Source organism: Bradyrhizobium sp. Leo170 (assembly GCF_004296405.1).
In the GTDB taxonomy this organism is placed as follows: Bacteria; Pseudomonadota; Alphaproteobacteria; order Rhizobiales; family Xanthobacteraceae; genus Bradyrhizobium.
Window position 1 is genome coordinate 1 of the sequence record NZ_PSRR01000015.1, and the last position, 54,081, is coordinate 54,081.

The 54,081-nt window shown below is 64.3% G+C and carries 44 protein-coding genes, 1 other RNA gene and 1 pseudogene; 12 read left to right on the top strand and 34 right to left on the bottom strand.

Translation table 11 applies throughout. The features are described from left to right. The 16 genes and pseudogenes from ftsZ to rsmH all read right to left on the bottom strand — a co-directional run. Positions 1–1,028 (bottom strand): cell division protein FtsZ (ftsZ, locus tag CWO89_RS04920; RefSeq protein WP_130577522.1); only part of this gene is annotated, 1,028 nt, incomplete at its 3' end. A gap of 90 nt (positions 1,029–1,118) precedes the next feature. Next, positions 1,119–2,438, bottom strand: a complete 1,320-nt coding sequence (gene ftsA, locus CWO89_RS04925; RefSeq protein ID WP_130577523.1) for a cell division protein FtsA — start codon at positions 2,436–2,438, stop codon at positions 1,119–1,121. Further along, entirely contained in the window at positions 2,435–3,433 is a 999-nt protein-coding gene (locus tag CWO89_RS04930; RefSeq protein ID WP_130577524.1) for a cell division protein FtsQ/DivIB, read from the bottom strand. Before CWO89_RS04930 ends, ftsA begins: the two co-directional genes overlap by 4 nt. Then, positions 3,391–3,661: pseudogene (locus tag CWO89_RS49410) on the bottom strand (D-alanine--D-alanine ligase); the annotation flags it as partial. The pseudogene CWO89_RS49410 and the gene CWO89_RS04930, both read right to left, overlap by 43 nt. A 218-nt stretch (positions 3,662–3,879) precedes the next feature. After that, positions 3,880–4,887: a D-alanine--D-alanine ligase family protein gene (locus CWO89_RS04935; protein ID WP_130577525.1), complete on the bottom strand. Its 1,008-nt coding sequence runs from the start codon at positions 4,885–4,887 to the stop codon at positions 3,880–3,882. Between the two features lie 108 nt (positions 4,888–4,995). Next, positions 4,996–5,916, bottom strand: a complete 921-nt coding sequence (gene murB / locus CWO89_RS04940) for a UDP-N-acetylmuramate dehydrogenase (RefSeq protein WP_283813501.1) — start codon at positions 5,914–5,916, stop codon at positions 4,996–4,998. Position 5,917: 1 nt separating this feature from the next. Continuing rightward, positions 5,918–7,321 carry a UDP-N-acetylmuramate--L-alanine ligase gene (gene murC, locus CWO89_RS04945; protein WP_130577526.1) on the bottom strand — a complete coding sequence of 468 codons (1,404 nt, stop codon included), beginning with the start codon at positions 7,319–7,321 and terminating at the stop codon, positions 5,918–5,920. 217 nt (positions 7,322–7,538) lie between these two features. Further along, positions 7,539–8,639: an undecaprenyldiphospho-muramoylpentapeptide beta-N-acetylglucosaminyltransferase gene (gene murG / locus CWO89_RS04950; protein WP_130577527.1), complete on the bottom strand. Its 1,101-nt coding sequence runs from the start codon at positions 8,637–8,639 to the stop codon at positions 7,539–7,541. Positions 8,640–8,664: 25 nt separating this feature from the next. Continuing rightward, positions 8,665–9,816: a putative lipid II flippase FtsW gene (gene ftsW / locus CWO89_RS04955; protein ID WP_130577528.1), complete on the bottom strand. Its 1,152-nt coding sequence runs from the start codon at positions 9,814–9,816 to the stop codon at positions 8,665–8,667. A gap of 197 nt (positions 9,817–10,013) precedes the next feature. After that, positions 10,014–11,417 (bottom strand): UDP-N-acetylmuramoyl-L-alanine--D-glutamate ligase, encoded by a 1,404-nt coding sequence (gene murD / locus CWO89_RS04960; RefSeq protein ID WP_130577529.1) that lies wholly within the window; start codon positions 11,415–11,417, stop codon positions 10,014–10,016. Then, complete coding sequence (gene mraY, locus CWO89_RS04965; protein ID WP_028167502.1) at positions 11,414–12,520, bottom strand: phospho-N-acetylmuramoyl-pentapeptide-transferase; 1,107 nt, start codon at positions 12,518–12,520, stop codon at positions 11,414–11,416. Before mraY ends, murD begins: the two co-directional genes overlap by 4 nt. 9 nt (positions 12,521–12,529) lie before the next feature. Next, a complete protein-coding gene (locus CWO89_RS04970) occupies positions 12,530–13,963 on the bottom strand; it encodes a UDP-N-acetylmuramoylalanyl-D-glutamyl-2,6-diaminopimelate--D-alanyl-D-alanine ligase (protein WP_130577530.1) in 1,434 nt (477 codons plus the stop codon). Beyond that, complete coding sequence (locus CWO89_RS04975; RefSeq protein WP_130577531.1) at positions 13,960–15,417, bottom strand: UDP-N-acetylmuramoyl-L-alanyl-D-glutamate--2,6-diaminopimelate ligase; 1,458 nt, start codon at positions 15,415–15,417, stop codon at positions 13,960–13,962. Before CWO89_RS04975 ends, CWO89_RS04970 begins: the two co-directional genes overlap by 4 nt. 101 nt (positions 15,418–15,518) lie before the next feature. Next, entirely contained in the window at positions 15,519–17,264 is a 1,746-nt protein-coding gene (locus CWO89_RS04980; RefSeq protein WP_130577532.1) for a peptidoglycan D,D-transpeptidase FtsI family protein, read from the bottom strand. Beyond that, a complete protein-coding gene (gene ftsL, locus CWO89_RS04985) occupies positions 17,261–17,662 on the bottom strand; it encodes a cell division protein FtsL (RefSeq protein WP_130577533.1) in 402 nt (133 codons plus the stop codon). The genes CWO89_RS04980 and ftsL overlap by 4 nt, the downstream gene beginning before the upstream one ends. 3 nt (positions 17,663–17,665) lie before the next feature. Then, on the bottom strand, positions 17,666–18,658 hold the full coding sequence (gene rsmH, locus CWO89_RS04990) for a 16S rRNA (cytosine(1402)-N(4))-methyltransferase RsmH (RefSeq protein ID WP_349644861.1): 993 nt from the start codon (positions 18,656–18,658) through the stop codon (positions 17,666–17,668). Between the two features lie 472 nt (positions 18,659–19,130). On the opposite strand from rsmH, the gene CWO89_RS04995 reads away from it, so the two are divergent. Continuing rightward, positions 19,131–19,988, top strand: coding sequence for an N-acetylmuramoyl-L-alanine amidase (locus CWO89_RS04995; RefSeq protein WP_130577535.1), 858 nt, complete (start codon positions 19,131–19,133; stop codon positions 19,986–19,988). A gap of 101 nt (positions 19,989–20,089) precedes the next feature. Here the strand turns inward: CWO89_RS04995 and CWO89_RS05000 are convergent, their stop codons facing one another. Beyond that, positions 20,090–21,325: an RNA polymerase sigma factor gene (locus CWO89_RS05000; protein WP_130577536.1), complete on the bottom strand. Its 1,236-nt coding sequence runs from the start codon at positions 21,323–21,325 to the stop codon at positions 20,090–20,092. A gap of 65 nt (positions 21,326–21,390) precedes the next feature. After that, on the bottom strand, positions 21,391–21,747 hold the full coding sequence (locus CWO89_RS05005) for a YciI family protein (protein WP_165421009.1): 357 nt from the start codon (positions 21,745–21,747) through the stop codon (positions 21,391–21,393). A gap of 149 nt (positions 21,748–21,896) precedes the next feature. Between CWO89_RS05005 and rnpB the strand changes: the two genes are divergently transcribed. From rnpB to CWO89_RS05020, 3 genes are all read left to right on the top strand, one after another. Continuing rightward, positions 21,897–22,322, top strand: an RNA gene (gene rnpB, locus CWO89_RS05010) — RNase P RNA component class A. Between the two features lie 244 nt (positions 22,323–22,566). After that, positions 22,567–23,310: a sulfite exporter TauE/SafE family protein gene (locus CWO89_RS05015; protein WP_130577560.1), complete on the top strand. Its 744-nt coding sequence runs from the start codon at positions 22,567–22,569 to the stop codon at positions 23,308–23,310. Positions 23,311–23,426: 116 nt separating this feature from the next. Next, complete coding sequence (locus CWO89_RS05020) at positions 23,427–24,323, top strand: DMT family transporter (protein WP_245475724.1); 897 nt, start codon at positions 23,427–23,429, stop codon at positions 24,321–24,323. A 6-nt stretch (positions 24,324–24,329) separates the two neighbouring features. Here CWO89_RS05020 and CWO89_RS05025 read toward each other — a convergent pair whose 3' ends face one another. Then, positions 24,330–26,129, bottom strand: a complete 1,800-nt coding sequence (locus CWO89_RS05025) for an ABC transporter ATP-binding protein (RefSeq protein WP_130577538.1) — start codon at positions 26,127–26,129, stop codon at positions 24,330–24,332. A 516-nt stretch (positions 26,130–26,645) separates the two neighbouring features. Further along, entirely contained in the window at positions 26,646–28,223 is a 1,578-nt protein-coding gene (locus CWO89_RS05030) for a winged helix-turn-helix domain-containing tetratricopeptide repeat protein (RefSeq protein ID WP_130577539.1), read from the bottom strand. A 299-nt stretch (positions 28,224–28,522) separates the two neighbouring features. Here CWO89_RS05030 and CWO89_RS05035 point away from each other — a divergent pair, with 299 nt between their 5' ends. The 4 genes from CWO89_RS05035 to CWO89_RS05050 all read left to right on the top strand — a co-directional run bounded on the left by CWO89_RS05035 (position 28,523) and on the right by CWO89_RS05050 (position 31,402). Then, a complete protein-coding gene (locus tag CWO89_RS05035) occupies positions 28,523–29,278 on the top strand; it encodes an SDR family oxidoreductase (protein ID WP_130577540.1) in 756 nt (251 codons plus the stop codon). Between the two features lie 61 nt (positions 29,279–29,339). Then, positions 29,340–29,729, top strand: a complete 390-nt coding sequence (locus CWO89_RS05040) for a cupin domain-containing protein (protein WP_130577541.1) — start codon at positions 29,340–29,342, stop codon at positions 29,727–29,729. A gap of 25 nt (positions 29,730–29,754) precedes the next feature. Then, positions 29,755–30,711 (top strand): MBL fold metallo-hydrolase, encoded by a 957-nt coding sequence (locus tag CWO89_RS05045; RefSeq protein WP_130577542.1) that lies wholly within the window; start codon positions 29,755–29,757, stop codon positions 30,709–30,711. A gap of 25 nt (positions 30,712–30,736) precedes the next feature. After that, positions 30,737–31,402 carry a nitroreductase gene (locus CWO89_RS05050; RefSeq protein ID WP_130577543.1) on the top strand — a complete coding sequence of 222 codons (666 nt, stop codon included), beginning with the start codon at positions 30,737–30,739 and terminating at the stop codon, positions 31,400–31,402. Positions 31,403–31,515: 113 nt separating this feature from the next. On the opposite strand, the gene CWO89_RS05055 is transcribed toward CWO89_RS05050, so the two are convergent. Further along, positions 31,516–33,102, bottom strand: a complete 1,587-nt coding sequence (locus CWO89_RS05055; protein ID WP_130577544.1) for a DHA2 family efflux MFS transporter permease subunit — start codon at positions 33,100–33,102, stop codon at positions 31,516–31,518. Between the two features lie 43 nt (positions 33,103–33,145). Further along, a complete protein-coding gene (locus CWO89_RS05060; protein ID WP_130577545.1) occupies positions 33,146–34,441 on the bottom strand; it encodes an HlyD family secretion protein in 1,296 nt (431 codons plus the stop codon). Between the two features lie 185 nt (positions 34,442–34,626). Between CWO89_RS05060 and CWO89_RS05065 the strand changes: the two genes are divergently transcribed. After that, positions 34,627–35,265, top strand: a complete 639-nt coding sequence (locus tag CWO89_RS05065; protein WP_130577546.1) for a TetR/AcrR family transcriptional regulator — start codon at positions 34,627–34,629, stop codon at positions 35,263–35,265. Between the two features lie 265 nt (positions 35,266–35,530). Here the strand turns inward: CWO89_RS05065 and CWO89_RS05070 are convergent, their stop codons facing one another. The 7 genes from CWO89_RS05070 to CWO89_RS05100 form a co-directional block, all read right to left on the bottom strand. Beyond that, positions 35,531–36,586, bottom strand: coding sequence for an ABC transporter substrate-binding protein (locus CWO89_RS05070; RefSeq protein ID WP_130577547.1), 1,056 nt, complete (start codon positions 36,584–36,586; stop codon positions 35,531–35,533). A 4-nt stretch (positions 36,587–36,590) separates the two neighbouring features. Then, entirely contained in the window at positions 36,591–36,923 is a 333-nt protein-coding gene (locus CWO89_RS05075) for a hypothetical protein (RefSeq protein ID WP_130577548.1), read from the bottom strand. Beyond that, positions 36,920–37,678 (bottom strand): ABC transporter ATP-binding protein, encoded by a 759-nt coding sequence (locus CWO89_RS05080; protein ID WP_130577549.1) that lies wholly within the window; start codon positions 37,676–37,678, stop codon positions 36,920–36,922. The genes CWO89_RS05075 and CWO89_RS05080 overlap by 4 nt, the downstream gene beginning before the upstream one ends. Continuing rightward, entirely contained in the window at positions 37,675–38,481 is an 807-nt protein-coding gene (locus CWO89_RS05085; protein WP_130577550.1) for an ABC transporter permease, read from the bottom strand. Before CWO89_RS05085 ends, CWO89_RS05080 begins: the two co-directional genes overlap by 4 nt. Further along, complete coding sequence (locus tag CWO89_RS05090) at positions 38,478–39,299, bottom strand: ABC transporter permease (RefSeq protein WP_130577551.1); 822 nt, start codon at positions 39,297–39,299, stop codon at positions 38,478–38,480. The genes CWO89_RS05085 and CWO89_RS05090 overlap by 4 nt, the downstream gene beginning before the upstream one ends. Positions 39,300–39,548: 249 nt before the next feature. Beyond that, the gene (locus CWO89_RS05095) at positions 39,549–40,763 is read right to left on the bottom strand and encodes an extensin-like domain-containing protein (RefSeq protein ID WP_130577552.1); all 1,215 of its coding nucleotides are present in this window, start codon (positions 40,761–40,763) and stop codon (positions 39,549–39,551) included. A 348-nt stretch (positions 40,764–41,111) separates the two neighbouring features. Beyond that, positions 41,112–44,639, bottom strand: coding sequence for an autotransporter outer membrane beta-barrel domain-containing protein (locus tag CWO89_RS05100; RefSeq protein WP_245475725.1), 3,528 nt, complete (start codon positions 44,637–44,639; stop codon positions 41,112–41,114). Between the two features lie 223 nt (positions 44,640–44,862). Here CWO89_RS05100 and CWO89_RS05105 point away from each other — a divergent pair, with 223 nt between their 5' ends. Both CWO89_RS05105 and CWO89_RS05110 read left to right on the top strand, forming a co-directional pair. Continuing rightward, positions 44,863–45,693 carry a tetratricopeptide repeat protein gene (locus tag CWO89_RS05105; protein WP_245475726.1) on the top strand — a complete coding sequence of 277 codons (831 nt, stop codon included), beginning with the start codon at positions 44,863–44,865 and terminating at the stop codon, positions 45,691–45,693. A 246-nt stretch (positions 45,694–45,939) separates the two neighbouring features. Next, the gene (locus tag CWO89_RS05110) at positions 45,940–46,905 is read left to right on the top strand and encodes an amidohydrolase family protein (RefSeq protein ID WP_130577553.1); all 966 of its coding nucleotides are present in this window, start codon (positions 45,940–45,942) and stop codon (positions 46,903–46,905) included. A 220-nt stretch (positions 46,906–47,125) separates the two neighbouring features. Here CWO89_RS05110 and CWO89_RS05115 read toward each other — a convergent pair whose 3' ends face one another. From CWO89_RS05115 to CWO89_RS05135, 5 genes are all read right to left on the bottom strand, one after another. Further along, entirely contained in the window at positions 47,126–47,542 is a 417-nt protein-coding gene (locus CWO89_RS05115) for an ester cyclase (RefSeq protein WP_130577554.1), read from the bottom strand. Positions 47,543–47,624: 82 nt separating this feature from the next. Beyond that, complete coding sequence (locus CWO89_RS05120; protein ID WP_165421010.1) at positions 47,625–48,158, bottom strand: tetratricopeptide repeat protein; 534 nt, start codon at positions 48,156–48,158, stop codon at positions 47,625–47,627. Between the two features lie 115 nt (positions 48,159–48,273). Beyond that, positions 48,274–49,869: a tetratricopeptide repeat protein gene (locus tag CWO89_RS05125; protein WP_130577556.1), complete on the bottom strand. Its 1,596-nt coding sequence runs from the start codon at positions 49,867–49,869 to the stop codon at positions 48,274–48,276. 390 nt (positions 49,870–50,259) lie between these two features. Then, on the bottom strand, positions 50,260–51,066 hold the full coding sequence (locus CWO89_RS05130) for a hypothetical protein (RefSeq protein ID WP_130577557.1): 807 nt from the start codon (positions 51,064–51,066) through the stop codon (positions 50,260–50,262). A gap of 34 nt (positions 51,067–51,100) precedes the next feature. After that, a complete protein-coding gene (locus tag CWO89_RS05135) occupies positions 51,101–52,573 on the bottom strand; it encodes a flavin-containing monooxygenase (protein WP_130577558.1) in 1,473 nt (490 codons plus the stop codon). A 143-nt stretch (positions 52,574–52,716) separates the two neighbouring features. On the opposite strand from CWO89_RS05135, the gene CWO89_RS05140 reads away from it, so the two are divergent. Next, a complete protein-coding gene (locus tag CWO89_RS05140) occupies positions 52,717–53,949 on the top strand; it encodes a LysR family transcriptional regulator (RefSeq protein WP_207234396.1) in 1,233 nt (410 codons plus the stop codon). Positions 53,950–54,081: the final 132 nt, after the last annotated feature.

The following is a 54,081-nucleotide window of genomic DNA, read 5'->3' on the forward strand; positions in this document are numbered from 1 at the left end:
CGAACCGTTGCCGCCGGCGCAGGCGCAGCGGGAGCCGCGGCGGCGGCGTTGCGGGCGATCGCGGCCTGCTCGATGCCGGTCGCAACCACGGATACGCGGATGATGCCGTCGAGCGTCTCGTCGAAGGTGGCGCCGACGATGATGTTGGCGTCGGGGTCGACCTCCTCACGGATGCGGGTGGCGGCCTCGTCGACTTCGAACAGGGTGAGATCCTTGCCGCCGGTGATCGAGATCAGGAGGCCCCTGGCACCCTTCATCGAGGAGTCGTCGATCAGCGGATTGGCAATCGCGGCCTCGGCGGCGGTGAGCGCGCGCTTCTCACCGGTCGCCTCGCCCGTGCCCATCATCGCCTTACCCATCTCGCGCATCACGGCGCGGACGTCGGCGAAGTCGAGGTTGATCAGGCCTTCCTTGACCATCAGGTCGGTGATGCAGGCAACGCCCGAGTAGAGCACCTGGTCGGCCATCGCAAAAGCGTCGGCGAAGGTGGTCTTCTCGTTGGCGACCCGGAACAGGTTCTGGTTCGGGATGATCAGCAGGGTGTCGACCACCTTGTGCAGCTCGGAGATGCCGTTCTCGGCGGTGCGCATGCGGCGCTGGCCTTCAAAGTGGAACGGCTTGGTCACCACACCGACGGTGAGGATGCCCATCTCGCGAGCGGTCTTGGCGATCACGGGAGCGGCGCCGGTGCCGGTGCCGCCGCCCATGCCGGCGGTGACGAACACCATGTTGGCGCCGGTGAGGTGATCACGGAGTTCGTCGATGACCTCCTGCGCGGCGGCTGCGCCGACATCCGGCTGCGAGCCGGCGCCGAGGCCCTGGGTCACCTGCGTGCCCATCTGGATGATGCGTTGCGCCTTCGACATGGTCAGCGCCTGCGCGTCCGTGTTGGCGACGACGAAATCGACGCCCTGCAGCCCGGCGGTGATCATGTTGTTGACGGCATTGCCGCCCGCGCCACCGACGCCGAAGACGGTGATCCGCGGTTTCAGCTCGCTGATGTCAGGAGGGGTCAGATTGAGTGCCATGGTTGCCTCTCGATTACGCGCGCGCGTAGGTTCGCCCCGGCCTGCGGCCGCGGGAGCTGGTGAAAATCCTGTGGGCCTTATGAGTGGTCATCAGAAGCCCTCGCGAAGCCATCGTCCGACCTTTCCGAAATAACCGTCAGTCCCTGTCTTGAGCTGCCGCGTGTGCCGCGGTTCGACATGTTCAAGGTGAGCGTATTGCGGATAGACCAGAAGCCCGGTGGGCACCGCGAACGACGGACCCTTGGCCTCGTTGGGCAGACGGCCGAAGCCGAGCGGACGGCCGATCCGCACCGGCCGATTGAGAATGCGGGTGGCGAGTTCGATCATGCCGGTGAGCTGCGAGGCGCCGCCGCTCAGCACGACCCGCGCCCTCGGCTCTGCCGCAAACGGGGAAGCCTTGAGCCGGTCCCGGACCATCTCAAAAATCTCCTCGGCGCGATGCCGGACGATGTTCGCAATCGTGGCGCGGGAGACGATCTGCGGCGTGTCGCGTTCGTCGCCGGCGGTCGGGACCGACATCAGCTCGCGCGCATCCGAGCCGCCGGTCAGCACGGTGCCGTATAAAGTCTTGATTCGCTCGGCATCCGCAATGCATGCGCCGATGCCGCGCGCAAGATCCATCGTGATGTGTTGCCCGCCGAGCGCAAATCCCGACGCGTGCACGAAGCGTCCCCCCGAATAGGTCGCGATCGTGGTCGAGCCGGCGCCCATCTCGACCACGGCGGCGCCGAGATCGGCTTCATCATCGGTGAGCACCGAGAGGCCGGCGACATAGGAGCTCGCCGCCATCGCCTCGACGTTGAGGTGGCAACGCTCGACCACGAGCATCAGGTTCTTGGCGACGGTGGCGTCGGCCGTGACGACATTCATGTCGACGCCGAACTGACTCGCCACCATGCCGCGCGGGTCGCGGATGCCCTTGACGCCGTCGAGTGCGTAGCCGACTGGCAGCGCGTGCAGCACGGTGCGCCCGTGGGCGGTCGCGTGGATCATGCCGGCCGTGGTGACGCGGCTGATATCGGCTTCCGTCACCGAGCCGCCGCGAATGTCGGCGGCAGCCTCGACGAGCTGGCCGGCGGGCCGGCCGCCGGCGACCGGCAGCAGCACGGATTCGACTCGGACCTTGGCCATGCGCTCGGCCAGCGCCACCGCATGACGCACCGCCTTCTCGCATTCGGCGAGATCGACCACCGCGCCGGCCTTGACGCCGCGCGACTGGATCTGGCTGTAGCCGATCAATTCCACCGCATGGGTGCGGCCGCGCAGGGCTTCGCTCGGCGGCGACGGCTTCAGCCGCGCGATCATGCAGGCGATCTTGCTGGTGCCGATATCGAGCGAAGCCACCAGCGCAGTGCGCTTGTGGGCCATCGGGCGCGTCTTCGGCGTCAGATTGCGATCCAGGACGGTCATGCGTCACCGCCCTTCTTCTTCGACTTCTTGTCCTTGAACAGCTCTTCGCGCGCCTTTGCCGCTTCCTCGGCCAGTTGCACCGTCAGCCGGTCAGGCAGGCGCATGTCGACGGCGACGATGTCGCGCGAGAACAGCCGGTCTTCCTTGTCGAGCTTGGAGAGCGCGGCGAGCGCATTGCCGACGTCGTTCTCGGGCAGGCGGATGTCGAGCCCATCCTTGAGCCGCAGATTCCAGCGCCGTTCGCCAACGAAGATCGCGGCCTTGGTCACCGAACGCACCTGCGGATAGCGGTCGAGCAGCGCCAGGAAGTCCTTGGCCCTGGTCTCGGCCCCCTTGCCGACCACGAGCGGCAACGTGAGGAAGCGGCGCGACACGTAGGGCTCGAGGACCGCGCCATCATCCGCGACTACGGACAGGCGCCCATCCTGCTGCCACAGCGCGAAAGCCTTGCGCTCGACGATGTCGATCTGGAGCTGGCCCGGATACAGCTTCAGGATCGTCGCGTCGGCGATCCAGGGATTGGCCTTCAGCCGATCGCGCACGGTCGCGGCATCCAGGAACAGCAGCGAGGAGCGACCGTTGACGCCGCCGATCGCCAGCACCTCGTCCTGGCTCAACTGCTTGCGGCCGTTGATGGCCACCGTGGTGATTCGGAAGCCCGCCGAGTTGGCGAGCGCATTGCGCGCATCCGAAAGCCCTGTGACGAATTCGTCGACATGGCCGCCCTTGACGATGCCGAGGCCGGCGCTGCCGAGCAGGATGAAGACGGTGGCGGCAAGACCGACGCGGCGCGGCAGATAGCGCTCGACCAGAAGGATGAAGCGGCTCGGCGGATCGCGATCGATCACCGGCGGGGCGCGGCGGGTACGACGACGGGCACGACGGTGGGCAAAATACTCGCGCAGCAGCACCGCCGCTCCAATAGCGGCTGCTTTCAGGTCAGCTTCGGGCCTCAGCGATCGCAGTGATCGAGTGAGGCGGCCTGCACCATCCATTGCACGAGCTCGTCAAACCTTCTGCCCGCAACACGTTTGCGGGTCCTGGCGCACACAACGTCTCGGTGATGCCGGCCTGGGTGTCGAAGCCAGTAAGAAAGGCCCCCTGTCCCTCGTTACGCGTGTCGAAGTGAAAGTTCCCGCGACAGCTCACGCCCGGCAGCCAAGCGCTACATGCGCCGCCGGCGTTAACCTTCGGACTTCCTGGTAAACAAAAGGTAAAAGCGGTTAACGCGGAACGCGTTTTGATGAGCAATGTGCGTAGTTTGCCACGCAATCCTTAGGATTTTAGCAATCGCCCGGGGTTCCCGATTCGGCACGGAACCAGTTCCGGGTGCTTTTAGACGCGCGGGATACTCCCCCGTCATTCCGAGGCGATGCGAAGCATCGAGCCCGGAATCCATTTCGCCGCTTGCGCCCGTAGCCCGATGGATTCCGGGTTCGCGCTACGCGCGCCCCGGAATGACGGAAGGACTTGTCCGCCGCCTGGCCAATTCGATCTGCTCTTGCAGGAAATCGACGAACTCGATGCCCTGCGCCTTGAGCGCCTTCGGATAGAGCGAGGCCTTGGTCAGCCCCGGCAGCGTATTGGTCTCAAGATAGATCGGGCCCTTGGCGGAGACGATGAAGTCGGTGCGGGAATAGCCGGCGCAGGACAACGCCCGGTGGGCGCGGAGCGCGAGGTCCATGATCGCGGCGCTGATATCAGGCGAAAAGCGCCCGGGGCAGATCTCCTGGGTCGATTTGAGCAGGTATTTTGCGGTGTAGTCGAACGCGCCCTCCGCCGGCACGATCTCGATCGGCGGCAGCGAGAAGATTGCGCCGTCGGACCGCTCCAGCACGCCGCAGGTTGCCTCCACGCCCGCAACGAACGGCTCGATCAGATATTCCTCCGTCGCGGCGGCGTTGCGGACGGCGACGATGTCCTGCTTCGCGTTGACGAAGATCAGGCCGTAGCTTGATCCGTCGCGCGCAGGCTTGGCGATCAGCCTGCCGTATTCGGCGAAGGCAGCGTCGATCTCGTCGAGGGCGATGCCGCTCGGCGCCGGCACGCCCGCAATCGCCGCGAATCGCTTCGCCGCGACCTTGTCGAAGGCGAGATGCGAGGACGCCGAGCTGGAGCCGGTGAAGGGGATGCCGCGCATCTCGCACATCGCCTGCAATTCGCCGTTCTCCGCGCTGCCACCGTGCAGGCCAAGCACCAGCACGCGATCCTCGCGGGCGGCCTGGTCGAGCGCCTGCGCGAGCGGGATGCCGCGCGTGCCGGGCCTGAACTCGTCCTGGAAGGGCCTCACATGTTCGAGAAGCTGCTCGGACCGCACGACATGGACATTGTCAGCCACGTCCCAGAACCAGAGATCGGCCTCCGGCAAAGCCTGGTGCAGCGCCTGCGCGCTTGCCACCGAGACGAGGCGTTCCTTGTTGCTGCCGCCGAAGAGAATGGTCGTTCGCATCGCTGTTGCCTTCAGTCATTCCGGGATGGTCCGACAGGACCAGACCCGGAATCTTCTCTCCGTATAAGCTCTGGATTCCGGGTTCGCGCTTCGCGCGCCCCGGAATGACTACGGAATCCCGATTCGCTTGATTTCCCAGTGTAACTCGATTCCCGACGTCTCTTTCACCCGCTGCCGCACGGTTTCGCCGAGCGTCTCGATATCGCGTCCGGTGGCATTGCCGGTGTTGATCAGGAAATTGCAGTGCATCTCCGAGACCTGGGCGCCGCCGACGCGCAAGCCGCGGCAGCCGGCGGCATCGATCAATTTCCAGGCGCTGTTGCCCGGCGGGTTCTTGAACGTCGAGCCGCCGGTCTTCTCGCGAATCGGCTGCGCGGTCTCGCGGTGGGCCTGCACCTCGTTCATGCGCGCGCGGATCGCCTCGGGCGCAGTGATCCTGCCGCGAAAGCGCGCGGAGGTGAAGATGATCGAGGGATCGACGCCGCTGCTGCGATAGACGAATTTCATGTCGGAATTGGTGAACACATGCTTGTTGCCGTCGCGGCCGATTCCGGTGGCATCCAGCAGCACATCCTTGGTCTCGCCGCCGTTGGCGCCCGCATTCATGCGCAGCGCACCGCCGACGGTGCCGGGGATGCCGAAGAAAAACTCCATGCCGCCGATATCAGCCGCAGCCGCCGTCTCCGCCACGCGCTTGTCGAGCGCTGCGGCGCCGGCGCTCACGATGTCGCCTTCGGCCCTGGTCTCGCCGAATGCGCGCGGCGCGAGGCGAATCACGACGCCCGGCATGCCGCCGTCGCGCACGATCAGGTTCGAGCCGACGCCGACGACATAGACAGGCAACTCCTGCGGCAAGCGCGCCTGGAAATAAGCAAGGTCGTCTTCGTCCGCCGGCGTGAACAGCACCTGCGCCGGTCCGCCGACGCGAAACCAGGTCAATTCCGCCAGCGACTGGTTCGCCAGCAGCCGCCCGCGCAGTTCCGGCATCGCGGCTTTCAGCTCTGGCGTGATGTCGGGGAAACCGGCCACGCTAGCCCAACGCCTTCAATTCGCCGGGCAATGCGTAAGCCCATTGCGTGATGTTGCCGGCGCCGAGGCACACGACGAGATCGCCGGGCTTGGCAAGGTCGCGAACGATTTTCGCAAGCTCGCCGGCATTCGGCAGCGGGATCACGTCGCGATGGCCGTGTGCGCGCAGGCCGAGCACGAAATGATCGCGGTCGATGCCCGGGATCGGCGCCTCGCCCGCCGGATAGACCTCGGCGACGACGACCGCATCGGCATCGTTGAAGCAGGTGCAGAATTCCTCAAACAGCGACTGCAGGCGGGTGAAACGATGCGGCTGCACCACGGCGATGATCCTGCCGCTGTAGGACTCGCGCGCCGCCTTCAAGACCGCAGCGATCTCGACGGGATGGTGGCCGTAATCGTCGATCACGATGACGCCGTTCCATTCGCCGGTCTTGGTGAAGCGCCGCTTCACGCCGCCGAAGCCTGCGATGGCCTTGCGGATCGCTTCGTCGGAAATGCCGAGCTCATGCGCAACCGCAATCGCCGCGGTGGCATTCAACGCGTTGTGGCGGCCGGGCATCGGCAGCACGATATCCGAGATCTCGTGCACCACGTCGGTTTTGCGGTTGCGGAAGGAGACCTTGAACTTCGAGCCGCCGGGAATCGGCTGCAGGTCGACCAGCCGCGCATCGGCCTGCGGATTTTCGCCATAGGTGATGATGCGACGGTCCTCTATGCGGCCGACGATCGTCTGCACCACCGGGTGGTCGATGCACATCACCGCGAAGCCATAGAACGGCACGTTCTCGACGAAGGCGCGGAACGCATCCTGCACGGCCTCGAAGGTCTTGAAGTGGTCAAGATGCTCGGGGTCGACATTGGTGACGATGGCGACATCCGTCGGCAGTTTCAGGAACGTGCCGTCGCTTTCGTCGGCTTCCACCACCATCCAGTCGCCTGCGCCCAATCGCGCATTGGTGCCATAGGCATTGATGATGCCGCCATTGATCACGGTCGGATCGAAATCGCCGGCATCGAGCAGCGCTGCGACCATCGAGGTGGTCGTGGTCTTGCCATGGGTGCCGGCGATGGCGACGCAGCTCTTCAGCCGCATCAATTCGGCGAGCATCTCGGCACGGCGCACCACGGGAATGCGCTGCGCGCGCGCCGCCATCAGTTCCGGATTGTCGCGCTTGATCGCGGTCGAGACCACGACGACGTCGGCGCCGTTGATGTTCTCGGCCTTGTGGCCGACCGAAACCTTGACTCCCTTCTCGCGCAGCCGCGCGACATTGCCGCTCTCGGACGCGTCAGAGCCCTGCACGGTGTAACCGAGATTGCAGAGCACCTCGGCAATGCCGCTCATGCCGATGCCGCCGATCCCGATGAAGTGGATAGGTCCGATCTCGCGCGGCAGTCTCATGGTTCGTTTCCCTCGTCATGCCCGGCGCTTGCCCGGTCACCCACGAATCTCCTGCCCTTCATGCAAGACGCGGATGGCCGGGACAAGACCGGCCATGACGCCGGAACACGGAAATTCGCGGTTTTTCGTCATTCCGGGGCGCTCGCGGCGCGAGCGAACCCGGAATCTCGAGATTCCGGATCAGTCCGCTTCGCGGCCTGTCCGGAATGACTCCTGGTCAAATTCCAGCCACTTTCACCACCAGATCGGCCAGCCGTTCGGCGGCGTCGAGCCGGCCGGCGCCGCGCGCGGCTGCCGCCATCGCCGTCAATTTCTCAGGTTCGGCCGCGAAAGCAGAGATTTCGGCCGCCAACCGGCCTTGCGTGAATTCCGCCTGCGCAATCCGCAGCGCGCCGCCGGCCTGCGACAGCACGCCGGCATTGGCGAACTGGTCCTGGTCGATCGCGCCGGGCAGCGGCACCAGGATCGAGGGCCGGCCGATCGCGGCGAGCTCGGCGACGGTGCCGGCACCGGAGCGCGAGATCACGAGATGGCTGGCGGCGAGTCTTGCCGGCAGGTCGGCGAAGAACGGCGCGAGCTCGGCATTGATCTTGAGGTTGTCATAGACCGCGCGCACCCGCGCCATGTCCTCCTCCCGCACCTGCTGGGTGAGGATCAGGCGGCTCCACAGCGCGGGCTCGAGCTTTTCGATCGCGCCGGGCACGATATCACTCATCACCCGCGCGCCCTGGCTGCCGCCGACCACGAGCAGACGCAGCGGGCCGTTCGGCTCCGGCGTGGCAAACGGCACCGCGGCAGCCGCGAGGACCGCGGGCCGCATCGGCGTGCCGACGGTGGTGGTCTTGCCGGCCAGCGCCGGATCGCGATCGAGCACGCCGGGCAGCGAGGTCGCAATCGCATTGACGCGGCTGGAGAGGAAGCGATTGGCGCGGCCGAGCACCGCGTTGGCGTCATGGATGATGCCGGGCACGCCGAGCAGCCGTGCGGCGAGCAGCGGCGGCACCGTGGGATAGCCGCCGAAGCCGACCACCGCGGCCGGCTTCAGACGGCGCACCAGATTGGCGGCAACCACGATACCGTAGCCGAGCGTGATCGCGGTGCGGGCGAGCGTGATTGGATTGCGTCCGCGCACCGTCTCGCTCGGCACCACATCGATATTTTCCTTGGAGAACAGTCCGCTGTAGCGCAGCGCGCGGGCGTCGGTCGCGAGCCGCACGCGCAGGCCGCGCTTGATCAGTTCCACGCCGAGCGCTTCGGCGGGGAACAAATGGCCGCCGGTGCCGCCGGCCGCAAGCAGGATGAGGGGCGCGTTGTCCATGGCCTCAAATAGCCGACGGCGCTAGTCAGGCATAGCCCTGCACAGCGCCGGCCGCGTTCACGGATTCAATCTCGGTGCGTGGGCGCTGCCGGGTCAGCGCCAGCATCATGCCGACGCCGTAGGCCAGCGAGACGATCGAGGAGCCGCCATAGGAGATGAACGGCAGCGTCATGCCCTTGGCGGGGATCAATTGCAGATTGACCGCCATGTTGATCGCAGCCTGCACGCCGAACAGGATCGCAAGCCCCGACGCCGCAAAGCGGGCGAACATGTCCTCGGTCGCATAGGCGCGTGAGAGCGTGCGGATCACCACGAAGGCGAACAGCGCCAGCAGCGCGAGGCAGAGGATGATGCCGAATTCTTCCGCGGCGACCGCGAAGACGAAGTCGGTATGGCTGTCCGGCAGGCTGCGTTTTGCAATGCCCTCGCCCGGCCCGAGCCCGAACCAGCCGCCGTTCCAGAATGCCTCCATCGCCATGTCGACCTGGAAGGTGTCACCGGAGGCCGGATTCATGAAGCGCTTGATGCGGCCGGCGACATGCGGGACGAACAGATAGGCGCTGAACAGGCCGAGGCCGGCGGCGCCCGCAAGCCCCGCGACCCAGATCATCCGCATGCCTGCGATGAAGAACAGCGCGCCCCACACCATCAGGATCAGCATGGTCTGGCCGAAATCGGGCTCCATCACCAGCAGCGAGACCAGCGTCAACAGCAGCACCAGCGCCATCGAGGTCGCCGGCATTTCCGGACGCCTGGTCGATTCCGCAAACAGCCAGGCCGCGAGGATGACGAAGGCCGGCTTTGCCGATTCGGAAGCCTGGATGTTGACGCCGACCAGCGTGATCCAGCGCCGCGAGCCTTTCACCTCGGGGCCAATCAGGAGCGTCATCACGATCAGCGCGATGCTGACGAAGAACACCACCATCGCGGCGCGCCGGATCTGGCGCGGCGACAGGAAGGAGACCGTGATCAGCACGATGAAGGACGGCAGCAGGAACATCACGTGCCGGCTGAAGAAATGGAAGGGGTCGAGCCCGATCCGGGTCGCGACCGGCGGGCTCGCCGCCAGCGACAGGATGACACCGCCGAACATCAGCGCGATGACCGCCGCCAGCAGCGGCTTGTCGATGGTCCACCACCAGTCGGAGAACGGGGTGCGTTGATCACGGGCGAGCATGGGCGTCCCCAGAATGCCGAGGTAACGGCCATTGGTGGACGAGGATGGTTTCCGAAGGGTTAATGGAGTGAGCAACTTTGGAGATAGAGCGAACCTCTCTCCCCTCGTCATGCCCGGCCTTGTGCCGGGCATCCACGTCTTTGCCGCCGCAACGAAGGGAAGACGTGGATGGCCGGGACAAGCCCGGCCATGACGGGCTACATCACCACCGGCTTGACGCCGGGCAGCGCTGTCACGAGGTCGCGGAAGGCGGCGCCGCGGATTTCGAAATTGCGGTATTGGTCGAACGAGGCGCAGGCTGGCGACAGCAGGACAACCGGGTCAGTGAGCCCAGAGGCTTCCGCGTCACGCGCTGCGTTGGCGACTGCTACATCCAGCGTCTGCGAAATCTCGTGCGGCACGGCCTCGCCGAGCGTGCCGGCGAATTCCTGCGCGGCCTCGCCGATCAGATAGGCTTTGCGGATGCGCGGGAAATAGCCAGTCAGGCTGGTGATGCCGCCGGCCTTGGGCTTGCCGCCGGCAATCCAGAAGATATCGGAGAAAGACGACAGGGCATGGGCGGCTGCATCCGCGTTGGTGCCCTTGGAGTCATTGACGAACAGCACGTTGCCGCGGCGGCCGACCTGCTCCATGCGGTGGGCGAGGCCGGGGAAGCTGCGCAGCCCGTTCTGCAGCACATCCGTCGGGATACCCATCGCCAGCGTGCAGGCCGACGCGCACGCCGCGTTCTGGGCATTGTGCAGGCCGCGGAGCGAGCCGATGCCGCCCAGTCGTGCGACTTCGCTGCGCGCGGCACCTGAGGCCAGCACGATGGTCTCGTGCTCGACATAGATGCCGTCCGGCAGCGGGTTCTTCACGGACACCCGCACCACGCGCTTGCCTGACCGATCGAGGCGATCGGCGATGTTGCGGCAGAAGATGTCGTCGACACCGACGATCGAGGTGCCACCCGGCTGCACGTCGGCGACCAGCCGTTCCTTCACCGCGGCGTAATTCTCCAGCGTGCCGTGGCGATCGATGTGGTCCTCGCTGACATTGAGCAGGATGCCGACGGAAGGATCGAGCGATGGCGTGAGGTCGATCTGGTAGGACGACATCTCGATCACATGCACGCGCCCCATCCGCGGCGGTTCCAGGGACAGGATCGCGGTGCCGATGTTGCCGCCCATCTGGGTATCGTAGCCGGCGACCTTCATCAGATGGGCGATCAGCGCCGTTGTGGTCGACTTGCCGTTGGTGCCGGTGATGGCGACGAACGGCGCTTCCGGCGCGTGACGTCGCCGCTCGCGGCAGAACAGCTCGACGTCGCCGATCACCTCGACGCCGGCCTGGCGCGCCAGCAGCACGCTCCAATGCGGCGCTGGATGGGTCAGCGGCGCGCCGGGGGTCAGGATCAGCGCGGCGAAATTCGCCCAGGAGACCGAGCGCAGGTCGGCGGTGACGAAGCCAGCCTGCGCGGCTTTGGTGACGTTGTCGGAATTGTCGTCGCCAGCAATCACCTCCGCCCCACCCGCCCTCAGCGCGTGGCAGCTCGCAAGTCCCGAACCCCCGAGGCCGAACACGGCAACCGTCTTGCCCGCAAACGAGGTGACAGGGATCATCGCAGCTTCAGCGTGGAAAGGCCGGCGAGCGCCAGCATCACGGCGATGATCCAGAAGCGGATCACGATCTGCGGCTCGGTCCAGCCCTTCTGCTCGAAATGATGGTGCAGCGGCGCCATCCGGAACACGCGCTTGCCGGTGAGCTTAAACGAGGCCACCTGCACGATCACCGAAACCGCCTCCAACACGAACAGGCCGCCGATCACGGCCAGCACGATCTCGTGCTTCACGGCGACCGCCGTTGCTCCGAGCATGCCGCCGAGAGCGAGCGAGCCGGTGTCGCCCATGAAGATCGAGGCCGGCGGCGCGTTGAACCACAGAAACCCAAGACCTGCGCCCAGCACGGCGCCGCAGAGCACCGCGAGCTCGCCGGTTCCGGCGACATAGTTGATCTGCAGGTAGTCGGAGAACACCGCATTGCCGGTGAGATAGGAAATCATGCCGAAGCTGGCAGCCGCGATCATCACCGGAACGATGGCGAGACCGTCGAGGCCGTCGGTCAGGTTCACCGCGTTACCCGCGCCGACCATGACGAAGGCGCCGAAGATCACGAAGAACCAGCCGAAATTGAACACCACATCCTTGAAGAAGGGAATCGCGAGCGAGGTCGAGGACACGTCGCGCCCGAGCCGCACCAGCGCGTAACAGGCGGCGAGCGCGATGATCGCCTCGATCGCGAGGCGCAGCTTGCCGGCAAAGCCGCTGTGGCTCTGCTTGGTGACCTTCAGATAATCGTCATAGAAGCCGACGAAGCCGAAACCCAGCGTCACCGCCAGCACGATCCAGACATAGGGATTGATCGGATTGGCCCAGAGCAGCGTCGCCACCACCACGCCGGACAGGATCATCAGCCCGCCCATGGTCGGCGTGCCCTTCTTGGTGATGAGGTGCGATTGCGGGCCGTCGGTGCGGATCGGCTGGCCCTTGCCCTGGCGCAGCCGCAGATGATCGATGATCCAGGGCCCGAACAGGAACACGAACAGCGCGCCCGTCACCATCGCCCCGCCGGTGCGGAAGGTGATGTAGCGGAACACGTTGAGCGCCCCCCGGAACACCCCGAAGCCGGGCACCGTGTTGGAAAGATCGATCAGCCAATAAAACATTCAATATGCCTATACCGCTTCTTCATGCGCGGCTTTGCCGGGAAAGCGCTTCTCCAGCGCGTTGACGATCCGCTTCATCTTCGAACCCAGCGATCCCTTGACCATGACGGCGTCGCCGGGGCTGATGGCCGCGACCGCCTGGGTCTCCAGACTCGCCGAGTTATCGGCATAGCCTCCTCGCCTTCCCGTGGAAAGAGCGTCCCAGAGGTTGCGCATCAGCGGACCACAACAATAAACGAGGTCGATATTGTTGGCGTTGACAGCCTCGGCCAAACCGCGATGCAGCGCAGGGCCGGTCGGCCCGAGCTCGAGCATGTCGCCGAGTACCGCGATGCGGCGGCCGTGCGGGCCGAGCTGGGCCTGCCCGAGCACGTTCAGCGCGGCCGCCATCGACGCCGGATTGGCATTATAGCTTTCGTCGATCAGCGTCGCCTCGCCGGTCCCGACCTCGAGGATGCGCCGCGCACCGCGACCCGCGGGCGCCTCGAGCTGCGACAGCGACAATGCCGCGCGCGCAAGGTCCGCCCCGATCAGCGCCGCGCCGGCGAGCACGGCGAGCGAGTTCATCGCCATATGGCGGCCCGGCATGCTGATCTTGTAGGTGACGTCGTGGCAGAGGACATTGGCGTGCACGGCGGAACAGGTCGCGTGGAGCGACACATCGATCAGCCGCGCATCGGATTGCGCGTCCGTGCCGAAGGAAACGACGCGTGGGATGCCAAGTTCCTTCGCGCGGGCTTCGAGCCTTCCGAATTGCGCATTGTCGCGGTTGAGCACGACGGCGCCATCAGGCTCGAGACCGAGAAAGATCTCCGCCTTGGCGTCCGCGATCTCTTCGATGCCGGAAAAGAACTCCAGATGCACCGGCTCCACGGTGGTGACGACGGCAACATGCGGCCGCACCAGCTTCACCAGCGGCGTGATCTCGCCAACATGGTTCATGCCGATCTCGAACACCGCAAAGCGCGCCGATGCCGGACAACGCGCCAGCGACAGCGGCACGCCCCAATGATTGTTGAAGGAAGCCACGGAGGCGTGCGTCTCGCCTTGCGCCGAGAGCACATGCCGGAGCGCTTCCTTGGTCGAGGTCTTGCCGACCGAGCCGGTGACCGCGATGATCCTCGCGTTGAGCCGCGCGCGAGAGGCATGGGCGAGATCGACCAGCCCTGCAAGCACATCGTCGACGACGAGCAGCGGCGCATCGGCGGGGAACTTCTCGCGCTGGGCGCTTTCGACCACCGCGAGCGCGGCGCCCGCCTTCAATGCGGCCTCGACAAAACTGTGGCCGTCATGCACGTCGCCCTTGATGGCAAAATAGGCCTCGCCCGGCCGCAGCGTGCGGCTGTCGATGGAAAGGCCGGTGACGGCGGAGGGCAAGCGCCCCTGGGTCGCGGCGCGCATCGCGTCCGCCATTGCCGCCGATGTCCACAGTGGTGTGCTCATGCGACCCTCGCTTCAAGTGCCGCGGCCACGGCCTCATGATCGCTGAACGGCAATGTCTTGTCGCCGATGATCTGTCCGATCTCATGCCCCTTGCCGGCGATCAAAAGCACATCGCCCGGCTGCAACGCAGCAATGCCGGCCCTGATCGCTTCCGCGCGGTCGCCGATTTCGTTGGCGCCCTTCGCGGCGGCGAGGATGGCGGCACGGATCGCCGCGGGATTCTCGCTGCGCGGATTGTCATCGGTGACGATGACGCTGTCCGCATTGTCGGCGGCAATCGCGCCCATTAGCGGACGCTTGCCCGCATCGCGGTCGCCACCGGCGCCAAGGACGACGATCAGCTTGCGCTTGGCATAGGGCCGCAGCGCCTGCAGCGCCTTGGCGAGTGCGTCCGGCTTGTGTGCGTAGTCGACGAAAATCGGCGCACCGTTGCGCTCGCCGACGCGTTCGAGCCGACCCTTGGCGCCCTCGAGATGTTCGAGGCTTGCGAAGACGGCATCGGCGTCGCTGCCGGTCCCGATCGCAAGGCCGGCGGCCACCAGCGCATTCTCGATCTGGAATTCACCGACCAGCGGCAAACGGATGGCGCGCTTTCGGCCACGGTGTTCGACCGTAAGCTTCTGCGCAAAGCCATCGATCGAAGCGTCGACCAGGCGAATATCATCTCCGCCATCGGCGTTGCGGCCAACCGCGATGATCCTGAGCTTGCGCGCACGCGCCGCATCGATCACCTCAGGCGAACAATCATGATCGGCCGAAATCACCGCCGAGCCGCCATCCATCACGAGATCGCGGAACAGCCGCAGCTTTGCGTTGAGATAGTGCGCCACGTCGGGGTGATAATCCATGTGGTCGCGCGACAGGTTGGTGAAGCCGCCGGCGGCGACGCGCACGCCATCAAGCCGGTACTGGTCGAGCCCGTGCGAAGACGCTTCGAATGCGAGATGCGTGACGCCATCGCGAGCGATCTCGTCGAGCTGGCGATGCAGCTCGATCGGATCAGGCGTGGTCAGCGAGCCATAGACCGTACGCTTCGGCGACACCAGGCCGATGGTGCCGATGCTCGCGGCATCGTGCCCCAGTCGCTGCCAGATCTGGCGCGTGAAAGCCGCCACCGATGTCTTGCCGCTGGTGCCGGTCACCGCCGCAATGGTCTCGGGCTGGCGCGGGAAAGATTTCGCCGCAGCCAACGCCAGCGCGCGGCGTGGATTCGGCGTCACGACAAAAGGCACGCGCAACCCGCCTTGCGGCCGGTGCTCGCCCGCAACAGCGGCCGCGCCCGCGGCAATCGCGGCATCGATGAAGCGCGCCCCGTCGGTCTTGTAGCCCGCGAGTGCGAAGAACAGATCGCCCGGCTTCACCGTGCGGCTATCAGCCGTCACCCCTCCGATCTCGACGGCTTCCGCCCGCGGATCGATCGTGGCATCAGCACTGAAAAGGTCGCGAAGTCTCATGATCTTCCAGTCCGGCCGGCTGCTCACGCTCAAACGTGACGGCGCATGATCCTCTCGGAAACCCGCATCCACTTTTCCGGATCATGCCCTGCCCCCACGCCTTACTGGGTTGTCCTCGATGCCGCAAGAATAAGGCGGTCGGACGGCGGCAGGTCAAACCGCGGCTCGAGGCCCAAAAGCGGCGCAATACGGGCGATCACCTTGCCGCCGGTCGGCACCGCGTTCCAGCCCGAGGTGATGAAACCATGGGTCTCCGGCAGCGCCTTCGGCTCGTCCAGCATCACCAGGAGCTGGTATTTCGGATTATCGGCCGGGAGGATGGCGGTGAAGGAGTTCAGCACCTGTTTCTTGGAGTAGCGGCCGTTGACCACCTTTTCCGCAGTGCCGGTCTTGCCGCCGATATAATAACCCTTCACGTCGGCCGACTTGGCGGTCCCGATTTCGGCATTAAGTCGCATCAGATAACGGATCTTGTCCGACGTCTCAGGCTTCACCACCCGCTTGGCCATCGCCTTGGCGTCTTCCTCCGAGCGCTTGAGGAAGGTCGGCGGAATCAGATAGCCGCCATTGACCATCGCATTGATGCCCATCACCGCCTGCAGCGGCGCAACCGCGATGCCATGGCCGAAGGAGATGGTGATCGTGTTCAATTCGCCCCAGCGCTTCGGCACGATCGGCGATGCGCTCTCCGGCAATTCGGTGCGCAGCCGGTCGAGCTGGCCGACCTTCTTCAGGAACGCCTTGTGCGCCTCGACTCCTTGCGCAAGCGCGATGCGCGCCGCGCCGACATTGGAGGAGAAGGTGAACACTTCCGACAGCGAGATCGCCCGGCCCAGCGGATGGGTGTCATGGATCGCGAACTTGCCATAGTGCAGCGCGCCGCGCGCATCATACATGGTGTGGAGCGTGGCCTTGCCGGAATCCAGCGCCATCGCCAGCGTCAGCGTCTTGAAGGTCGAGCCCATCTCGAACACGCCGGTGGTCAGGCGGTTGATGCGATCGGGATCGTGCGCTTCCTTCGGATTGTTCGGATCGAAATCAGGCAGTGAGACCAGCGCGACGATCTCGCCGGTCCGGACATTGGAAACGAGGCCCGATGCCGCCTTCGCCTTGTATTTCTCCTTGGCCTTCAGGAGCTCGTCGCGCAGCGCGTGCTCGACACGCAGATCGATCGACAATTCCACCGGCTTCTGCAAGCGGTCGGTGGCAAAGCCCGCGCGATGCAGATCGGCCAGACCGTTATTGTCCAGCCACTTCTCCATGCCGGCGATGCCCTGGTTGTCGATATTGACGAGGCCAATCAGGTGGGCAACGGTCGCGCCGGTCGGATAGATGCGCCTGTTCTCGCGCAGGAAGCCGATGCCGGGAACGCCGAGGCGGTGGATATCCTGCTGCTGTTGCGGCGTGATCTCGCGCTTCAGCCAGACGAAGCCTTTTCGCGACGACAGACGATCGCGCACTTCGGCGGTGTCGAGATCAGGCAGCGTCGCGGTCAGAAGTTCGATCGCCTCGTCCTTGTCGATGATGCGGCGCGGCTCGCCAAACAGGCTCGGCGCCTTGACATCGGTCGCGAGGATTGCGCCATTGCGGTCGATGATATCGGGGCGCGCGGTCGCGATCGCATCCTGCGAGGCGGTGCGGCGCGCGCCGTGGCTGTCGGCGCCGATCGCGAACATCACGAGCCGCGCGGCAATGATGGCGTAGACCGCGGCAAACGCGATGATCGCAAAGCCGACGCGGGCGCGCGCCTTCACTGCGCGGTCGACATTCCGCCCGTAGAGCAGGCCGCGGATCAGCCGCTGCCGCCACGGCTCGGCCGGCTTCGTGCTTGGCGCGCGGTCGGTCATTGCTGATCTCCCTGCTGCGCCGGCTCTCGTACCGATCCGGTCACGCTCTCCTGGTCGGCGGCGGCCTCGATGGTGTTGATCATCGCGCCGATCGGATCGGGCGCGCCCGGACGCGCGAAGTTCGGCGGACGTTCGGGCAAGCTCTTCAGCGAATCATATTGATTGGCCGTGAGCGGCTTCAACGCGAGATGACGCTCGGCCAGCCCCTGCAGCCGAAGCGGCGAGTCGAGCTTAGCCCATTCGGCACGCAGGGCCGCGATCGCGTCGCGCTGCTCGCGGATTTCCGCGTTCAGCCGCAGCACGCGCTCGGTACGGGCCGTCGATTCCATCTTGATGCGGTAGACATAGGCCGCACAAACCACGAGGAAGCCGATTACGAGGAAATGGAGGATGCGCATGCGCTAGCCTCCCCTCATCACGCGTTCGAGCGTCGGCCATGACGGCGGCGCACCCTCGGCATGAGCCAGTGCTTCCGTACGCTCGGCGGCGCGCAGCTTGGCCGACCGGGCGCGAGGATTGGCCGCGATCTCGTCCTCGGACGGCGTCAGCGGACGTTTTGTCAGTATCTTGAAGCTGGGCGCCATCTGCGCCACTTCGGGCAAATGCCGTGAGCCGCTGGAAACCTTACCGCGCTCAGCCAGGAAATTCTTGACGATGCGGTCTTCCAGCGAATGGAACGAAACAACCACGAGCCGCCCGCCCGGCTTCAGCACGCGCTCTGCGGCGGTGAGCGCGCGATGCAATTCGTCGAGCTCTTCGTTGACGAAGATGCGCAGCGCCTGGAACGTCCGCGTCGCCGGATGGATCTCGTTCGGCTTGGACCGGACGACCCTGGCGACGATGTCGGCCAGCGCTTGCGTCGTCGTGATCGGCGCTTCCTTGCGCGCGGCCACGATGGCGCGCGCCACGCCGCGCGAGTGCCGCTCCTCGCCGAAGAGATAGATGACGTCGGCAAGATCGCGCTCGGACGCGGTTGCGATCACATCCGCCGCGGTCGGCCCCGCATGCCCCATCCGCATGTCGAGCGGGCCCGCCAGGCGGAACGAGAAGCCGCGCGCGGCCTGGTCGAGCTGCATCGAGGAGACCCCGATGTCCATCACCACGCCGTCAATGACCTCGACGCCTTGAGCGGCGCAGACCTCGGCGAGATTGGAGAAGCGGTCCTCGACCAGCGTCAATCGGCCATCGGCGCGATCGACCAGATCGAAACCGCCCGTGATCGCCGAGCGGTCGCGGTCGATGCCGATGACGCGGGTTCCAGGCATGTCGAGAATCAGGCGGCTATAGCCGCCGGCGCCGAAAGTGGCGTCGATATAGATGCCGCCGTCCCGCGGATCCAGCATCTCGACCGCCTCGCGGCCGAGCACCGAAATATGCGGCGCGGCAGCGGTCATGCGCCGGCTCCGTGCGTTGTCCGGCGTAGGGGATCGAAACTGGACACGGACCAGCCCATGGCGCCTCGAATGGTTGCGCGTCACACCGCGGTTCCGTCCGAGCAGCCGCGGCACGGAGCACACGCCGGTTCCCAGATCAGGCCGCAAATCCTGATTTCCGACCGGAGTTTGCTGGGCTGCCATGGGATTTCGCGCGCAAGCGGGCCTCGGCCGTCCCTCAAAAACCGGTTCGGCAATTCACCACTTAGTAACGGCACTTAGCGTTAAGAAAGCGTTGCCGAATCCTTCACGGTTTCTTTTGCTTTTTAACCACACCTGGAACCCGCTGATGCGCACCATCCACAGGCGGGTCTAAAATTCGCGGGATGTGCGCGCCATGTGATTGCGCCCGCGGCAGGGTAAAGGAATAGTAAATTGCAGGCTGTCCGGAAATTGCAGGGCTGCCGTTCCGCCGCCGGGTTTGAGATTTGGGATGCCATCTGGTTCGTTCACGTCCGCTGATTCGAAACGCCAACGCGCCCTTCCCGTTCCGAGGGCCATCGCCGACATGAAAACCTTTACCCCGGACTCCTCGATCGTCTCCGACGTCATCCCTTCGGTGAATTTCGGCGAACGCGCCAACGACCGGCAACCCGACATGATCGTGCTGCACTACACCGGCATGCCCGACGTCGAGGGCGCCATCGCCCAACTCTGCACCGCCGGCACCGAGGTCTCCGCACATTACATTGTGCTGGAGGATGGCCGCATCGTGCAATGCGTGCCGGAGAGCAAGCGCGCCTGGCACGCCGGCGTGTCCTGCTGGGCGGGCGAAGAGGACATCAATTCCTGCTCGATCGGCATCGAGATCATCAACCGCGGCCACGACTGGGGCTACCCGGATTATCCGCTGCGCCAGATCGCAGCAGTGATCGCGCTGTGCCGCGGCATCATGCTTCGCCGCAACGTGCCTTCGTATCGCGTGCTCGCCCATTCCGACGTCGCGCCGGCGCGCAAGAAGGATCCCGGCGAAAAGTTCCCGTGGCATTCGCTCGCCAATTCCGGCGTCGGGCATTGGGTTCAGCCGGCGCCGATCGTGCGCGGGGAGACGCTGCAGCTCGGCGCGATCAACGACAACGTCACCAACATGCAGAAGGCATTCGCCCGTTACGGCTACAACATCCCGACGAACGGCAAGTTCGACGGCCCCACCATGGAAGTCGTCACCGCCTTCCAGCGCCATTTCCGCCAGGCGCGCGTCGACGGCATCGTCGATCACTCGACCATGACCACCCTGCACGCGCTGCTTGAGAGCCTGCCGGAGGCGGCGACAGAGGTTGCGGCGAAGTAGGCAAGTCTCTCGTCATTGCGAGCGCAGCGAAGCAATCCATCTCGCCACTTGTGGAAGCATGGATTGCTTCGTCGCTAAGCTCCTCGCAATGACGGAGGCCATCAGCCCATCTCCGCGATGCGCCGCGCATAGAGCCGGCGCAGCGGCTCCAGTTGCGTCGCGGCGGTTGCCGCCAGATAGGCTTCGCGCGCGGCGTCGGTGCGACCGAGGCGACGCAGCAGATCGGCGCGGACGGCCGGCAGCAATTCGTAACCCTTGAGGCTGCCGCGCGCTTCGAGCGCGTCGATCAGATCGAGCGCGCGCGCCGGGCCGTCGACCATCGACACCGCCGCGGCATGGTTCAGCTCGATCACCGGTGATGGGCTGATGCGGAGCAGCACTTCATAGAGGCCGGCGATCTGTGGCCAGTCGGTGTCTTGATAGCTCGGCGCGCGGGCATGCAGCGCCGCGATCGCGGCCTGCACAGCATAGGATTGCGGCCGGCCGGGCATGCGCAGCGCTTCCTCCACCAAACGCAAACCTTCGGCGATCTGGCTGATGTCCCACAGCGAGCGGTCCTGCTCCTCCAACAGCACGATGTCGCCGCCCGCGGTCTCGCGGCCGGCGCGGCGCGCGTCGTGCAGCAGCATCAGTGCCAAGAGCCCCTTGATCTCGCCGCGCGCGGGCATCAGCGCATCGATCAGCCGCGCCAGCCGGATCGCCTCGCGCGCCAGATCCGGGCGCATCAGATCCTCGCCGGAGGTCGCTGCATAGCCTTCGGTGAAGACGAGATAAATCACGGCCAGCACGCCGCGGAGCCTTGGCTCCAGCGCCTCGCGCTCCGGCACCTCATAGGGAATGCCGGCGAGGCGTATCTTCTGCTTGGCGCGGAGCAGCCGCTGCGCCATCACATCCTCGCTGACGAGGAAGGCGCGCGCGACCTGGGCCGTGCCGAGGCCGCAAACCGTGCGCAGCGTCAGCGCGACCTGCACCTCGTCGGCAAACGACGGATGGCAGCAGGTGAAGATCAACCGCAGCATGTCGTCGTCGAGCGTGGCATCGACGATCTCGCATGGCGACGACGCATTGAGCAGGAGTTCGTGCGTCAGCTCCTGCTGCTTGCCGCGGAACACGGCATTGCGGCGGATGCGATCGATCGCCTTGTTGCGGCCGACATTGACGAGCCACGCCCGCGGGTTTTGCGGCAGTTCGCCCGCATACCAGCGCTCGAGCGCCACCGCGAACGCCTCCTGCAGCGCATCCTCCGCAAGATCGAAATCGCCGACGAGGCGGATCAGCGTCGCCAGCGCCCGGCTCGCCTCGTCGCGGAAGATCTTTTCGATCTGGGTTGGAGTCATGCGGTCTGTCAAATCATCATTCCGGGATTGCGCCAAATGGCGCATCCCGGAATGACGGTGCGGCATCAGTTGTTGTCGTAGATCATGATCGGCCTGACTTCGATCGAGCCGGTCTTGGCGCCGGGAATCCGTGCGGCGACGCCGAGAGCGGTGTCGAGGTCCTTGGCGTCGATCAGGTAGTAGCCGCCGAGCTGTTCGTGCGTTTCCGCGAATGGACCGTCCGTCGTCAATATCTTGCCGTCGCGAACCCGCACCGTCGTCGCAGTCGTTGAGGGTTGCAGCCCGTCGCCAGCCTTGAAATGGCCGCTCTGGATGATGGACTGGGTGAATGCACCGTATTCCGCCGTTAGTTTCTTGCGGTCATCGGCGGTCATGCGGCCTAACTCTGCTTCCTTTCGATAGATCAACAGCAGGTACTGCATCTGAAAATCTCCTCTTGATCGGCTGGATCGCCGACATCCAGTCGAACGGGCGACAGGCAAAACGACACCTTCAGGATAGATTATTTTGGCGCGCTTCGCGGGCGTTATCCGCTTGACGGAACCGGCTGGAACCCCCATGCCTATGGGCGTCAGTCGGCCGGACGGCCGCTCCCGCAAGCGCCGAAAGGCCGCGGGGGAGGAAAGTCCGGGCTCCATCGACATGCGGTGCCGGATAACGTCCGGCGGGGGCAACCCTAGGGAAAGTGCCACAGAGAACGAACCGCCCGCCTTCGCCCTTCGGGGCTTCGGCGCGGCAAGGGTGAAAAGGTGCGGTAAGAGCGCACCGCGTTTCCGGCGACGGAGACGGCATGGCAAACCCCACCGGGAGCAAAACCGAATAGGGACGGCAACGCAGGCTGTTCGCGAAAGCGATAACGCTGCAGGGCGATGTCAGGCCCGCCGTCCGGGTAGGTTGCTCGAGGCCGTCTGCAAAGGCGGTCCCAGAGGAATGGCCGTCACGTACCATTCGCGAGAATGGTGCCCTACAGAACCCGGCTTACAGGCCGGCTGATGTTCTTGGAAATGAGGGGTTCGGCGCAACACGCCGGACCCCTCGCCATTTTTGCAGACCGTCATTCCGGGGCGCATCGAAGATGCGAACCCGGAATCTGGAGATTGCGGCGCGAGATTCCGGGTTCGCGCTCGCGCGCGCCCCGGAATGACGTCGTCGCGCAACGATCCGAAGCAGCGGATTTGCGATAGTGCCTGCCGGGCTCGTCGTGTAAACGTCCGACCAATGACAATGAGAACAAGACGATGATGGGCGGCTTCGCCTTGGCGGTGCTGTTTGTCGGCGCGCTCGCCGGGGGCTTCGTATCCGGCCTTGCCGGCTTCGGCACCGCGCTGATGGCGCTGGGGATCTGGCTCTACGTCGCGCCGCCTGCTGTTGCCGTGCCTTTGGTCCTGATCTCCTCGGTTATCGGCCAGCTCACGACCTTGCCCTCGATCTGGCGCTCGATCGATTTCAGGCTGGTCTGGCCGTTCGTGCTCGGCGGGCTCGCCGGCGTACCGCTCGGCACGCTGCTGATCGCGCATGCCGATCCCAACACCTTCAAGCTGACCATCGGCGTGTTTCTGCTGGTGTTTCCCACCGCGCTCTATTTTCAACGCAAGCCGATGGCGATCAAGTTTGGCGGCAAGCCGTTCGACGGCGCCATCGGATTTGCCGGCGGCATCCTCGGCGGCCTCGCCGGCCTTTCCGGCCCCTTGCCGATTCTTTGGGCCAGCGTGCGCGGCTGGACCAAGGAGCAGCGGCGCGGGATTTTCCAGACCTTCAACTTCACGGTGCTGGCGACTGCGCTGTTGCTGCAGGCGTTCGCCGGCTTCGTCACGAGGGACGTCCTCGCGCTCGCTGTCGTGACCTTTCCGGCGACGGTGGCCGGCGCCTGGCTCGGCGCGCGAATCTATCACGCGCTGAGCGACCGGAATTTCACGAACATCGTGCTTGGGCTGTTGTTTCTGTCCGGCATCGGGCTGGTGTGCAGCGGAATTGCTCCGAGATAGCGCGCGCATGGCTGCCATATGCACCGAGTAGATTGCTGTACGCGGGACGGCAAAGCCGGTAACCACCTGTTTCATGTCCTCGTCCTCCTCGCGCGAACGTCTCGGCCTGTTGCTGGTTGCTGGGCTTCATCGGCATGGCGATCTTCGGCGGCACGCTGCCGGCGACGCGGCTTGCCGTTGCGGAAATTGATCCGATTGCCCTGACCGCGATCCGCACGGCAATCGCCGGCCTATGCTCGCTCGCGCTCCTGCTTGTGTTGCGGCGGCCGCTGCCGCGGCGGGCGCTGTGGCCGCAGCTTGTGCTGGTCATGCCGTGCGTCGCCGTCCTGTTTCCGCTGCTGATGGCAGAAGGCATGCAGCGCGTTGACGCCTCCCATGGCGGCGTCGTGCTCGGCGTGCTGCCGATCGCGACCGCGCTGGTGGCGGTGGCGATCACCCACGAGCGGCCGCGGCCTTTGTTCTGGGTCGCCGCTGTCGTCGGCGCCGCGCTGGTGATCGCTTTTGCGCTGCGCGACGGCGGCGGCACGCTGTCGACCGGCGACCTCTTCCTGTTCGCTTCTGTTGCGGTTTCCGCCGTTGGCTATGCCTTTTCGGGACGGCTCACCGCGGAGATGCCGGGCTGGGAAGTCATTAGCTGGGTGCTGGTGATTGCCTTGCCGTTCGCGCTGCCGGCGGCGGCGCTGACGATGCCGGCCGACCCCATGCACATCTCGCTGAAGCCGTGGCTCGGTCTGCTCTACGTCGCGCTGTTCTCGCAATGGATCGGCTTCTTCGCCTGGAATGCCGGCATGGCGATGGGCGGGATCGCGCGGGTGTCGCAGGTCCAGTTGCTGCAGCCCTTCGTCACCTTCGTGCTCGCCTCGCTCTTCAATGGCGAGACGATCACTCCGCAGGTCGTGCTGTTCGCCGCCGCCGTGGTGGCGACGGTCGCGATCAGCGCGCGCACGCGGGGTCGAACGCGTGTCGTTCCGGAGCAACGCGCAGCGCTCGCGCTGACGCGCGCCCCGGAATGACGGCGGCTACTCCGCCGCGACGCGGCCGAACTCCGTCGCCTGCCGCTCGAACAGGCTGCGATAGATGCCGCCCGGTCGCGCTGTCAGCGCGGCATGCGTCCCCTGCTCGACAATCTCGCCGCGATCGAACACCAGGATGCGGTCGAGGCCGCGCACCGTCGACAGCCGGTGCGCGATCACGATCGAGGTGCGGCCCTTCATCAATCGTTCCATCGCCTCTTGGATCAGCGCCTCCGATTCCGAGTCGAGGCTCGAGGTCGCCTCGTCCAGGATCAGGATCGGCGCATCGGCAAGGAACGCGCGCGCCAGCGCGACGCGTTGCCGCTCGCCGCCGGACAGTTTGACGCCGCGCTCGCCGACCAGCGTGCCGTAGCCCTTCGGCAATCGCATGATGAAGTCATGCGCATTGGCAAGCCGCGCCGCCTGCTCGATCGCCGCCATGCTGGCGCCGGGCCGGCCATAGGCGACGTTCTCCGCCAGCGAACGGTGGAACAGGATCGGCTCCTGCTGCACGATCGCGATCTGGCTGCGCAGCGACTGCTGCGTCGCGTGAGCGATATTCTGACCGTCGATCAGGATGCGGCCGTCGGAGACGTCATAGAGGCGCTGCACCAGTTTCACGAACGTGGTCTTGCCCGAGCCGGACCGACCGACCAGCCCGACACGCTCGCCGGCGCGGATATCGATCGATAGTGCGTCATAGAGCGGCGTGCGATGCCCGCCATAGAGGAAGGTGACGTTGTCGAACGTGATCCTTCCGCCCTGGACGTCGATCGGCTTTGCGTCAGGCGCATCGACGATGCCGAGCGGCTCGCCATGGATGGTGACGAGCTCCTCCATGTCGTTGACCGAACGCTGCAGATTGTTGATGTGCATGCCGACGTCGCGCAAGTAAGCGTGGATGACGTAATAGCTCGTCAACACATAGGTGACGTCGCCCGGCGAGGCGCGGCCGGCAAGCCACAGCAGGATGGCGCCGCCGATCACCGACGCGCGGAAGCACAAGAGCACCGCGAGTTGCGCCATGTTGGTCGCATTGTACCGCAGCCAGGTGCGCAGCACCCGCCTGCGCCAGCGGGCGATGACGCCGGCGAGCCGCGTATCTTCGCGCGCCTCCGCGCCGAACGATTTCACCACCGCGTTGCAGGTGAGCGCGTCCGCCAGCGTGCCGCCGACCTTGGTGTCCCACGCGTTGGAGACGCGCGCGGCCGGTGCGATATAATTCACCGAGAGCACGATGGTCATCGCGACATAGATCACCGCGCCGATGCCGATCACGGCGCCGAGCACGGGCCAGTGCAATCCGAGCAGGACCATCGAACCGACCAGCACCATCAACGACGGCAACAGCGCCATCAGGACGGTGTCGTTGAGCAGGTCGATCGCCCACATGCCGCGGGTGATCTTGCGCACGGTCGAGCCGGCAAACGAATTGGCGTGCCAGTCGGTCGAGAACCGCTGCACCCGCGCGAACGCCTCCTGCGCCACATCCGACATCGTCGTCAGCGTGAACGGCACGATCGCCTGCAGCCCCACAAACCGCAGGATGATCGACAATAGGCCAAGCGCGACGATGCCGCCGAACGCAACCATCGCCGCATATCGCGCCGCCTGATCCGCGGTGCCGAGCGTCAGGGCGTCGACCAGATGGCCGGAGTAGACCGGCATGAAAAGGTCGGCGACGGTGGCGCCGAGAAAGCCGACCATTACGGCCGCGGCGCGGGTGGGCTGCCTCAGCCAGTGGCGGAATACAAACGGGATCACGACGCGGATCGCGGCGGGACGTTTGTCAGTTTGAATAGTCATGGCGCAATCCGGCCGCGCTCGCCGCGCAGGCCGACTCCATCTGAATTGACGCGCGACGGCGCGAAAGCGCGCGACGCGGACGTCGTTGAAAGATCGGTAAGTTGTTGGAAGGTTTGAGGGACCGGGACGTCAGCCCCGGTCAGAACTGGTGGTCAACGGCGCGACCGCATACCCAGTACAAGCATCGAACGGGAGCGCGCGATCTGCGAATAAGCCGAAATCATGCAAATCCTCCCCGGTTCGAGCGACAACGCGTTGCTTATAAATGCGTCACGCCTGATTTGCAAGATGACAAAGCCGTGAGCTCACGTCTTCGCGCTAGAGCGACAGCGCGCAAACTTGATTCAAAGACTGCTGCTCGCCGATTCGATCATTTCACAAGGCCGTGGTGCAGTGGCGCGGGAATTCCGCAGTGCTTCGCGTTACATCCGCTTCGGACGCATCCGGCCAAATCTGCAGCAGGACTATGCTACCCTTTCCTCACAACTCACATGATTGGTCGGAGAACTGCGCGCCTCACTCCGGCAGCCCCGCCTTCCGCAACCCATCCGCGAAGGTCGCGAGGTCCTCAGGCCGGCGGATCGGGAGCCAATCCGCGAGATTGGAGACGCGCAGCGTGGGGTCGAGCTCACGCAGATGCTTCATCGCGCGCTGCGCCTCGTCCGGCCGGCCCGCGAGCGCATGGCTCGCCGCGATGACACTGACGACCATCAGGAAGCTCGGCAACTCCCGGAAGGCTTTCTCCGCCCACGACGACGCGGCGTCGAAGCGCCCCGCGAACAGATGCGCCGCCGCCAGTCCGGCCTGCATGCGGTAGAGCTCGGGGTCGAGTGGGCTCAGCCTCATGGCGTGCGAGAAGTGCTCGATGGCGGCGTCCGGCTCGCCGTTCCAGGTCCGCAGGAATCCGGCGAGGAACCAGGCCGACGCGAGATTGGGATTGAGCACGAGCGCCCGGTCGAGCAAGGCGATGCCGCCGGCGACGTCATCGGTGAGGTGGGCGAGCGCATGCCCGCCGCGGGTGAGCGCGACCGCATCGTCCCGGCCCAGGTCGACGGCCCGGCGCGCCAGGCGGGCGCCCTCGGCGATCTCGCCTGGGCGATCGGTCATCCAGCCGTTGACCTTGCGCCAGAAATAGCACCACGCCGCCATCGCATAGGCCGACGCGAAATTCGGGTCGCGCATGAGCGCGTGGTTGAACTGACCGAGCGCCGCGTCGATCGACTCCCTGGATCCCAGATGGAGGTGCGCCATACCGCGCAGATAGTAGTCGTAGGCGTCGAGGCTTTCGGTTGGCTTGCGCTTCGCGCGCTCGATCTCGGCCCGCTCGAGCTGCGGCGCGATCGCGCCGACGACGGCCTCGGTGACCTGATCCTGCAGCTCGAAAATATCGTCGAGCGCACTTTCGAAACGCTCGGCCCACAGATGCGCCCCGGTGGTCGCATCGATCAGCTGCCCGGTGATGCGCACCTTGTGTGCCGCCTTGCGCACGCTGCCTTCCAGCACATAGCGCACGCCGAGCTCGCGGCCGACCTGTTTCACGTCGACCGCGCGGCCCTTGTAGGTGAAGCTCGAATTGCGTGCGATCACGAACAGCCAGCGAATGCGCGACAAGGCCGTGATGATGTCCTCTACCACGCCGTCGGTGAAGTACTCCTGCTCGATGTCGCCGCTTAGGTTCAGGAACGGGAGCGCGGCAATTGAGGGCCTGTCGGGGAGGGTCGGCGGCTCTGCGATGGTTTTGCCCGGCGCGTCGGGCTCGGTGCTGACTGCGGCGGAGCGACTGGCGATTTCGCTGACGTCGCCGACGAACCGGAATCCCTTGCGGGCGATCGTTCGAAGCAGGCGCTGGTTCTGCCCGCTGTCGCCGATGGCCTTGCGCGCCGCGTTGATATGACTGGTCAGGGTCGATTCAGAGACGATCCGCCCGACCCACACGGCATCCAGGAGCTCGTCCTTGCTGACGACGTGTTCGCGGTTCCGCACCAGATGGAGCAGCAGGTCGAAGACCTGCGGCCCGACGGCGATCGGCGCGGCGCTGCGCGTGAGCTCCCGCCGGTCCGAGTCGATCACGTAGTCCTCGAACGCGTACTGCACGTCGCCCTCTCATCGCCGCCCATCGCCATGGCCGGCAAGCCATTGATAGCACGGTGATCATCGCCGAAGCTCGGCCGAGTTATCGCGCCGGTAAAGCAAGCGGAAACTGCCGGAACAGCGTGGCGCTTTCTTGGCTCGTCTTGCTCTTTTGTCCCGCTGTCTTGGACGGAAACCCAAGCGAAATTCAATCGCGCCTCAAGGCCGCCACAAGGCTTTCCGGCCGCCGATCCGGCACCCTGTGCCGCGTCGAATACGACACAACCTAGACACTCCCTTGCACACCCTTGGAGGGCAAGATCATGAAAATTGTCGTCATCGGAGGCACCGGCCTCATCGGATCAAAGCTCGTCAAGAAACTGCAGGAGAAGGGTCACGATGCCATCGCCGCCGCGCCCAATACCGGCGTCAACACCATCACGGGCGAGGGACTGAAAGAGGCGCTCTCCGGCGCACAGGTCGTCGTCGATCTGGCGAACGCGCCGGTGTGGGAGGACAAGGCGGTGCTTGAATTCTTCGAGACCTCGGGCCGCAACCTGATGGCCGCGGAAAAGGCCGCCGGCGTGAAGCACCATCTGGCGCTGTCGATCGTCGGCAGCGACCGCAGTCCCGACAGTGGCTACCTCCGCGCCAAGGTGGCGCAGGAGAATCTGATCAAGGCGTCCGGCATTCCCTATACGATCCTGCGCTCGACGCAGTTCTTCGAGTTCGTCGGAGGCATCGTCAAATCGGGCGCAGAGGGCGGTGTGGTCCGGCTGTCGCCCGCGCTGTTCCAGCCGATTGCCTCTGACGACGTGGTCGCCAACCTGGCCGAGCTGACGCTCGCACCGCCGCTGAACGGCACCGTCGAGGTTGCGGGCCCGGAAGCCTGCCCGATGGACACGTTCGCGCGCAAGTTCCTGGCTGCGAGCGGCGACCAGCGCAAGGTGATCGCTGACGTGCACTGGCGCTACTTCGGAGCCGAGCTGAACGACCGCTCCTTGACGCCCGGCGATCGCCCCCGCCTCGGCTCCATCCGCTTCGACGACTGGCTCAGCCGCAACGCGGTTCATAGCTGAAGCACAGGAGATAACCATGATCATCCGAGCGGGTCCCGGGCAACGACCGAAAGAGGCGGCTATGACGATCAAACTCGTTGCGTTGGTTCTTCTGTGCCTCGTGACCGGCACGGCGGTGGCTCAGGAGCCTAAGGTCACGTCACTCATGTCCAAGGATCTTCCGGAGAGTCCCGGCAGGGAGGCTCTGATGATCACGGTCGAGCATGCGCCCGGCGGATCGAGCGCTATCCACCGACACAATGCACATGCGTTTGTTTACGTGCTGGAGGGCTCCGTCGTGATGCAGCTGAAGGGTGGACAACCGGTGACACTGACAGCAGGACAGAGCTTCTATGAAGGCCCTGATGATGTTCATGTCGTCGACCGGAACGCGAGCAGCACCCAGCCGGCGAAATTCCTGGTGCTCTTGATCAAGGACAAGGGTGCCCCGGCGCTCGTGCCCGCACAGTGACTGTTACGGTCAGCAGGAGACAAACATGAGCTTGGACAACACCTCACAGCCCTCGGTCAAGTACTGCGCCGACAAGGTGAACGCGAAGTACATCCACGGTAGACCGGAGCCCGAGTTGGTTCCGTCGCGCTACGCGCTGAAGGTCGGCGAAATTGACGTAATGGTGGTCAGCGATGGGGTGCTATCGTTGCCAGGCGCGATGTTGGGCCACAACGTTGACCCGGCCGTCCGGGCGGCCTGGCTGGAGGACATGTTCCTGCCGCCGGACGTGCTCGAGTGGGCGCTGAACGTGGTCGTGATGCGTAGCGGCGGCCGGACCATACTCATCGACGCTGGGATGGGGGCGGAGTTCCCGGACTTGCCGCGGGCCGGGCGGACGGTTCAGCGACTGGAGGCCGCCGGCATCGATCTCGCATCCGTGACCGACGTGGTGCTCACCCACATGCACATGGACCACATTGGCGGGCTGCTCGTCGACGGGGTGAGGGACCGGCTGCGTCCGGACCTGCGCATCCACGTGGCCGCCGCCGAAACCAAGTTCTGGGAGGCGCCCGATTTCTCCCACGTTTCCATGCCGCCGGGGTTCCCGGACGCGCTTCGGCGGACGGCCAAGCGGTTCTTGCACGAGTACCAGAGCCAGTTGCGGACGTTCGAGGAGAAGCACGAGGTGGCGCCGGGGGTGCTCGTCACACGCACTGGCGGCCACACCCCCGGGCACAGCGTGGTCCGCCTGGCATCCGGCAGCGACCGGCTGACGTTCGCTGGCGACGCCGTGTTCCAGGTCGGGTTCGAGCACCCCGACTGGTACAACGGCTTCGAACACGACCCCGAGGAGGCGGCCGGCGTCCGGGTCCGTCTTTTGCGGGAGCTGGCGGCGACCCGCGAGTCGCTGGTGGCCACTCATTTGTCGTTCCCGTCCGTCTGCCACGTGGCGCTCGACGGCGACGTCTTTCGTTGGGTACCGGGCCCCTGGGAGTACTGACCGCTTGTTGGGTTAGGGTGCGATCATGGACGTATATGAGGCAGTCACAAGCCGACGGGCGGTGCGCGGATTCAAAGACGAGCCTGTGTCGAGGGAGGTGCTGGAGCGCGTGCTGTCCGCCGCAGCTTGGTCGCCGTCCGGATCGAACATCCAGCCGTGGAACACCTACGTGCTGACCGGCGCGCCGCTGGCCGAGCTCAAGACGCGCGCCGTCGAACGCGTGTGCCACGGCGACCCCTGGGACGAGCGGCAATACGAGATGTACCCGCCCGCGCTGAAGTCCCCGTACCGAGAGCGCCGATCCGCCTTCGGCAAGGAGCGCTACAGCGCGCTCGGCATTGCGCGCGAGGACTGGGAGGCGCGCCAGCGGGCGGCCATCGGCAATTGGAACTGTTTCGGCGCGCCCGCCGCCCTGTTCTGCTACATCGACCGCGACCTGGGCCGCCCCCAATGGGCCGACGTCGGCATGTATCTGCAGACCGTCATGCTGCTGCTCCGCGCCGAAGGGCTGCACAGTTGCCCACAGATGGCGTGGTCGCAGGTTCGGGACACGGTCGCGGAGGTCCTGTCACCCTCGGACGCGCTGATCCTCTTCTGCGGCATGTCGATCGGGTACGAGGACTCCACGGTGAGTTACGCCCGTACGGGCCGCGCCCCGCTCGACGAGACGGTCACGTTCGTCGGCGGTTAGTTACTTGCGCTCGCAGACAAGTGGCCCTTCGCGTCATTTCGCGGCGACGCTTTCGGAGCGAAGCGGACATTCAGCGAGCCGCGCTTTCCGAACCGGATTTATGAGCACGCGCCCTAGTGTCCGCCGCCGCCAGGTGCCGCCGCCGACGGCTTGTTCAGCAGCAGGACCAGAAAACTGAGGCCGACATAGAACACGGTCAGCATGAAGAAGGCGTCGCCATAGCCCATCACCGCCGCCTGGCGATGCACGATCTGCGACAATTGCTTCAACGCCATCATTGCAGCATCGCCCATGCCCTGCATGCGCTCCGTGAACATGTTGAGCGTCTCGACCGCCGTCGCATTGCCCCAATGCACCCGATCGTGCAGACGCGAGATGTGCAGGTCCGTGCGGTCGTTCAGCACCTGATTGATGACAGCCAATCCCACCGCGCCGCCGAGGTTCCGCATCAGGTTGAACAGGCCGGAGGCGTTCTTGACCAGATGCGGCGCCAGCGTGCCGAGCGCGATGTTGTTGGTCGGCACCATCGCGCACATCATGCCGATGCCGCGCAGGATCTGCGGCACCAGCAGTTCATAGAAGTCATAGTCGCGGGTGATCCAGGTCATCTGCCAGGAGCCGAGCGCGAAGGTAACGAGGCCGAAGGCAATGATGTAGCGCAGGTCGACCTTCTGCATCAGCTTCCCGACGACCGGCGCCATCAGGAACATCGTGATGCCGGAGACGAACATGGTCTCGCCGATCATCAGCGCGCTGTAGCCGCGGACCTCCGCGAGATAGCGCGGATAGATATAGGTCAGGCCGTAGAGGCCGATGCCGATGCAGAACTGCAGCACACAGCCGATCGCGAAATTGCGGTTGCCGAACGTCCTGAGATCGACGATCGGCTCATCGACGGAGAATACACGCCAGAAGAAAGCGATCGCGGACACGAAGCAGACTGTGGCGAAGAACGCAACCGACGTGTCCTGCAGCCACTCATACTGAGGCCCCTCCTCCAGCACATATTCCAGTGAGCCGAGGAAACCCGCCATGAACAGGAGGCCCCACCAGTCGAAGCGCTCGAGCAGCGCGAAATTCGGCTGGTCGAAATCGATCAGCGCGAGCACGCCGATGGTGATGCCGATGCCGGGCACGATGTTGATGAAGAACAGCCAGTGCCACGACATCAGGTCCGTGATGTAGCCGCCCACCGTGGGACCGACAGTCGGCGCCAGCGTCGCCACCAGTCCGATAATCGGCGCCACGATGTGGAACTTCGAGCGCGGAAAGATCGTGTAGGCCGAAGCGAACACGGTCGGGATCATGCCGGCGCCCAGAAATCCCTGCAGCGCGCGCCAGAGGATCATCTGCTCGATCGAGGTGGCAAAACCGCACAGGAAGCTCGAGACGGTGAAGCCGAAGGCCGAAATCGCAAACAGCAGCCGCGTGCCGAGCGCGCGCGACAGGAAGCCCGACAAGGGAATGGCGATGACCTCGGCGATCAGATAGGCGGTCTGCACCCAGGATACTTCGCTCGAACTCGCCGAGAGGCCGGCCTGGATGTCCGACAGCGATGCCGAGACGATCTGGATGTCCAGGATCGACATGAACATCCCGAACACCATGATGATGAAGGCGACCACCCGCTTCGGCTCGATGCGCTCGGTGGCGGCCGCGGCGTTCATCATGTTCGGCGAAGCGGTGGTGGCGTCGGCCATATCTGCTCACCTGCGCCCGGGATTTTCTTGCGGACTCAAACTATCACTGCGGATGAATCATCATCGGTGCGTCGAGATCGGCATCATTGTCCGCATCCACAGCGCCCTCGCTTGTATCCACGGTGGTGTAGACCGACATGCCCGCGCGCAGCACGTTCTGCCGTGCAACGCTCTTCGGCACGCGGATGCGGACCGGCAGCCGCTGCACGATCTTGGTGAAATTGCCGGTGGCGTTGTCTGGCGGCAGCAGGGTGAACACCGAGCCCGCGGCCGGTGAAATGCTGTCGACCACGCCCTTGAACTTGCGGTGGCCGTAGGCGTCGACCGAGATCGTCACGGGCTGGCCCGGGCGGACGCGCTTGAGCTGGGTCTCTTTATAATTGGCGTCGATGAAGACATCGTCGAGCGGCACCACATTGCCGAGCCGCTGGCCGACCTGGATGAAGTCGCCGACATTGACAAGACGGTTGGAGAAGGTGCCCTCGACCGGCGCGCGTACCGTGGCGAAATCGAGGTCACGCTCGGCCTTGGCGAGCTGGGTCTGCAGTTCGGCGAGCGTGGCGCGGGCCTCGTTCTGCTGCGCCTTGGTCACCTCGACATTGTCGCGCGCGGCGTCATAGGCAGCCTGCGCCGACTTCACCGCGGCAACGCCCTGGTCGCGGCTTGCCTCCGAGACTTCGAAGGTGGCGCGCGAAGCAAAGCCCTTGGTGCTCAGCGCCTGCTGGCGGTCGAAATCGAGGCCGGCGCGCTTCAGGTTCGCTTCGGAGGACGCGAGCTGTGCCTGCGCCTGCTCGACCGCGCTTTCCAGCGCGGTGACCTGGCGGCCGATACGCTCGATGGTCGCCTGCTGGGTGGCGATCTTGCTGCGCGCCGCGTCGACTGCGATCCGGTAGTCGCCGTCGTCGATCCGGAAGATCACTTCGCCGGCGCGCACGATCGAGTTGTCGGCAGGCAGGATCGCCGCCAGATGGCCGGAAACACGCGCGCCGAGCATCGAGTTGTTGGCGCGCACATAGGCGTCGTCGGTCGAGATGTAGAAGCGTCCGGCCACGAACCAGTAGACGCCGTAGCCGACGGCGGCGAGCGCGAGCAGGCCGAGCACGCCCATCATGACAAATCTGCGCTTGGCGGGCTTTGGTGCGGGAGCGGTTTGTACTGGCGCCGCCGGCTGCTCCGGCGCAGGCGCGGCCGGCGTTTCGGCAGGCCGGCGCTTGGCTTCTTCGGGAGCGGGGCCACGAAGCTGCTCTGCTGGCTGAGCTGATGTGTTACGCACGGACTCGCCCTCGACCTCCGGCTCGGAGCGAACGACGCGTGCAGCCTGATCTCTCGCCGCGGCCATAGCCGGACTCCTCATTTACCCCGTCACGACGCAAGCGAGGGCCCGACGGGCTGTGCGGCATCGTGTCTTCACGTCTAGCATTGACCGAACGGTTCGGTCAAGCTACATTGTCTTGCAGGAACCCTAAGGAGAAAATCCCTTCCGGATAGTACCCGGATTGAAATGTTCTCCGAGAGGCTAAACCAATGGTTGCAAGCCATACATCCCCTCTTCAGATCGTTGCCGAGGAGGACTCCTCCAAGCGGCGACAGATTCTCGACGGTGCCCGCAAGGTGTTCCTGGAGCTTGGTTTCGACGGCGCCAGCATGGGCGAGATCGCCCGCGCCGCCGGGGTCTCCAAGGGCACGCTTTACGTCTACTTCGACGACAAGAGCCGGCTGTTCGAGGCGATCGTCGAGGAAGAGAAGATCGAGCAAAGCAAGACCGCTTTCAACTTCGATCCCCAGCGCGACGTCGATATCACCCTGCCCGAATTCGGACGCGCCTATGTCGCCCTGCTGTGCAGGCCGGGGGGCGGCTCGGCGATCCGCACGGTGATGGCGATCGCCGAACGGATGCCTGAGGTCGGCAGCCGGTTTTACGAACAGGTGATCGCGAGCAACGTCAAGCGCTTTACGACCTATCTCGAAGCTCGTGCCGGGCTCGGCGAGCTCGTGATCGATAATTTCGAGCTCGCCGCCTGGCAATTCATGCAGATGTGCCAGGCGACGCTGTTCCAGGCTTTCATCTTCCAGGCCAAGCCCTCGCCGTCGCCCGACCAGATCGCCACGGTGGTGGACAGCGCGACAAAGGTGTTCCTGGCGGCGTATCGGAAAGCGGCGTGAGAGGCCGATGCCGGTGTTGCCCCTCATGGTGAGGAGCGCTCAGCGCGTCTCGAACCCATGAGGCCCCGCCTGTGGCCTCGCCCTTCGAGACGGCCGCGGAGCCTGTCATCGGGCCGCGCTTCGCGCGGACCCGTTGGCGGCCTCCTCAGGGTGAGGAGATAGACTGCGGTCGCCACTCTCTCAGTCGTCCCTGTTCGCAATCACCGAGAGCTGTCATTCCGGGGCGATGCGAAGCATCGAGCCCGGAATGACATCGGAGATACCTTTACGGCTTGAAGATATAGCCCGGACCGATCGCCACGGCCTCCGGGATTGGCGGCAGGTCGGAGAACAGTTCGGGGTGATCCTTCATCACCTTCAGGATGTATTTCGGCTCGATATGCTTGTTGACGTCGAAGGTCGCCTTGATGATGCCCAGCCGCGACAGACGATCCTCCGCACTGTAGAGCGCGCGATAATTGTTCGCCGACAATCTGCGGTCGGCCTGCTGGATGTTGAACTGCATCGCGGCTTCGGCGATCTCCTGCTTAAGGCCGGGGATCCAGCGGGTCGCGACCTGTGCCGCCTGCTTCGGGTTCTTGCGCATCCACTGGTCGGCTTCGGAGACCGCAGCGAGGAATTTCTCGATAGTGTCGCCGTTGGCCTGCACCCACGGGCGGAGCGCGACGTTGAAGCCGAGATAGGAGATCACGTCGCCGCCGCGGATAATCTCGACCGCACCCGGCACATCCTTGACCGCCACAATCGGCCATGGATCCCAGCCGGAGAAGGCGTCGATGCCCTTGGCGAGCAGCGCGACCGTCATGTCCGGCGGCGGCGTGTTCACCAGCGTGACATCCTCGGGCTTCAGCCTGGCCTTCTCCAGGATGCCCAGGATATAGAGGTGATTGATGGTGCCGAAGGACGTGGCGATCTTCTTGCCCTTCAGGCTCGCAAGGTCGCCCTTGACGATCCCTGAGCCTTCGCGCGCGACGATCGCCATGGTCGCATCCGAGCCGGCCTTGGTGGCGTTGCCGCTGTAATTGCCCAGCGCGACCAGATCCATGCCGCGCAGCACCGCGCCGATCATGGGCACACCGACCTGCACGATCTCGCTCTCGCCGGCCTGCAGCGCGTTGAGGGCGTCGACGCCGGTGGCATAGGGCCGCGCGATGGTGACATCGAGGCCGTATTTCTCGAAGAAGCCGCGCTCGAGCGCGATCGGCAATCCGATCTGGTCGATGCCGGTGACCATGCCGGCCTTCAGCTTGGTCAGCGTCTGTGCGCCCGACGGCGTCCACGCCAGCGCGAACGCCAGCGCGAGCAGCAATAATCGTTTCATTCTCCTACCCTCCCGGTTTTATCGGCCCCACCGCCGTCACCCAGTACGGCCGAGCGACGGCGTTGAGGTCCGTTCGTTTGACGCCACGTAATTCAATCGAATGCTCGTCGGTGCCCGAGACGCGTCCATATTGCTGGAATGCGAGCACGTGGAAGCGCTCGGGGGTGAACGGCAGCTCGATCTGCACATTGACCTTCTCGGACGTGCCGGCGAGCTCCGGCGAGATCTTGCCCGGCGCAGCTAAGGTCAGCCAAAGCTGAAAGCCGGCCCAGGCGGCGATGACGCCGAGCACGATGCGGCCCTTGGTCGAACGGAAGGCTTGCGCGACGAGGCTCATGCGGCGCGCACCATCTGCAGCACACGCGCGGAGAGCTGTTTGAACTTGTCGTCCTTGACCAGATCATCCCAGACCCGCGGCCGCGGCAGGTCGATCCCGATCTGGTCGAGGACGCGCCCCTTCGAAAGCACGACGACGCGGTTGGCGAGGAATACCGCCTCCGCCACGTCATGGGTGATGAAAAGTACGGTCGGCTTGCGCTCCTGCCAGATCCGCGTCAGCTCTTCCTGCAAGGTCATGCGCGTCTGCGCATCGACGCTGGCGAAGGGCTCGTCCATCAGCAGCACATCCGGATTGTTGGCGAGCGCGCGCACCACGCCGACGCGCTGCTGCATGCCGCCGGACAATTCATTGGGGTAGCGGTGCGCCGCATGCGAGAGGCCGGCAAGCACGAGATATTCGCGCGCGATGCGGTCGCGCTCGGCCTTCGGCACGCCGCGCATCTTCGGGCCGAAGCCGACATTGTCGAGCACGGTCTTCCAGGGAAACAGCGCAAACGACTGGAACACGACGCCGCGCTCGGGACCCGGCCCCTTGACCGGCCTGCCATCGAGCAGGATCTCGCCGCCAGTATAGGGAATGAAGCCCGCGATCATGTTGAGGATGGTGGTCTTGCCGCAACCGGACGGGCCGACCAGCGAGACGAACTCGCCTTGCTCGACGTCGATCGAGACGTCGTGGACGGCGTTGACATGCGAGCCGGCATACGGATCGAAATAGGTCTTTGCGAGGTTCTTGAGCGAGAGCGTCTTCATGATGTCACCAATCCCCAGCGCTGGCCAGTCGCGCGCTCGAGCGGCGCGAGGATCCAGGCGTCCACGATGTACCAGAGCAATCCGAGAATGATCATGCCGAGCAGGATCTCGACGGTGGAGCCGGAGCGGCGCGCATCGAACATCATGAAGCCGATGCCGCTGGTGCCGACGATCATCTCCACCGCGATCAGGGCGCGCCAGCCATAGCCGAGACCGTTGCGCAGGCCGGTGATGATGTTGGGCAGCGCGCCGGGCAGCGTCACCTCCCAGAGCACGCGCGCCGGCGAGGCCCCTAAGCTGCGGGCGGCGCGCGGGAGATCGCGTGGTACCGATTCCACGCCAAGCACCGTGTTGAGCACCACAGGGAACAGCACGGTGTAGACAATGACGAAGGTCATCGTCGTGAGCCCGAAGCCGAACCAGATCAAAAGGATCGGCAACCAGGCGATGTCGCCGATCGCCTGGAAGAACAGGAGGATCGGCCAGCAGGTGCGATGCGCCCAGCGGCTGGTGCCGATCAAGACGCCCAAGGGAATGCCGAGCGCCATGCCGACCGCGGCGCCGGTGAACAGGCGGATCAGGCTGTCGCCGAGATAGTCCGGCAGGATGCCCTTGTAGGTTAGCGTGACGAAGGAGTTTGCGACATCGACCGGGCCGGGGAAGAACGCACGCGGGAAGATGCCGGCGGCGGCGACCGCGCTCCACAGTGCCACCACCGGAATGAACGGGATGATGGCCGCAAGCACCGGCCAGCGTCGGGTCAATCGCGCGTAACCGCTCCAGAACTGGAAGAGAACATTCATGCGCGCCTCACCATGCCCCAGCGCTCGATGGTCGCGCGCTCCAGCGGGACCAGCAGCAGACGGTCGATCAGGAGCCACAGCACACCGATCACGATCATGCCGAACACGATAACTTCGGTGCGGTAGAAATCGCGGGCGACGAACAGCATGTAGCCGAGCCCGACATTGGTCGCGATCATCTCGGCCGCGATCAGGCCGCGCCAGGCGAAGCCGAGCCCGGTGCGGACGCCGGTGACGATGTTCGGCAGGGCGCCCGGCAACAGCACTTCCGTCAGCAAGGCCCAGCGGCCCGCGCCGAGCGAGCTTGCGGCGTTCCGCAGCGTGTGCGGGATGGTCTTGACGCCGAGCAGCGTGTTGTAGGCGACGACGAAGAACACGGCGTTGAAGATCACGAAGACGATGGCGCCGAAGCCATAGCCGAACCAGAGCGTGGCGATCGGAATCCAGGCGATACCGGCGAGCACGGAGAAGAAGCGGAACAAGGGCGTCAGGAACGCGGCGACCGTGGGGCTCACGCCCATCGCGATCCCGAGCGGAACGGCGGTGACGATGCCGATCAGCGTGCCGAGGCCGACGCGCAGCAGGCTCGCGCCGATATGGGCAAACAGCGTGCCGTCGCGGATGGACTCCATCGCGGCAGTACCGACCGCGCCGACGGAGGGGAAGACGCGCGGATTGATATCGAACAGCGGGACGACGACAGCCCAGATCGCAACCAGCGCAAGCAGCGGGGCAACGAACATCGCGGCCCCCGCGAGCGAATTGACGCTGCGCGCAAGCCACGGCGATCGCCGCTTCAGACTGCGCGTCACCTCCATGCCGCCTCCCCCGATATGATGCAGCCTTTGCCGGCCTTTATTGTCGTTTATCGCGTCCGTGCCGCCTTAGACACGCGACGCCATGCCTCATGTTGCGCAAATTGTCTCATCGCGCAATCGCCTATCCTGCGTAGATCACCCGGGCGGGGGGCCGGACGCCCGGCAAACAACGAAAGGATGGGCGCAGCATCGGATGTCAGCGATCCTGCACTGTCTCGGCCTGCTATGCCTCCGACAAGCGCGCAAAGACTACTCGTCGGTGAATTCGTCTTCTTCGTTGACCTTGGGCTTGCGGCTGAACCAGGAGGACTTCTTGCCACCGAGCGAGCCCGTGACATTGGGGTCGCGCGAGGCATAGGGGTTGCGCGAGTTGGCGCGGGCGGCGATCTCCTCGCCGGAGACGGCGGCGGGCTCGCAGATGACGCGGCGGCTGGCGCGGCGCATCAGGTCAACGTGAATGTGATCGTAGTGAAAACGGTTGGAGCCCGGCGCCAGCACGGTGTTGAACTGCTGGCAGGCCGCACCCTGGATGTCGCGCAAGAATCCCTGCTCTTCCGGCAAGCCACGCCAGCCATCCTTCACCGAGATGCGGCGGCCGTCGGCGAGCGTGAAGCCGGCGATGTCGAGTGCATTGCCGAAGGCGTGCTCGGAAATATGCGCGCTGGGATTGCCGTTCATGCCGCGGCAGGAATAGGCGGAGATCTGCTTGATCTCGACCACGCGCGCGCCGAACCAGCGCGTCGCTGCCGGCTGCACGGAATCGGCAAGCCAGCGATCGAGCGCGGAGACGATCGGACAGGCGAGCGTGGCCGTCGGCTTCAGCGTGACCGGGCCGACCGCGGTGACGGGATTGCCGCGCTCCGGCCCGAGCCGCGGCAGTGGCGCGGCGGCGCCTTGCGACGGCGAATAGGGCGCGGGGGAATAAGGTGCGGAACCGCGGTCGCGCTGCGGATAGCCTTGCGGCGCGCCATAGACCGGACCGCCCGGCGGTTCCGGCGTGCCCTCCGCCGGCAAATCGATGTCGTCCTGCTGCGGCGCGACGCCGGGAGCGTTCAGCGAAATCGGCCCGTTCGACGGCGCACCATAGCCGGGCTGGCCCACGGCCGAATTCGGATAAGGAGCCGGCCGCGGCGCCGGTTGCGGTGCGATCGGCCAGCGCGGCTGGCTGCGGCTCGAGCCGATATCGGCCGGCGGACGCAGATCGTCGGCGAAACCAAAAGTCTGGTCACTCTCGCCGAGTGCTGCGACCTTGAGCGGGAATTGCGCACCGCACGCGCCGGGACCCGAGATCGGGTCGATGCGCACGAGGTCCGGCCCTTCCTTCACGGCTCCGGATTTCAGGCAAGCGACTTCGGCCTCGGCCCGCCAGGGTTCACGCTCGGCCTGGAAGAAACCGCGACCGCAACCTGCCAGCGAAACGAGGACGACGGAGCCGACGAGATACAAACGAACTCCACGCGTCATGCGCGGCAGGTTCGGCTAATTTATTTAAGGACTCTTCAACGCGTCGTTTTTACACATCTTTAACCATACCGCCACCGGCCCCGGACGCCTCAAGCAGGACGGACAGCATCGCTGGCTTTTTCGGCGGGGAACGGTTTGGTAAATTCGCGCGTTCTATGCGGGCAGGCGCAAACGCTGGGAGCGTTCTCGATGGCTATGAGTCTTCTCGTCAGCCGGCTGAGCGTCGTCGCCGCCTATGTTGCGCTCGCCTTTGTCGGCGCGATTGTGCTTGGCCTGTTGTAGGCTTTCCCTGGAAACCTGGATTGGACTTGCGCCCGGCGGTTCTCCCGCCGGGCGCAAGTGTGATTTCTACCAGCTATAGCGCACCACGCCCTTGCCGGCGTAGGAGCGCGTGACGTCGGAAAATTCACCCTCGAAGGTCGCGGCTGCCGACCAGCCGTTCATCCAGTTCAATTCGGCAGACGCAGTGGTGAGCGCGGCATCATGTGCTGGCGCCGCGCCGCCTACGACAAAGGACGCACCCGGCAGCGCCTGGAAGGTCGCTGCGACATTGCGATCGGTGTTGAAATCGTGTGCCCAGGCAAAGCGGCCGCGCAAGGTGAGGACCGCATCCGGTATCGCGAAAGACTTGTCGGTTCGCACGCCCAATTCGCTGCGCGGCGCCGTGACGGTCTTGGCGCCGTAGGCCAAGGCGAACGCACCGACGCCGGCCACGACCTGCTCGGCATAGGCCGGGAGATCGAACGTCGTGAACTGTGCGGCGGCATAAGGCGTGACCGCTCCGATCCACGGCGTCGGCAGCCGGTAACCGCCTTCAACGCGGCCCGAATAAGCATTGGCGTTGAACTCAGCGTGCAATCGATCGACGCCGGCGCCGATCACGGTGCGATCGGTCGTGATGTCCTGCCAGCCATAGGCGAGCGCGCCCAGGACATAAGCCGCGCCGACGTCGTGGCGCGCGAAGACGCCAGCCTGGAACAGGTCGGAGCGGCCGCTTCCGAGCGAATTGGCGACCGAGAAATTGGTGCCGCCGCCGGCGAGCGTGAAGCCTACGAGCGTGTTCGGCGCGATCCGGTAGTCGGCGCTAACAACCGCGCCGTAGATGCGGCTGGACGTGTTGTTCGATCCGAGCGCGGCGTTGCCATCGGTCGTCTGCGAGCCGCCGAAGCCGGCCGCCCAGACGCTCCAGCGTTGCAAGGCCTGCGCGGGCTGTGGCGCCTTGCGGTACACGGCGGCATAGGCAGCGCGTTCGGCGCGCGATCTAGGCTTCCGCGCCGACGCATAGGCGTTCGCGCCCTCGGCATCATCATCGGCGAACTGCGAGGCGCCCGGCGATGGAGATACATTGTCGCCGCGTCCGGCGATGAACGGATCGGTCATGATCCCCATGAACATGTTCATCGCGTTGAAGGTGGTCTGCTGCGAGCCGGTCGACGTCTCGCCTGAAGCCTGCGTCAACCCAGCCGGCGTTAGGCCGCCGAAAGCGGCGGGGATGCTGCCGCCGGCGTTGAAGAAGCCGGTCAGCACGTTCGCGAGCGCGGCCTGATTGATGTTGAGGCCGGAGGTGGGCGCAAAGTTGAGCGCCAGGTCCAGATAGACGTTGTTGGCGTCATAGTTCAGGCCGGCGCTGACCGAAGGCAGGTTGGTCGTGACTGATGAAGCGAAGGTGCCGCTGACGCCGCCGCTCGCGTTCAGGATTGTGTAGTGCTTCTGCAGGGAGGCACCGAGCAAGGACACGTTCACAGCCGCGCCGCCCGGTGTCGCGATGCCGGTGACGTTGGTTCGAGCAGCGCCCGCCCCATCGACCTGCACGAGATAAATCGAGGCAGCCGTGAAGCTGAGGCTGCCCTGCACCGTCAGCGTGCCTGATGTCGCCGTGCCCGGAGCGAGGACGCCGCCGCTGACCACGGTGTTCCCGACGCTGCCGATGCCACCGAGCGTGCCACCATTATTGACCGTCACGTCGCTGGCGAGCGCGCCGTTCACCAGCAAGGTTGCGCCGGCGAAGACGCCGGTGCCGTTCTGATAGGTCTGTGCGTCGGTGATGGTCCACCTGCCGCCCTGCACGTTCAACGCCTGGAAGTTGATGACGTTCGACAGCGTGCCCGAGCCCGGGCCGAACAGGTTGATGGTGTTGGTGCCAACGCCGCCGTCGATCCGGCCGACGATGCTGGAGCCGCCGTACAGATTGAGCGTGTCGTTGCCGCCTTCCATGCTGATGGCGCGGCCGGAGTTGCCGATGATCACGCCGTAGTTGGAGAGAACGTCATCGCCCTCGCCGGTCTGGATCGCCGCGCCGTCGCCGCGAATGAAGCGGGTCGAGCCGGTGCCGGTATAGGTCACGCCGTTGAGTGTACCGACCGAACCGGGATCTGGATTGCCGTTGTCCAGCAGCGTCACGCCGTTCGGATCGGGAATCGTGCCGTTGCCGATGATGGTGCCGTAGTTGACGATGGTGTCCTTGTCGGCGGCGGTACCGGTCTTGTTCTCGGAACGGATTGCATAGCTGTTGTTGCCGACAATTATGCCGCCGGCATAGTTGATCAGATCAAGGGCGGCCGATCCGCTGCGCGAACCATCGGGATTGGAATCATTATTGACGACGATACCCGCAGCGGCCCCCGATATGGTGCCGTAGTTGCGGATCGTGCCGCCGCCGATCGCAAGGCCTTCGCTGTTGTTGAAGCGGTGGCCATCATCCGCGCCTTTCGCGCCCGTGCCCTGGACGGTGCCGTAGTTCGTCAGCGTGAGCACGAAGTCGACATCGATGCCGTCGCCGTCGCCGCGCGCCGACGTGGTATCGATCGCACCCGTGATGGTGCCGTAGTTGGTGACGACAGCATTGCCGCCGGACCCGACGCCCGAGCCGTCGCGGCCGATGATGGTGGCGCCGGCCTCGTTGTAGACTGTGATGTTGCTGCCGACGTCGCCAGCGGTGCCGCTCTTGGCGCCGGAGATCAGGCCGCCCGCGTAGTTGTAGACGGTGCCGCTATGCCCGAGCTGCAGGTCGATGCCGTCGGCGCCGGGACGGTCGGCGGGAACCGGCGCCGAATTGGCGACGATCTGGCCGTAATTGTAGACCGTGAAATTCTGGCCCGGCCGCATCGCGTCGGCATTATCGGAAGTGATAAGGCCGCTGGCACGGTTGGTGATCGTGACCGTCGCAGCGGTCGAGGTCAGGTTGTCGAAGTCGATCGCCTGGCCGGTCGCCGACTTGATCGTCCCGGCATTGTCGATCGAGATCGACGCCGCCGTGGTCGAATTGGTGGTGCCGGAGCCGTTAATCTGGATGGCGTCGTCAACCGACTGGATGGTCGCACCGGCATTGTTGACGATCGTGAGCGACGTGACATTGTCGAGGTTCGTATTCGCGCGGATCGCGCGGGCGGAAGCGTCGATCAATCCGGAATTGGTGATGGTGGTGGCGCCCGCGCCGATCCGCATCACGTCATTGCCGAGCGCCTTGAGCGTGCCGCCGGCTTCGTTCGTGATCGAGAACACCGCTGTATTCGAGGTGACCGAGTTGAAGTCGAACACGCGACCGTTGTTCGTCGACTGGATGGTCCCGAAATTGTCGACCTTGACCGTTCCGCTGGTGAGACCACCCTGGATCCGGAACGCATCGTTGGACGATGTGAACAGCGCATCCTTGTTGTTGATCAGCGTGAAATTGCCGCTGATCGCGCTGTTGGACGTATCGATGCCGCGCGACGTCGCGGAAATCGTGCCGTCGTTGGTGATGACCACGCCGGGCGAAGCAAGCCCGGTGGTCCATGTGATCGCCGTCCCGATGACCGAGAGCGTGCTTCCGTCCGCGACAAAACCGGTATCGTTGTTCGAGACCGTCTTCGCGGTCGCCGGATCGTCCGGTAGCACACTGAAGCTTGCAGCTAAGGCAGAACCAAACGCGATAGATGACGCAGCAACAACCAATGCGAGCTTGCTCGCATGGCTCAACAATTCAACTTTCACCACCAGTCCCCTGAAACCTGCGGTTCGCGGCAATCTGGAGTCTGCATGTAACAGTTTGATAACAACGCATTTGCGTGTAAGACATGCGTGGCACTTGTGATATAATTGCAACGAGCGAACATCTCACTTGTCTTCGAAGCCTGAACGACCCGGCGTCGCCGAGCAGACGTTGCAACGCGCCGCGTTGGCGCTGCAGATGCAGCGGCCCGACGAGGCCGAGCGATTGGCGGCGGCGGTGTTCAAGGCGAACCGCGGCAACGTGGCGGCTGCGGCGCTGCTTGGCCGCGCGCTGATGCTGCAGAACCGCTTCGATGAGGCGATCATTCCGCTGCAGAAGGCCTCGCGTCGCGGCGACGACCCCGCAGCCGAGACCCTGCTCGCCGCGGCGTTCGCAGCCACCGGCCGGCGCGACGACGCGCTCGTTCTCGTGCGCCAGGCGATCACGCGACGGCCTGCGTTCCCGCCGGCTTTCCTTGAATATGCCGGCCAGCTCGCATCCGGCGAAAAGATCGACGAGGCGATCGCCGCGCTCGAACAAGGTCTTGCGCTCGCGCCTGGAATCGTCGAGCTGCAACTTCGTTTGGCGACGCTTTATATCGGCCGCAACAAGCGCGCCGAGGCGCGTGCGTTGCTGCAGCAGGCCGCGGTTACCGCGCCTGCGCGCCCCGACGTGCTGGCCGAACTCGCGCGCGTGATGGTGCTGGACGGCGACTACGCCGCGGCCGTCGATGTCTTCCGCCGCGCGCTCGCGCTGCGCCCGGATGATGCGCCAACGCGCGCCAATCTTGGCATCTGCCTGATGGAGATGGGTGAGCGCGCCGCCGGCGAGGCAAGCCTGCGCGAAGCCGCGCGCGGCAGGCCGGACATGACCGGTCGCGCGATCATGTCGCTCGCCGCCGCCTCGCACGGCCGCTTCTTCCTGCGCCCCAGCGCCGCGGCGAAATTCCTGACCGGCTAGCGCCTGTACGAACAAATCCGGTTCTGCGCGTCAGAAACTCGTCAATCGCACCATCGCTTGCTTGCGGCGTATGACCGATGAAACGATTGGTCCGAGCAAATGAAATAATTCAGCAACAGCATTTGTGCAAAAGCAATACAATCGGGTGCTCGGCGACAACTGGCGGATATGCCGAGACGCTTTACGATGTGACGCAGCGTTGGGGCGATACTTCGTCCCCGCAATCAGCGATGAGGCAGGTTTTCGGTGAGCAGCTTACGAAACATCATCGACGTTCATTCGCATCCCATTCTGCCTATTGGCAAAAAATTACCCGTCGGGTCGCCGGACAAGATGCCTCAGTGGTCAGTCGAACGCGCGCTATCTTTTATGCAGGAACACGGCATAGCCGCTTGCATTCTCTCAATCCCGGATGCGGCCAACTACGCAACGGGCAACGATGGACGTGATATCTCGAGACGAATAAACGAAACCTTGGCAGACATTGTCTCGCGATATCCAAGCAGATTCGGAGCGCTCGCCACCATACCCGGCTTGGACGCTGAGGCAGCGTTGGCCGAGATTGAGTATGCGCTGGATACACTGAAAATGGACGGTGTCGCGACGTCAACAAGCATCAATGACGTGTATCTCGGCGACCGGCTATTTGATCCTTGGTTCGCAGAGCTGGATCGGCGGGGCGCAACCCTGTTTGCGCACCCCACGTTCACGAAGGCGTCACGGCCGGTGCTGAATGGCTTGAACCCAAGCGTGCTTGAATTTGTGTTTGATACCACGCGCATGGTCACGAACTTGGTCGTGACCGGCACCAAGAAACGCTTCTCAGACATCAAAATCATTGCGACACACGGCGGCGGCACAATTCCATTTCTCGCGTCAAGGATTCAGATACTTGAACACACGTTTGGAGTGGGACCCGGACTGCTTGAACTTTCCCCACAGGATGTGAAGGACGGTCTTGCCTCATTCTATTATGACTTAACGGGCGCTACGTCCGAGGCTCAACTATTGGCGATTCTAAAGCTCGTTCCGGTCTCTCAATTGTTAATTGGCCTTGATTTTCCTCTGATGCCGCGGTCCAGCTTTGCGCCGGCGCTCGATGACATAGCCGGATATCCACAGTTCGACGCGGATGATTTGCAGAGTCTTTGTTTCGGCAATGCCGGACGATTGTATCCAGCCTTAAGGGCGCGGGTGGAGCGACAACGTTAGCGCGAAGCGAGCCCGCGAAGGCATGCGCGACAGACCATGGCCGCTTCTTCCTGCGTCCCAGCGCCGCGGCGAAATTCTTGACAAGCTCGCTTCACGGGGTCGAAAAAACATGTTTCTCGACCCTCGGGGTGGCATCGACAAATCGCGCATTGCTCAAGCGACGCTGGAGCAGTTGGTCAACGAGCCTCATAAGTCGGCGCGATCACGTCAACGCGGCCGCTCAAACCCATCCCAGTTCCTTCAGTGCCAAGCCTGAATGCCATATCTTCGTCATATGGCTGATCTTGTCGCCAGTAAATTGCATCACGTAGACGTAATCCGAATTCGTCTTTTTGCCGGTCGGCTCACATGGACCACCGGGGCCGGTATGGGTGCCCGAGAAGACGGCATAGGCTGCGACGTTGTTTCGTTCGGTATCGGTCGCGAAGGATTTCACCTGATAGCTGCCGTCAGGCAAAGTGGTCATTACCCCCTTCATCCAGTCAGTATATTCCGCGAGAGTCTTGATACCGGCAAGCGGTTCGGCCTGAGCGGCGAAACTTGCATCTGGGGCACAGTAGATCTTGCAGATCTCCCAACCCTTTCCAGTTTCGCAAGCGGCAAAGAAATCCTTGGCAATTGCCGTGATCGACGCCATGGCTGCTTCCCCTGTGTGCGTGGACGGAATGTCTCTTTTAGCACTTCGGCCATGTTGCTGGCCGCGAACAAATCGAGGTCGATCAGCGTTTCGCGACTTTGTCGTACGTTGCAATGATGCGCTTCAAATCGTCATATTCATTGCATTGTATCAGGCAGATCCGTTCGAGAGCCGCGAGATGCTCATTGGCTTTGGCAGGATCACCTTGGGTCAAGTAGGCTTCACCCAAATGTTCATGTGCGCTGCGGTGCCGGGGATTTAACGCCAGCGCCTGCTGATAGTGCCGGATTGCCGGATCGAACTGCCGCAGGCGCCGATAGGCGTAACCAAGGTAGTTCTGAATATCGGCATTGCGGGCGTCACGGAGCGCAGCTGATATAAGCGCCTTGATTGCTTCGTTCCACTCGCTCGCGACGATCGCTCGTTTCCCGGCCGCGAAATCCGGATCGAGCACCGCCCAATCCGCAGTCTCTACCATCGATCCCATGGTCGAGCAGATCGGCCAGGCGTCAACCGCGAGCGCCGCCTCGGACTTGGCACCGTCTCCGCGAGCGGCTCTCACCTGATCATGCCGACCGGATGTGGTCAGGAGATACGCCGCCACCACCGCGGTCATCACGCCCATCACGGCGGCGATTAGGATTGATCGCATCATGGTCGTTATGCCGGTTAGTCGGCTGCCGCACATCTGCGCGCGGCAGCCGTTCTATTCATTCTCTGCCTCGTTAGTCTCACTGCTGCATCAAGGATGCCTTGGCCTCGCGGATCTCCACCCGATCCGTGTCCGCGTCTTTCGTCATCTCGGCAAGCTTCCGGAAATAGCGCGCGGCTTTCTCCGGCTGATTTATCGCCTTCGCCGCGGTGGCTGCACCGTACAAGCTGCGAAGCCGATTGGGCGCCGACACCAGCGACGTCTCGTACTCCGTCAGCGCTGCTCCCGGTTGCTGCTGTTGAATCAGCAGGTCACCCAACAATTCCCGCATCGGATACAGCCGGTTCTCCATCGCGATGTGCTTTTCGCTGTCATCCTCCAAGTCTGCCGCCGTTCGCATCAGCTTCAGCGACCTCTCCTTCTCCCCTTTGGCTTGCGCAATCCAGGCCGATGCAGCCAACATCTGGATTTCGACTTGGCTCGCCCAATAAGACTGACTTGCGTTGTCCAGCGCAGCGTGAAGCTCCTTAAGTTTGGCAACATCGCGCTCGGCGGCGGCAAGCTCGCCGCTGCGGGCCGCTCCCATGGCGCGGGCAAAATAGGTGATGGCCTCCGCCTGTGGAAATTGGCTGCCTCTCGGCTCAAGCGCTGCCGCTTCCGTCCATGCCTGACGTTCCAACGCAAAGCGCGCCGGCACCGCGGCAAGAGCGGTATAGCTGGCGAGGTAGTCAAACCCGAGCTTCTTTATCGCGTTGCTCTCGTCGCGTAGCTGCTTGGCCGGCCCCTCCTGTCCCATTTGCAGCAAGGCGTACTCCATGAAATCCAGATGGTGCGGCTGGCCTGGATGTGCCGCCCCAGGCCAGAGCTTGGCGGCTTGCGCTTCGGCGAGCGCCAGCGATTTCGTGTTCGATGCGATGGATTGCGTCCACATCCCGAGCATTGAATAGGTGTGCGAAGGCATGTGCTGGGCATGCTGAGACGCGGGGGCGACCTCGGCATATCTGTTGGCGGCATCAAGACCGCGCTGCGCAAGCGTCGGGTAATCGTAGGTGTGGATCATGTAGTGCAGCACGCCCGGATGCTCCGGCAGTTTCGCCTCGACCGTTTCAAGGATCGTGCCGGCCTTGAGCTGATTGGCGAAGGTCTTGTCGCTGTGCAGGGCCGTCTCGTTGAGCGCGAGCGCATAGAAAATAGCCGCCTCCGGATCATCCGGATATTTCTGCATCAGCGCTTCCATCGCCTTTTCGTAGGCAAGCCCGCGCTTGGTCTGATCGATTTTGTCAAAGTCCTTGTAGTAGACTTCGATCGCGTCGAGCCAGTCGCGCTCGCGCTCGGTCTTGGCACCGATCGCCTTGCCCTTCTCCACCGCCTCCCATCCACTCTTCAAAGCGGTGGCGGTGAGCGGCAGGATCAACGGATTGGGACGGCTGCTTATGGCGATGCCCCAGTAAGCAATGGCACATTGCGGATCGGCGGTCGCCGCTTCGGTAAAAACCTGGATGCTGTCGGGATAAAAAAATGAATGCACCATCGCCAGGCCGCGATCGAATTTCTCTTGCGCCTGCGGCGTGCACGAGGTCTCGAAGTGCACGCGGCCAAGTCCTTGCGCCCAGGCCGCGGTGGCGAAGGTGCTCGCCAACAGCGCTGTGACGAACGTTCCCAAATTCGGTCTCATGGCGCTCTCTCCTTTGGGTCGAAATAGCAGTTTCAGCGCAATCACCGCCGTGCGGTCGTGCGCAGTGCAAATGCTCAGTGAGAGACCGGCATAAAAGGAGTGTCGGTTTTAGGAGCGTGCGATGCCTGCCGACAGCATCTTTCGCTGCCCATTCGGCTCTAACGGAGACGTCGGCAAATCCCGTCTCGAAAGGCAGCTCTAAGCAAAGGAGGGTACACGATCTCGCGCCCAGCCAAAAGAGGCCGTATGCGGAGCCCGGCACGGCAGATCTGGCCGAAACTGACGGCCGAGATATCCGTCGGAGGTCAAAAAGCGAAGCGGGCACGGGCATCTTGGGATATCTGCTGGATCATGATCCGATTCCGTCCAATCGGATCATGATCTAATCCCTCAGCCGGCTTGAAACACCTCGTCAGGCAGGCGTCCCAAGTCTTCGAACTCGACCAGTCGATCATCTACAAAGGTGAAGGCGGCGAACGATCCCTTTGCACGTATCTCGACGATGACACGCGATGCGGGCTGGCTGTTAAAGACATAGTCGACATGCAGCTTCGTTTCGCCATAAAGCGCTTGGACATCGGCAATCGCCATGCCCGCCCGTGGTCCCTCGAACGAGTCGCGCGGCTGAGGTACTGCAGGCAAGCGAACCTGAAAGATGTCTTGCGGAATGTGTCGTCCGAGCGTCTTGGCGATCACCCGGTCGGCGGCGAAGAATACGCTCACTTCCGGTTCGCCAAGAATATCGTACACCCATTGATCCAGCTTGATACCAAAAAAGGTGTAATGGCAGATGCGGCTCGGCTCTCCGAGTGAGCGTCGCACGGCGGTGCTCGCCATGCCCGGCCAAGCCTTTCGGCTGATCAGGGGAAGGTCACTCTTTTCGACTTGAAAGACGTCCAACTTGACGTGCGACACTTTCCCGTCCGAAAGGGTGACCGTGCTGGGAATCGCTCCAAAGAACTCGAGCTTTCGCCGGCTGATCCCGCCGGCATCGTAACCTACAACTCGGGCTGGTTCGCCCATGATGCGGATCACTTCCTGCTCCGTCATGCCAAGATGAAGTTGACCGGCGGGGACGGTGATGAACTCGACATGCGGCGGCTTTGGTGCGTCGGATTGGGCGGCCGCAGCCAGCAAGGCTATCGAAATATCGAAAAAGACGGCCATGGCGGCTGTAATGAAAAGCTTCAATTGCATTGTACACTCCGTCGGCAAATGAGGGGTAGGAGGATTACTGTCTCGACGAACTCGTCGTTTCGTCCGGCTCAGCCTCTGCTTCGACCGCGTAAGAGGCGGTAGAAGGAGCGGCGATGGAGTAAAGTTCGGCGGCATGCACCGCAAAGCCCTCGATCACGAATGCGAACACCGACGACCAGAACGCGTTGACCAGCCGGCGCCTTGTTCTTTTCAGTGCTGGAAGCGAATTCGCGCGGGGCGGCGCGGATTGCGGCGACGCCATTGCGTCGCTGGTCGAATTCTCTCCGGTCGCGATCTGCTCGGTGATGTAGGCGGCATCCTCGCTCACACCGTAGATCAGGCCCGACTTCGAGGTGTGAAGCCATGGAAGGCCGACAAAGAACAATCCCGGATAGGCCGTGACACCGCGCGTCTGACGAGGATACCCGTCGCCGTCGGTGACCGGCAGTTTGATCATCGAGAAGTCGAAGCCATAGCCTGTCGCCCAGATCACGTTGGTAATGCCGGCAACCCTCAGATCGAGCTCAGATAGCAACGGCTGCTCAAATCCATCGCGCAGAACCGGCAGTTCTTCTTCCGGCACCACCATTCCCGTCCTGGCGACGTAGTCGTCCACGGCGGTCACAAAATCCGCTTCGGCCCGGTCGGCTGCGGCCAGATTGTCGTGCAGGTCCGGCGCGAGCTTGATGACGCCATCGTCGATGCTATGGAGGCGGCCGAGCAGCCCGACGCCATCACGTGCAAATTGATGCAGATTGAGCGTATGGCCGCCCTTGGTCCCCGATATGTGCGGCTTGCCGCCGAATTTGGCCTGCGGCGACGGCAGTTCGCTTACCTTGCGATCGTAGTGGCCGAGTCGAGCGAACCACCAGTTTGCATCTTTCCCGCGGTAACGCCGCGGCGTCCGGCCGGCGCGGCCGACCGCGAGGTAGACCTTCCGCCCCGATTCATAGAGCTCTTCGGCGATCTGGGCACCCGATTGTGCGCTTCCAACCACCAGCACAGCGCCGGATATGAGCTGGTCTGGATTGCGATAGGCGTCGGAATGAAGCTGCCTGATGTGGGATGGAAAATTGCGGCTTGGAGCCGGGATCTTCGGCGTTTGATGGAGGCCAGTGGCCACGATGACATTGCGCGCCCGGATCGGCTCGCGATCCTGGATCCCAACGAGATATTCACCGCTTTCTCGGTCGCGTTCGATCCGCTTGACGCGCATGCCATAGCGCACGGGCAAGCGTCGTGCGAACTCTTCAAAATACGCTACGACTTCATTGCGGGACATGAATCCATCGGGATCGTCTTCCGCGTATTGCACGCCGGGCAAACGCGACTGCCAGCGCGGTGTATTCAGCGCAAAAGAATCCCAGCGATGGCTGCGCCATGCGTTGCCTGGCCGATCGGCCTGTTCGAGGACGACATGGTCCTGGGATCGTCTGTTCAGATAGTAGCTGACGGCTAGACCCGCCTGCCCTCCGCCCACGACGACGGTGTTCACTGCTGTGGTCATCGACTTTCTCCTGGTCTCGCGGGAACGGCTTGCCCGCTGAATTGCTCTTCGTGACGCGGAGGTGTTGTCGACAACCGGCTGCAATAAGACGGCGGATCGGCATATGATTGTTCACAAACCGTGATAAATCGCAGGAGGCGCACATGGATCGGATGGCGAGCATGGCGGTCTTCACGAAGGTGGTCGGGACCGGCAGCTTCTCGGCGGCGGCGCGGGAGATGAAGCTATCCCAGGCGTCGGTGACCAAGCAGATCCAGGAGTTGGAGGGCTGGCTTGGCGTGCGCCTGCTTAATCGCACAACCCGGCGTTTGAGCCTCACCGAGATCGGTACCGGGTTCTACGAACGCTGCACGCGCATTCTCGCCGCGATCGAGGAAGCGAGAAGTGCTGCCGGCGCACTCCAGTCGACGCCCCGCGGGCGCTTGCGGATTAACGCTCCCGTCTCGTTCGGCTTGCTCCACCTTGCGCCCGTCGTGACTGAATTCCTGAAACTTTATCCCGACGTTTCGGTTGAGATGCTCGTCAACGACCGAGTGGTCGACCTGCTGGAGGGGAAGTTCGACGTCGGCGTGCGCATCGGGCGTCTCCGTGACTCGAGCCTGATTGCCCGGCGGATCGCACCGATCCGGCTTGCCGTCTGCGCCGCGCCGGAATACCTCGCGCGGCATGGCGTACCGCAGACGCCGGATGATCTCGTGAACCACAATTGCCTGGAATACACCTATTTCGAGAGCCGCGGCGAATGGCGCCTCCTCGATCCCGCGGGCACTGAGATCGTCGTTCCAGTCTCGGGCCGGTATCTTGCGAACAACGCCGACGTGCTGCGCTCCACAGCCATTGCCGGCGGCGGGATCATCTTGGTCCCCACCTTCCTCGTCGGCGGCGACCTGCGATCGGGCCGCCTCGTTCGTTTATTGCCCCATTATCCGCCGCCGGAACAGGCGCTCTATGCTTTGTATCCGCCTGGTCGACATCTCTCGGCCAAGGTACGGAGTTTTGTGGACTTCCTGGTCGTTCGCTTTGGCGGCCGGCGACGTGGGACGATACCTGATCAGAGGCGAATAGCTCGGTCTTGGCGCCAAGAGGATTGGAACAAGTCGCCTTTGCGTCAAGAAGCGACGTTGCGGCTCACCCGGCACTCGGTCCGCTGTACATTTGAAAGCGGACATCGCAGGCCCAACGAGCAGGTCTGCTTACCAGCGGCTCGGCTTCGAGGTGCTGGGCGTCATACGCGTGGGAGATTCGCCGCCTATGGCGCCGATGCTGCGGCCCGCACGCTAGCGCATGATCCGGAAAAGTGGAAACCGGTTTTCCCTCGCGCCAAACGCGAAGTGTTTGCGCGGAGATCACGCTCAAACAAAGAGATGAGATCATGATCCGATTCCGTCCATCGGATCATGATCTAGGGCCGCCTTTCGAATAGCCGATCACGGTCAAGCGCTTCTGCTTTTCGCTGGGATGCAACTGATCGTCCATCTGAGAGCGGCTCCGTTTTCATGCACTAGTGG

Excerpts from the sequence above, each read along its gene's own strand:
- murG (WP_130577527.1), bottom strand. The coding sequence starts at position 8,639 with ATGGACAACGCGCCCCTCATCCTGCTTGCGGCCGGCGGCACCGGCGGC.
- ftsA (WP_130577523.1), bottom strand. The coding sequence starts at position 2,438 with ATGACCGTCCTGGATCGCAATCTGACGCCGAAGACGCGCCCGATGGCC.
- CWO89_RS05135 (WP_130577558.1), bottom strand. The coding sequence starts at position 52,573 with ATGACCACAGCAGTGAACACCGTCGTCGTGGGCGGAGGGCAGGCGGGT.
- CWO89_RS05140 (WP_207234396.1), top strand. The coding sequence starts at position 52,717 with ATGGATCGGATGGCGAGCATGGCGGTCTTCACGAAGGTGGTCGGGACC.
- murC (WP_130577526.1), bottom strand. The coding sequence starts at position 7,321 with ATGAGACTGCCGCGCGAGATCGGACCTATCCACTTCATCGGGATCGGC.
- CWO89_RS05050 (WP_130577543.1), top strand. The coding sequence starts at position 30,737 with ATGGACGTATATGAGGCAGTCACAAGCCGACGGGCGGTGCGCGGATTC.
- CWO89_RS05095 (WP_130577552.1), bottom strand. The coding sequence starts at position 40,763 with ATGACGCGTGGAGTTCGTTTGTATCTCGTCGGCTCCGTCGTCCTCGTT.
- ftsW (WP_130577528.1), bottom strand. The coding sequence starts at position 9,816 with ATGCTCGCCCGTGATCAACGCACCCCGTTCTCCGACTGGTGGTGGACC.
- CWO89_RS05065 (WP_130577546.1), top strand. The coding sequence starts at position 34,627 with ATGGTTGCAAGCCATACATCCCCTCTTCAGATCGTTGCCGAGGAGGAC.
- CWO89_RS04970 (WP_130577530.1), bottom strand. The coding sequence starts at position 13,963 with ATGAGCACACCACTGTGGACATCGGCGGCAATGGCGGACGCGATGCGC.
- CWO89_RS05000 (WP_130577536.1), bottom strand. The coding sequence starts at position 21,325 with ATGACTCCAACCCAGATCGAAAAGATCTTCCGCGACGAGGCGAGCCGG.
- CWO89_RS04975 (WP_130577531.1), bottom strand. The coding sequence starts at position 15,417 with ATGAGACTTCGCGACCTTTTCAGTGCTGATGCCACGATCGATCCGCGG.
- CWO89_RS05125 (WP_130577556.1), bottom strand. The coding sequence starts at position 49,869 with ATGAGACCGAATTTGGGAACGTTCGTCACAGCGCTGTTGGCGAGCACC.
- CWO89_RS05115 (WP_130577554.1), bottom strand. The coding sequence starts at position 47,542 with ATGGCGTCGATCACGGCAATTGCCAAGGATTTCTTTGCCGCTTGCGAA.
- CWO89_RS05035 (WP_130577540.1), top strand. The coding sequence starts at position 28,523 with ATGAAAATTGTCGTCATCGGAGGCACCGGCCTCATCGGATCAAAGCTC.
- CWO89_RS05070 (WP_130577547.1), bottom strand. The coding sequence starts at position 36,586 with ATGAAACGATTATTGCTGCTCGCGCTGGCGTTCGCGCTGGCGTGGACG.
- CWO89_RS05005 (WP_165421009.1), bottom strand. The coding sequence starts at position 21,747 with ATGCAGTACCTGCTGTTGATCTATCGAAAGGAAGCAGAGTTAGGCCGC.
- CWO89_RS04930 (WP_130577524.1), bottom strand. The coding sequence starts at position 3,433 with ATGGATGGTGCAGGCCGCCTCACTCGATCACTGCGATCGCTGAGGCCC.
- CWO89_RS04995 (WP_130577535.1), top strand. The coding sequence starts at position 19,131 with ATGCCATCTGGTTCGTTCACGTCCGCTGATTCGAAACGCCAACGCGCC.
- CWO89_RS05025 (WP_130577538.1), bottom strand. The coding sequence starts at position 26,129 with ATGACTATTCAAACTGACAAACGTCCCGCCGCGATCCGCGTCGTGATC.
- CWO89_RS05085 (WP_130577550.1), bottom strand. The coding sequence starts at position 38,481 with ATGAATGTTCTCTTCCAGTTCTGGAGCGGTTACGCGCGATTGACCCGA.
- CWO89_RS05120 (WP_165421010.1), bottom strand. The coding sequence starts at position 48,158 with ATGACCGCGGTGGTGGCGGCGTATCTCCTGACCACATCCGGTCGGCAT.
- ftsL (WP_130577533.1), bottom strand. The coding sequence starts at position 17,662 with ATGCGCATCCTCCATTTCCTCGTAATCGGCTTCCTCGTGGTTTGTGCG.
- mraY (WP_028167502.1), bottom strand. The coding sequence starts at position 12,520 with ATGTTTTATTGGCTGATCGATCTTTCCAACACGGTGCCCGGCTTCGGG.
- CWO89_RS05055 (WP_130577544.1), bottom strand. The coding sequence starts at position 33,102 with ATGGCCGACGCCACCACCGCTTCGCCGAACATGATGAACGCCGCGGCC.
- CWO89_RS05075 (WP_130577548.1), bottom strand. The coding sequence starts at position 36,923 with ATGAGCCTCGTCGCGCAAGCCTTCCGTTCGACCAAGGGCCGCATCGTG.
- murD (WP_130577529.1), bottom strand. The coding sequence starts at position 11,417 with ATGATCCCTGTCACCTCGTTTGCGGGCAAGACGGTTGCCGTGTTCGGC.
- CWO89_RS04980 (WP_130577532.1), bottom strand. The coding sequence starts at position 17,264 with ATGACCGACCGCGCGCCAAGCACGAAGCCGGCCGAGCCGTGGCGGCAG.
- CWO89_RS05060 (WP_130577545.1), bottom strand. The coding sequence starts at position 34,441 with ATGGCCGCGGCGAGAGATCAGGCTGCACGCGTCGTTCGCTCCGAGCCG.
- CWO89_RS05130 (WP_130577557.1), bottom strand. The coding sequence starts at position 51,066 with ATGCAATTGAAGCTTTTCATTACAGCCGCCATGGCCGTCTTTTTCGAT.
- rsmH (WP_349644861.1), bottom strand. The coding sequence starts at position 18,658 with ATGACCGCTGCCGCGCCGCATATTTCGGTGCTCGGCCGCGAGGCGGTC.
- CWO89_RS05090 (WP_130577551.1), bottom strand. The coding sequence starts at position 39,299 with ATGGAGGTGACGCGCAGTCTGAAGCGGCGATCGCCGTGGCTTGCGCGC.
- CWO89_RS05045 (WP_130577542.1), top strand. The coding sequence starts at position 29,755 with ATGAGCTTGGACAACACCTCACAGCCCTCGGTCAAGTACTGCGCCGAC.
- CWO89_RS05040 (WP_130577541.1), top strand. The coding sequence starts at position 29,340 with ATGACGATCAAACTCGTTGCGTTGGTTCTTCTGTGCCTCGTGACCGGC.
- CWO89_RS04935 (WP_130577525.1), bottom strand. The coding sequence starts at position 4,887 with ATGCGAACGACCATTCTCTTCGGCGGCAGCAACAAGGAACGCCTCGTC.
- CWO89_RS05080 (WP_130577549.1), bottom strand. The coding sequence starts at position 37,678 with ATGAAGACGCTCTCGCTCAAGAACCTCGCAAAGACCTATTTCGATCCG.
- CWO89_RS05015 (WP_130577560.1), top strand. The coding sequence starts at position 22,567 with ATGGGCGGCTTCGCCTTGGCGGTGCTGTTTGTCGGCGCGCTCGCCGGG.